Source organism: [Scytonema hofmanni] UTEX 2349 (assembly GCF_000582685.1).
Classification (GTDB): Bacteria; Cyanobacteriota; Cyanobacteriia; order Cyanobacteriales; family Nostocaceae; genus Hassallia; species Hassallia hofmanni.
Window position 1 is genome coordinate 3,464 of sequence record NZ_KK073769.1, and the last position, 40,795, is coordinate 44,258.

40 protein-coding genes, 2 pseudogenes and 1 riboswitch are annotated in these 40,795 nt (G+C 42.1%); of the genes and pseudogenes, 32 read left to right on the top strand and 10 right to left on the bottom strand.

Going from position 1 to position 40,795, the window contains the following annotated elements:
• Window positions 1-221: 221 nt before the first annotated feature.
• Window positions 222-1,109: a hypothetical protein gene (locus TOL9009_RS42380; protein WP_029637098.1), complete on the bottom strand. Its 888-nt coding sequence runs from the start codon at window positions 1,107-1,109 to the stop codon at window positions 222-224.
• Window positions 1,110-1,281: 172 nt separating this feature from the next.
• On the bottom strand, window positions 1,282-1,626 hold the full coding sequence (locus TOL9009_RS50925; RefSeq protein WP_029637099.1) for a hypothetical protein: 345 nt from the start codon (window positions 1,624-1,626) through the stop codon (window positions 1,282-1,284).
• Window positions 1,627-1,931: 305 nt separating this feature from the next.
• On the opposite strand from TOL9009_RS50925, the gene TOL9009_RS0129755 reads away from it, so the two are divergent.
• The 11 genes from TOL9009_RS0129755 (at window position 1,932) to TOL9009_RS0129800 (ending at window position 6,958) form a co-directional block, all read left to right on the top strand.
• Window positions 1,932-2,222 carry a hypothetical protein gene (locus TOL9009_RS0129755; protein ID WP_029637100.1) on the top strand — a complete coding sequence of 97 codons (291 nt, stop codon included), beginning with the start codon at window positions 1,932-1,934 and terminating at the stop codon, window positions 2,220-2,222.
• Window positions 2,223-2,242: 20 nt separating this feature from the next.
• On the top strand, window positions 2,243-2,593 hold the full coding sequence (locus TOL9009_RS0129760; protein ID WP_029637101.1) for a hypothetical protein: 351 nt from the start codon (window positions 2,243-2,245) through the stop codon (window positions 2,591-2,593).
• Window positions 2,590-2,712, top strand: coding sequence for a hypothetical protein (locus TOL9009_RS49785; protein WP_260675994.1), 123 nt, complete (start codon window positions 2,590-2,592; stop codon window positions 2,710-2,712). Before TOL9009_RS0129760 ends, TOL9009_RS49785 begins: the two co-directional genes overlap by 4 nt.
• Before the next feature lie 19 nt (window positions 2,713-2,731).
• Window positions 2,732-2,944 carry a hypothetical protein gene (locus TOL9009_RS0129765; protein ID WP_029637102.1) on the top strand — a complete coding sequence of 71 codons (213 nt, stop codon included), beginning with the start codon at window positions 2,732-2,734 and terminating at the stop codon, window positions 2,942-2,944.
• The gene (locus TOL9009_RS40935) at window positions 2,937-3,143 is read left to right on the top strand and encodes a hypothetical protein (RefSeq protein ID WP_038298062.1); all 207 of its coding nucleotides are present in this window, start codon (window positions 2,937-2,939) and stop codon (window positions 3,141-3,143) included. Before TOL9009_RS0129765 ends, TOL9009_RS40935 begins: the two co-directional genes overlap by 8 nt.
• Window positions 3,140-3,295, top strand: coding sequence for a hypothetical protein (locus TOL9009_RS47960; RefSeq protein ID WP_186227722.1), 156 nt, complete (start codon window positions 3,140-3,142; stop codon window positions 3,293-3,295). Before TOL9009_RS40935 ends, TOL9009_RS47960 begins: the two co-directional genes overlap by 4 nt.
• Window positions 3,285-4,445 (top strand): P-loop NTPase family protein, encoded by a 1,161-nt coding sequence (locus TOL9009_RS0129780; RefSeq protein ID WP_029637103.1) that lies wholly within the window; start codon window positions 3,285-3,287, stop codon window positions 4,443-4,445. The genes TOL9009_RS47960 and TOL9009_RS0129780 overlap by 11 nt, the downstream gene beginning before the upstream one ends.
• 108 nt (window positions 4,446-4,553) lie before the next feature.
• Window positions 4,554-4,751 carry a hypothetical protein gene (locus TOL9009_RS0129785; protein WP_029637104.1) on the top strand — a complete coding sequence of 66 codons (198 nt, stop codon included), beginning with the start codon at window positions 4,554-4,556 and terminating at the stop codon, window positions 4,749-4,751.
• Window positions 4,752-4,759: 8 nt separating this feature from the next.
• On the top strand, window positions 4,760-4,984 hold the full coding sequence (locus TOL9009_RS0129790; protein ID WP_029637105.1) for a hypothetical protein: 225 nt from the start codon (window positions 4,760-4,762) through the stop codon (window positions 4,982-4,984).
• A 65-nt stretch (window positions 4,985-5,049) separates the two neighbouring features.
• A complete protein-coding gene (locus tag TOL9009_RS0129795) occupies window positions 5,050-5,454 on the top strand; it encodes a hypothetical protein (RefSeq protein WP_029637106.1) in 405 nt (134 codons plus the stop codon).
• 295 nt (window positions 5,455-5,749) lie between these two features.
• A complete protein-coding gene (locus tag TOL9009_RS0129800) occupies window positions 5,750-6,958 on the top strand; it encodes an IS110 family transposase (protein ID WP_029637107.1) in 1,209 nt (402 codons plus the stop codon).
• A gap of 159 nt (window positions 6,959-7,117) precedes the next feature.
• Here TOL9009_RS0129800 and TOL9009_RS40940 read toward each other — a convergent pair.
• Window positions 7,118-7,351: pseudogene (locus tag TOL9009_RS40940) on the bottom strand (hypothetical protein); the annotation flags it as partial.
• 305 nt (window positions 7,352-7,656) lie between these two features.
• Here TOL9009_RS40940 and TOL9009_RS40945 point away from each other — a divergent pair.
• The 4 genes from TOL9009_RS40945 to TOL9009_RS0129825 all read left to right on the top strand — a co-directional run bounded on the left by TOL9009_RS40945 (window position 7,657) and on the right by TOL9009_RS0129825 (window position 9,445).
• Window positions 7,657-7,944, top strand: coding sequence for a hypothetical protein (locus tag TOL9009_RS40945; RefSeq protein WP_144238413.1), 288 nt, complete (start codon window positions 7,657-7,659; stop codon window positions 7,942-7,944).
• Window positions 7,945-8,220: 276 nt separating this feature from the next.
• On the top strand, window positions 8,221-8,400 hold the full coding sequence (locus tag TOL9009_RS0129815) for a high light inducible protein (protein WP_029637108.1): 180 nt from the start codon (window positions 8,221-8,223) through the stop codon (window positions 8,398-8,400).
• Window positions 8,401-8,669: 269 nt separating this feature from the next.
• A complete protein-coding gene (locus tag TOL9009_RS0129820) occupies window positions 8,670-8,975 on the top strand; it encodes an RNA recognition motif domain-containing protein (RefSeq protein ID WP_029637109.1) in 306 nt (101 codons plus the stop codon).
• 164 nt (window positions 8,976-9,139) lie between these two features.
• Complete coding sequence (locus TOL9009_RS0129825; RefSeq protein ID WP_029637110.1) at window positions 9,140-9,445, top strand: P-II family nitrogen regulator; 306 nt, start codon at window positions 9,140-9,142, stop codon at window positions 9,443-9,445.
• A 57-nt stretch (window positions 9,446-9,502) separates the two neighbouring features.
• On the opposite strand, the gene TOL9009_RS0129830 is transcribed toward TOL9009_RS0129825, so the two are convergent.
• The 3 genes from TOL9009_RS0129830 to cobG are packed head-to-tail and all read right to left on the bottom strand — an operon-like array spanning window position 9,503 to window position 12,342.
• Complete coding sequence (locus TOL9009_RS0129830; RefSeq protein WP_029637111.1) at window positions 9,503-10,201, bottom strand: precorrin-2 C(20)-methyltransferase; 699 nt, start codon at window positions 10,199-10,201, stop codon at window positions 9,503-9,505.
• 2 nt (window positions 10,202-10,203) lie between these two features.
• Window positions 10,204-10,830, bottom strand: a complete 627-nt coding sequence (locus tag TOL9009_RS46365; RefSeq protein WP_029637112.1) for a precorrin-8X methylmutase — start codon at window positions 10,828-10,830, stop codon at window positions 10,204-10,206.
• A gap of 3 nt (window positions 10,831-10,833) precedes the next feature.
• Window positions 10,834-12,342, bottom strand: a complete 1,509-nt coding sequence (cobG, locus tag TOL9009_RS40950; RefSeq protein ID WP_051503150.1) for a precorrin-3B synthase — start codon at window positions 12,340-12,342, stop codon at window positions 10,834-10,836.
• Between the two features lie 58 nt (window positions 12,343-12,400).
• A riboswitch (adenosylcobalamin-variant (AdoCbl-variant) riboswitch) is annotated at window positions 12,401-12,491 on the bottom strand.
• A gap of 204 nt (window positions 12,492-12,695) precedes the next feature.
• Between cobG and TOL9009_RS0129845 the strand changes: the two genes are divergently transcribed.
• Entirely contained in the window at window positions 12,696-13,775 is a 1,080-nt protein-coding gene (locus TOL9009_RS0129845) for an ATP-binding response regulator (protein WP_029637113.1), read from the top strand.
• 161 nt (window positions 13,776-13,936) lie between these two features.
• The gene (locus tag TOL9009_RS0129850) at window positions 13,937-15,313 is read left to right on the top strand and encodes an aldehyde dehydrogenase (protein WP_029637114.1); all 1,377 of its coding nucleotides are present in this window, start codon (window positions 13,937-13,939) and stop codon (window positions 15,311-15,313) included.
• Window positions 15,314-15,390: 77 nt separating this feature from the next.
• Here the strand turns inward: TOL9009_RS0129850 and TOL9009_RS0129855 are convergent, their stop codons facing one another.
• Window positions 15,391-15,987, bottom strand: coding sequence for a sulfite oxidase-like oxidoreductase (locus tag TOL9009_RS0129855; RefSeq protein WP_029637115.1), 597 nt, complete (start codon window positions 15,985-15,987; stop codon window positions 15,391-15,393).
• 157 nt (window positions 15,988-16,144) lie between these two features.
• Window positions 16,145-16,318: a 50S ribosomal protein L32 gene (gene rpmF / locus TOL9009_RS0129860; protein ID WP_029637116.1), complete on the bottom strand. Its 174-nt coding sequence runs from the start codon at window positions 16,316-16,318 to the stop codon at window positions 16,145-16,147.
• A 289-nt stretch (window positions 16,319-16,607) separates the two neighbouring features.
• On the opposite strand from rpmF, the gene TOL9009_RS0129865 reads away from it, so the two are divergent.
• The 4 genes from TOL9009_RS0129865 (at window position 16,608) to TOL9009_RS0129875 (ending at window position 22,499) form a co-directional block, all read left to right on the top strand.
• Window positions 16,608-19,796 carry an AAA-like domain-containing protein gene (locus TOL9009_RS0129865; protein ID WP_029637117.1) on the top strand — a complete coding sequence of 1,063 codons (3,189 nt, stop codon included), beginning with the start codon at window positions 16,608-16,610 and terminating at the stop codon, window positions 19,794-19,796.
• A 375-nt stretch (window positions 19,797-20,171) separates the two neighbouring features.
• Window positions 20,172-20,327 (top strand): hypothetical protein, encoded by a 156-nt coding sequence (locus TOL9009_RS47965; protein ID WP_186227723.1) that lies wholly within the window; start codon window positions 20,172-20,174, stop codon window positions 20,325-20,327.
• Window positions 20,328-20,586: 259 nt separating this feature from the next.
• Entirely contained in the window at window positions 20,587-21,270 is a 684-nt protein-coding gene (locus TOL9009_RS0129870) for a PEP-CTERM sorting domain-containing protein (RefSeq protein WP_038298065.1), read from the top strand.
• 278 nt (window positions 21,271-21,548) lie between these two features.
• On the top strand, window positions 21,549-22,499 hold the full coding sequence (locus tag TOL9009_RS0129875; RefSeq protein WP_398345574.1) for a glycosyltransferase family 2 protein: 951 nt from the start codon (window positions 21,549-21,551) through the stop codon (window positions 22,497-22,499).
• Between the two features lie 208 nt (window positions 22,500-22,707).
• Here the strand turns inward: TOL9009_RS0129875 and TOL9009_RS50235 are convergent, their stop codons facing one another.
• Window positions 22,708-24,120: a GAF domain-containing sensor histidine kinase gene (locus TOL9009_RS50235; RefSeq protein WP_029637120.1), complete on the bottom strand. Its 1,413-nt coding sequence runs from the start codon at window positions 24,118-24,120 to the stop codon at window positions 22,708-22,710.
• Between the two features lie 258 nt (window positions 24,121-24,378).
• Here TOL9009_RS50235 and rpsB point away from each other — a divergent pair, with 258 nt between their 5' ends.
• From rpsB to recG, 5 genes and pseudogenes are all read left to right on the top strand, one after another.
• Window positions 24,379-25,176, top strand: a complete 798-nt coding sequence (gene rpsB / locus TOL9009_RS0129885) for a 30S ribosomal protein S2 (protein WP_029637121.1) — start codon at window positions 24,379-24,381, stop codon at window positions 25,174-25,176.
• A 191-nt stretch (window positions 25,177-25,367) separates the two neighbouring features.
• A complete protein-coding gene (gene tsf / locus TOL9009_RS0129890; RefSeq protein WP_029637122.1) occupies window positions 25,368-26,309 on the top strand; it encodes a translation elongation factor Ts in 942 nt (313 codons plus the stop codon).
• 469 nt (window positions 26,310-26,778) lie between these two features.
• Window positions 26,779-27,834 carry a hypothetical protein gene (locus tag TOL9009_RS47970; RefSeq protein WP_029637123.1) on the top strand — a complete coding sequence of 352 codons (1,056 nt, stop codon included), beginning with the start codon at window positions 26,779-26,781 and terminating at the stop codon, window positions 27,832-27,834.
• A 128-nt stretch (window positions 27,835-27,962) separates the two neighbouring features.
• A pseudogene (locus tag TOL9009_RS50240) lies at window positions 27,963-28,226 on the top strand (ATP-dependent DNA helicase RecG); the annotation flags it as partial.
• 214 nt (window positions 28,227-28,440) lie between these two features.
• Window positions 28,441-30,642, top strand: a complete 2,202-nt coding sequence (gene recG, locus TOL9009_RS40960; RefSeq protein WP_398344997.1) for an ATP-dependent DNA helicase RecG — start codon at window positions 28,441-28,443, stop codon at window positions 30,640-30,642.
• A 370-nt stretch (window positions 30,643-31,012) separates the two neighbouring features.
• Here the strand turns inward: recG and TOL9009_RS42715 are convergent, their stop codons facing one another.
• The gene (locus TOL9009_RS42715) at window positions 31,013-32,977 is read right to left on the bottom strand and encodes a substrate-binding domain-containing protein (protein ID WP_063628726.1); all 1,965 of its coding nucleotides are present in this window, start codon (window positions 32,975-32,977) and stop codon (window positions 31,013-31,015) included.
• A 489-nt stretch (window positions 32,978-33,466) separates the two neighbouring features.
• Between TOL9009_RS42715 and TOL9009_RS0129915 the strand changes: the two genes are divergently transcribed.
• The 6 genes from TOL9009_RS0129915 (at window position 33,467) to TOL9009_RS0129940 (ending at window position 40,128) form a co-directional block, all read left to right on the top strand.
• Window positions 33,467-34,378, top strand: a complete 912-nt coding sequence (locus TOL9009_RS0129915; RefSeq protein ID WP_029637124.1) for a DUF4394 domain-containing protein — start codon at window positions 33,467-33,469, stop codon at window positions 34,376-34,378.
• A gap of 49 nt (window positions 34,379-34,427) precedes the next feature.
• Window positions 34,428-34,631, top strand: a complete 204-nt coding sequence (locus tag TOL9009_RS0129920; RefSeq protein WP_029637125.1) for a hypothetical protein — start codon at window positions 34,428-34,430, stop codon at window positions 34,629-34,631.
• A gap of 218 nt (window positions 34,632-34,849) precedes the next feature.
• Window positions 34,850-35,038, top strand: coding sequence for a hypothetical protein (locus TOL9009_RS46385; RefSeq protein WP_144238414.1), 189 nt, complete (start codon window positions 34,850-34,852; stop codon window positions 35,036-35,038).
• 786 nt (window positions 35,039-35,824) lie between these two features.
• A complete protein-coding gene (gene gcvH, locus TOL9009_RS0129930) occupies window positions 35,825-36,214 on the top strand; it encodes a glycine cleavage system protein GcvH (protein ID WP_029637127.1) in 390 nt (129 codons plus the stop codon).
• Between the two features lie 252 nt (window positions 36,215-36,466).
• A complete protein-coding gene (gene gcvP / locus TOL9009_RS0129935; RefSeq protein WP_029637128.1) occupies window positions 36,467-39,409 on the top strand; it encodes an aminomethyl-transferring glycine dehydrogenase in 2,943 nt (980 codons plus the stop codon).
• A gap of 155 nt (window positions 39,410-39,564) precedes the next feature.
• Window positions 39,565-40,128 carry a Uma2 family endonuclease gene (locus TOL9009_RS0129940; RefSeq protein WP_029637129.1) on the top strand — a complete coding sequence of 188 codons (564 nt, stop codon included), beginning with the start codon at window positions 39,565-39,567 and terminating at the stop codon, window positions 40,126-40,128.
• Window positions 40,129-40,795: the final 667 nt, after the last annotated feature.

Below are 40,795 nucleotides of genomic sequence, written 5' to 3' on the forward strand. Positions count from 1 at the left end.
CACCGCGCCAAGCCTTGTAACTTTTCTGCCAACGTCTAGGAATGGTTAGCGAATCATTCTGGCTAGGTTCAAAGGTGAACAATGCCAATTGTTCTGATGGTTGGTGCATAATTTATAATTCGAGGTTTTTGAAATTTGAGCTGCTTGTGACTGAGCAGCTTTTTTATTCCCGTTTGGGTTGAAAAGGTTCTATTAATAGTTCCCAAACGTAAATAGAATTCTTATTCGTAATCTCTAGGTACGCGTTTTGGTAAAAAGTCACGCATGGAAAGTAGGAATGCAGCCATCCCATAATGTTGTTCCTGCCACCACTCTTCACGTAAACAGGAGATTAAAAAGCCGTTAGGACGAGGTATTTTTGGTTCGCCCTTGGAATTGGTCTCATGACCACCTTTTTTAACAAAGTACTTTAAAGCAGGCTTAATCTCTTCCTCTAAATCGTGTAAGAACAACTCTTGAGTGTTTTTATTGGCAGGGTTGAAATAAATTCCATACTCAGCACAAAGATGAAGTATCGAATGTTGCCGCTCCAATTCTTCGTAATCTTCTTTAGACCAATTATCCAGCATCGATTTAATTTCTTCGACTGAATAGGTAAAAATTGCTTTGGGATAATCTTTGTAGCCGTATTGTTCGCAAAGCTTGATTATAGAAAGCCTCTTTTTTTCCTCCTCTGATAAAGAAGAAGGAATAATGTTGTTGTTGTTAACCTCCTTTTCGACTGAGATACTATTTGAGGGGTCTAAATTGGAAAATCGTTCCGAATATCGGGGTTTTTTCCTAGGGGTTAACCACTCTAAGGGACGCACGTAAAGCCTGTATACTTTCCAACTAAACTTACGCACTATATTGATTACGCCCCAATCATCTAACTGCTTGATGGCAGTTTTTAAGGTTTTAGGGTCGAAGGCTTTACCTCTTTTCTTACCTACCCATTTGTTAAATTCTTCGTGCAAATCAGGCTCTAGTTCTTTGTTTTCACCGCCATATACAAGCCATTGCCAGAGAAGTTTAGCGGAGGGGGTAAGGTGATGTTCTAAACAAAATTCGTCGTGTTTGGGTGTCCAATCTGTCACACGAGAGACATTTTTGTTGCTATTAAATGGCATAATTAAGGGGAATCGATTTTATTTTAGATAGCTTCAAAAGTCACCCAGTTCTGCTAAGTCGTGGGTGGCTTTTTAGTTATTGGTCATTGGACATTGGACATTGGACGCGATCGCACAAAACACGGCGTCGCACCCATCAAAAAGCCGTCCTGCCTCATGAGGCAGGACGGCTTTATTCTGTATGTTCCAGGTCTAAAAGATTTTCAGGAATTCGTCTTAGTTCTTCTAGTCGAGTTTTCAGTAATTCCGCTTGATCTTCATAATAAGCCAGCTGCTTTTCCGTCTCGTCGATTAGCTGGCTGACAAATTTCCCAGTGATTTCGTCAACTGGGTGTTTTCCTGTAATAACGGTATTTGATTCGTTGCTATCTTTTCTACTAGCTCCGATCTCGAAAGACCCATTGCCTGAGCTAACTGCTGGAAAAGCTCCCATGCTTCTGGGTTGACTTTCAAGCTCACTCCCTTCACTTCTCTCCCCGATCTGGGACGTCCTCTTTCTGCCATTTTTCACTTCCATCGTTCAACACCTCGATTATTGCATATCCAGAAATCCATTATTGACCAGTATATCCAGATATGCAATACTATGATTATTGGATTTTCAGATATCCAGTGCAACACTCTCGCCACCAACCGCAACCAAGCAGAGATGGCAGCCTGCTAGCCAAGTAGTGCAAGTAAAAGACCTGCCAGCAGTTGAGATGAGAGTGCAGTCAGTCACATGAGCGTCACATAAAAAGAGGTAAGTCAGAGATAAGTCAGAGATAAGTCAGAGATAAGTCACATAAAATCTGCGCCCGAACAACCCCACCCAATTGAGGAATGAACAACCAGGAACTGATACGAATATTGGATCGCGACCATCTGCTGGTGGCGGTCGAACTGCTTACACGCAGAATGATTTACCCCAATGATGACCTTTGCGACATCGAAAACGAGATTTACGATCTTCCCGACAATGTACTGGATTACTGCGAATCTTTGACCGATTATCAACGCCTAAAACTCATGCAATCGATAATCAACACTCTGATTCATGAGGCTGAACAGTCCACTGTACGGCACTTTCAGACTTTATTACCACTCAAGTCAGAAGACTTTTATCGCCCTTAAAGCCACGCTAAAACCCAACTATGGAAACAGTAGAAACCAACCGCAACGGCATTAAAACCCATGAAAACAATGGGAATAAAGCCAATAAAGACAACAAACAGCGCCGTCATCTGCCCTCATTACCCGGTGCAACAAGTGCTAGTGACATGACAACAGTCACTTATAACGGACTTTCGGATAAGACCCCAGTCGAATGGAGCTCTTTAAAAAACTACGAAATTTTTAGCCTCTCACCAGATGGTTCCTTTCCGCTGATGAAAGTCTGTCGCTCGAAAGCTGTTCGATTATCAGACCGCGAGGTTTTGATGGTCGGCGGTGGGCGTTGTTATCGTGTTTCCTTCTCAAACCACTATGAAAGACCAGCATTTTGAAATCAGCATCCATGAAAAAGCGATCGCGCAGATTAGCTGTTAACGCGATCGCCTTTCCAAAATGTGAAAACCAAAACTCAGCAGCCTTAACGCGGAAGCTGGGTTTTGACCCCAAATAAAATAAGGAGCAATCCAATAATGCCAGATAAGTACGTCGAAAGACAAATCAAGTTTTACGAGTCCGCCACCTCAACAGAAGCTGAAAACGATGCTCTTTACCGCCTGGGGACTCATTTAGAATTAAAAGCCGTGCCTTGCAACGGTAACGCCAACCTTACAGAAGAACAACGGACAATTATCCTGGATGCAGTCAAGTGTAAAGGCAAGTGTAAAGGGGGCAACGATGAGTAAACCTTTTAACCCAAACCTTTACGGTGCAACCTTAAGAGCCTGCGAAGAAAGCGGTGTACCCGAAGATTTGACCTATAAAGCTGCCGTCATCATCGCCAGCGACGAAGCTGGGAAACCCGACTTGGGACGCACGGCTGAAGACCAGGCAGTTATCAAACAAGTCTTGCCCTACTTGCAATCTAGGGGGAGAGCTGAATGAAAGACGGCGACTCGACACTAATGTTTTTGGGAGTGGCAGTGTTTGTCACTGCAACCTGGTTTCACGGTCAAAACAATGAGTTACAGGCAGCACTTTCACAGTGCCGTAACGACTTTCAAAGCTTTAAGGACGGGGTACTTTATGGCAGATAATTACTGGGTACCGATGCGGCTCCCATCCCCCAAAGAAATTGCAAAATATGCACTTTGGGGAACCGGGAGGGTAGTGTTATCAGGCTGGCTGTTTGGCTTATACGGCGTGACAGTCGTCTGTAAGGTGACAATCAATGTAGCGGAAATGACAAAACAAACTACACTGCAATTATTGAAGGTGTATGACCAACTGCCCTACATGGGTGCATCCGTCCAAAACATCATTGATGTGTCTGCAACGACCGTCACAGAAGAGTTTGACATCATCACCGACATCGTTGCAGCCACTGAAGGCAAACAAGTTATGGTGATTGGGGAAATGGGGACGGGGAAAAGTACCATCGCCCAATACTTCGCTTACAGTGTCGGCGGACGTGTCAAAGTATACGAATGCGAGGGAACGCCAACCGACTGGTTAGGACTTGAGGTGATTGGGAAAGGTGAAAATTGGGCGGCTATCGAGCGGGGGATGTTGGAAGATTTAGAGGATTTATCCAACCAAATGAAGACCCGCAACGAACGCGGTGACGGTGCGTTAGAGGGTACGGAACGGGTAATTATCGTTGAAGAGTACCCGGAATTGGTTTCCAAAGTCGCCTCATCTGGAGAATGGCTAGAGCGTCACGCTAGGAGGGGACGCAAAGCGCGACGGTTTACGGTCTTACTCTCGCAGTATGACCGGGTTGCAGCTTGGGGACTGGAGGGTAAATCTGACTTAGCAGATGCTTTTTACAGAATCAGACTTGGTAAAAAAGCTCAAGCACACGCTAAAAGCTTGAAAAATAACGCTCTTGTTGATTGGTTAAAACAAGACCGTTCGCATTGCTTGCTTGACGATAGTCCGTGTAAACTGCCGGCTTACAGGGAAATGAAGTCAGCAACATCCCGGTATAGTTCAACCATGCTACCACCAAACAGTGACAACGTGATCCAAGACAAAAAAGGGGCAGAAAATGCCCTCAAAACCGCTCCTGGAGCCGATTTTGGGGTAAATTGTTCGAGCAATGATGAGCTACTTTGGCGGATAATTCAGCGCTTTGGTGCTGAAAAATCTGATAGTGCGATCGTTACCGAGATTCTCGGTTACACCGGAAAGCGTTACTCCGAAGGTAAAACCGTCTTGGAGAAACTGCGCCGCGAATTTGGGTAAGATTTTGACGCGATGGTCGAAGACCCGCCGTAGGCGATCGCACTTCAGATTGTGCTTTTAGGCGATCGCGTTTTGACTTTCCTCAGACACACGTATCTTATCACCACCATGAAAATCGAAACTATCACTTACAAGCGAATTAAAAACCTGGGGAATTTTCAATCGGAGACTTTTGAAGCGATGGCGATCATTAGCGAAGGTGAAGACCCTCACATGGCTGGAGAGAAATTGAGAAGCTTTGTTTGGGCGCAACTTTACCCGCCTGTAGTCAAGGATGAAGAAAGTGAACTACCAGAGGGATTTTAGCTTAGTTTATGAAACTAGAAAACGAGTTTGTTGTCATGGACAAAGAGGAATTTTTAACTAATTCCTTGCTGACAGGCATTGCCTGTCAACTACTAGCACAAATGACCAACAGAGAATTAAGCGATTGGATGGAATATTTGTTCGACAAGGCAGATGAACAATACAAACAAATGACACCCAATCAACGCGAAAAAATGATTAATAGCTATGTACAAATTAGCCAAGAATTATGAGGAAATTTGATGAAAATGGTTTACCGATCGAAACTTGCACCAATTGCGGTTAGGAATTTTAAGTTATGAAAATCAAACGACTACACGCACATTTTTTAATTTCAACTGGTAGTTACAACAATGAAAGAATCGGCTTTTCTGTTGAGTTGGACGAAATTGAAACTGTTGAATCCGTTGTCAGCCATTTGAGAGAAAGAGTAATCAAAATCGTCGGACCAACAGCACAACAATTCTACGACAATGCGAGACAATACGCCCGTGAATGCGAAAGATTAGAAGAAAAATTGGAGAAACTACGCAAAGAGTGGGACGCAACAGCCAGTTTCTTAAAAGCTCAAGGCTTAAACCCAGAAGCCCCATCAATGCCTCAGTTTCGCAACTTGCTTGAAGCTGTAACCGTAGAGTCTGAAGCTGTTACAGGATTTGAAGATGAAGACGAGGACGAAGATGAAGACGACGACGATTATTAACCCGCCTGATGAGCCGGCTTAACTCACCGGCGAAACTCCCCTCCAGGGGAGTCGCGGATCGAGTCCAAATCAATTCGCCTGTGTATGGTGCAGCAACTTAGGGCTTTTTGTCTGAATCAAGCTCATAGCTTTTAATCTTTCATAAGCTCAGTTGCTGCACTATAAAGCAGTTTCCCCTCGTAGTGTCAGAGCGCCAACTCGGACACAGCCTTGAGAGTGAGTTAGGCTACGCGCCTTTGGGTGATTCGCAGGCTCTAATAACGAGGAATATCGGTTCCACAAACAACCACACCCAATGCAACAAAATAAAAGAATTTTGGGACTTGATGTTAGCAAGTCCTCAGTTTCTGCATGTTTACTCGAAAGTAAGCCAAGTGACCCACGTCAATTTTATTACGAATGTCCGTTTAAATTGTTTAGCGCCAACAGCGAGGGGATAAAAGCACTGTTGGCGCTAAAACCGGACATTGCAATTATGGAACCGACCGGAGTTAATTACAGCAGATTGTGGGGTACGCACCTTGCCCGTTCCGGGGTTGAGGTGCGACTTGTGGGACACAAAGAAATGAGAAATTACCGGGAACACCATTTAAATTTACCCGATAAAGATGATGACGCGGACGCCCTAGCCTTGGCTTGTTACTACTTTGATTATTGCGACTCCCCCAGGCGCTTTGTCCAAATTCGCGACTTCACCACAACCCGCATTAGAGAATTAGTACTGCGACTGGCTCATCTCAATCGGGTACAAAGCCCAATTATTAATCGCTTGCGTCAAGATTTGGCGTGGCAGTTTCCAGAAATCGCACATGTTAAATCTGTTAGGGCGATTGATGGTGATGTGCCATTGCTGTGGGGTTGGTTGTGTGGTGAGCGTAAAAGTAATAAATATGATGCTTTGCGCTCTAGCTCTATTGGATTGGGCATTACCTCGACAGTTCGGCATCACGCTCGCAGATTATGCGACTTGCAGCGAGAAGAACACAGCATCGAGGTGGAATTGCACCAGCTTTTGGGTGACTCTAAATTTACTGCATACCGCGAGGTTTTCAAAACTTTTGGTTTCGGTGTGCGCCTGGAGTCAATTATCCTCAGCCAAATTTACCCAATTGAAGCTTACTTCGGCGCTGACGGTAAGCCAGAAGTGAGGATTCGCAAGGGTCGAAAGTCGGGAAAGCCTACTAAACGCTACCTTTCACTACGGCGCTTTCAGAAGTCTTTAGGGCTTGCTCCCTCAATGGAAGCGTCCGGCGACAAGAGTAAAATCAAGATTGTCGGTGGTTCCGATTTATGCCGTATCGCCTTCTGGCAGTGGGTTTTTACCCGCATCGAGGTGAAGCGCTGCCGTCTTGACAATGAGATTGGTGCAACATTGGGTGCTCAGTTGGATGCTGAAAAAGCTGCCGGTCGTCCGGTTCGATTAGTGCGATCGCGCATCTCCGCCAAGGCTGCTAAGTTACTGTTTAGGGAATTGGTTAAACAACTAAATGATTACACTACTTAAGCATCCTTCCAAGACGGAATTTAGAAGTTGGTATGTGGTTGTGGATAAACACAAAGGCGTTTTAAAGGGACATCCCCTAGGACGTTACAGGTGGAGAATACCAAACATAAATACCTTGTATTGTAAATATCCGTTTGTGTACACCCAAATTGACTAGAGTGAAAGATTACTCAAGGTTTTTTCCATCTCATCAATTTTAGTTTTAGAAGAGTCAATCATAGCTAGAGCGGCATTATAAGCATCAATCATAGTGCGTAACTGCTCAATTGATTGAGCCAGGTTTTGCAAATTGCAATTATCACCAAAATCCATGCTTGAATCAATCGCTTTCAGTCCAGCGGATCTGAATTCAGCTTTTTCGATAACACGGGATGTGCGTTTTTGACGAGGCATAAATATATTCCTTAGAGGGGGATTAAGAGCTATTTTGACCTAATCAAACTATTTTCTGGTTGAGTAAAATTATTGATTATCTGTATTATGTTAAACAAATTCACTGCGTCAATCTGGGTAATTTCTCTTATTTAACCTTCTGCACTTAGTTTTATTGCCAATCAATCGCTTTAACTTGCGGTGATATCATGTCCGGTAGCTTACCCATAATTCATGAAGAACCCCACCCGCCTGTGGCACCCTCCCCGCAGGCGGGGAGGGTTGGGGAGGGGTTCTTTTATTATGGCTGTTTGACCGGACATAATATGAGTGACAAAAGTCGCGATTTAGATAATGAAAGTCGCGATTTGGATAATGAAAGTCGCGATTTGGATAATGAAAGTCGCGATTTAGATAATGAATATCGCGATTTGGATAATGAAAGTCGCGATTTAGATAATGAATATCGCGATTTGGATAATGAAAGTCGCGATTTAGATAATGAATATCGCGGTATTGATGATGAAAGTCGCGGTATTGATAATGAAAGTCGCGGTATTGATAATGAAAGTCGCGGTATTAACGTTCATGAAGGCAAATCAGAGTTACCTTAGGGTTTGCACCGGGAGCATCCCAATTTTGCCGCAATACCCTTCTAGGGTATCGCTACACAAACCAAGCCTCTGCTTAAATATAATAAAATATTATACTCAAGCAGCCTACTGGCAAGATTGGTCATGGGGAAAAGTATTGCAAACTACAAAAATCATCAGGAAAAAGTTAAGGCATTAACTTTTTCCCCTCACTCAAGTATTGCATTTTTGTAAAAATCTGTTACATTACTTTACAGACAGTTGCAATTACAACACTTTGACTTTGGAGTTTTACTTATGACAGGTTTCAATAATTCTAACCCTCCTGTTTCAGATAACCCTAATGCTGTGCGTTTTGGTTTCACTCCTCAAAGCGAAAATTGGAACGGTCGCTTTGCAATGATTGGTTTTGTATCTATCATTTTAATTGAAGTCCTTTCTGGTCAAGGCTTCCTCCATTTCTGGGGTATCGTATAAATTATTGATGTAGGCTTTTTCGCCTTCAATTGATTCTGCTCGGTTCACCCAGAACCGAGCATTGATTATTAGCTATCAATTTAATATTACTTTTTATAATAACTTTTCCAACTTCCCCCTTATACATCACCGCTGTGTTATACTCTTAGGTGAGAGTTAATTCGGCAGTCGCGTTTGTTTTTAGTATTGACAGGCTTTTTCCTTTTGGTATTCACAGACTTTTCTCCGAAATTTAAATCTTTACACACTTACAATTTCGGAGACAATCTATGTCAGTTTACGTAGGCAATCTTTCTTATGAAGTTACAGAAGATAGTTTGAATGCAGTTTTTGCAGAATACGGTTCTGTAAAGCGAGTTCAGCTACCTACCGACCGTGAAACAGGTCGTTTGCGTGGCTTTGGTTTTGTGGAAATGGGTACAGATGATGAAGAAACAGCAGCCATTGATGCTCTTGATGGTGCTGAGTGGATGGGACGTGACCTCAAAGTTAATAAGGCTAAACCTAAAGAAGATAGAGGTTCCTTTGGTGGTGGTAATCGCGGAAACAGCAGCGGACGTAACAACCGCTATTAAGCTTTATAGTATTTAGCTTTTTAAGCTAACCGATTAGTCCACCAAATTAATTGAATTTAAAGCGGCTCAAGTGTTTCTGCTTGAGCCTTTTTAATACAAAAATTTGGACTACACGGCGAAAACTTAATCTAAAGATAGCCAAAATTTATTCTCTGGAGTTCTTCATGTCAAACTTAGCCAGTCCCCTCGAACCCGCTGTCTTAATCACCATCATTGGTGAAACAGTGCTGAAAGACCGTGTTGTCCATTTGCTGAAAAGCCATAATGTAAGCGGCTATACCATTAGTCAAGTACAGGGTGAGGGTGGTCACGGAAGACGCTTGTCAGACTTAGCAGGTTACAACACTAATATTGAAATCAAGATCATTGTATCATTAGAAGTATCTGATGCTATTTTTTCGGCACTGAAAGAGGAGCAAGGCAAGCACGCCTTGATCGCTTTCCGGCATAATGTAGAAGCCTTTTATTAATGAACCTTCCTGACTGGGGACATAAGAAGAGCGATCGCTCTTCTCACAGATGCAAAATTATGGTTGCCATTGACTTGGTATCATAATCAATGAAAAATATGGCACCGTAGTTGGATCAACTTCGCTCAACGGTACAATTCGCTGATTCGGCATTGTGGCTTTTTCAATAAATCTTGCTCTATCAGCTAATCCTAATTGTTTCAGCACGTCATAAACTTTTGTAAAGTGTTTACCCAGCTTAATGATGACAGCAGCATCGGCAACTGCTAACTTCGGCAATAGTTCTTCAGACGGAAGTATCGCTGATAACACCATAAAAGCATCGTTGCGATAAGTCAGGGGTACGCCTAAAGCCGATGCACTCGCCATCACAGACGATACACCGGGAACTACTTCCGTAGAAAATCGTTCTGAAAGACGAGTATAAAGATACATAAATGTACCGTAAAAAAACGGGTCGCCTTCACACAGCACAACTACATCTTGTCCAGCGCTGAGATAATAAGCAAGTTTTTCGGCAGCACTATCATAATGAGGTTGGGCAGACTCGTCAATTTTGAAGGGAAAGAGCATGGGTATCTCAATTTGACCTTCAGGCAGATATTCGGCGACAATTGAGCGAGCAAGGCTTTTACCAAAGGACATTGGATAAGCCAATACAGGGGTAGTCCGCAAAAGCCGCAATGCCTTTAACGTGATCAATTCTGGATCGCCAGGACCAACACCAACACCATACAGACAACCAGATTTTACCATAATTATTGTTCCTCCTTAGCGATCGCATTCACGGCGGCTGCTGCCATTGCACTTCCACCGCGCCGACCATGTATAGTAATAAAAGGCACGCCACGACTATCTTCAGCCAAAGCTGCTTTTGATTCTGCGGCACCGACAAAACCAACGGGAAAACCAAGAATTACCGCTGGTTTAGGCGCTCCAGCATCAAGCATTTCTAGTAACCGAAAAAGTGCCGTTGGTGCATTACCTATAGCAATTACTGCATTTTCCATATGTGGATACCACATTTCCATCGCTGCTGCTGAACGTGTATTTCCGACTTTTACTGCTAAAGCTGGTACTTCTGGATGATGAAGCGTACAAGTTACAGGATTTTCTGCTGGTAATCGCTTGCGGGTGATGCCTTCTGCTACCATTTGCGAATCGCATAAAATCGGCTTTCCTGCGATTAATGCTGCTCGTCCTGCGGCTACGGCATCGACTGAAGCGGCTAAATCTGTGATAATATCAGTCATACCGCAAGTATGAATCAAACGCACCGCCACAGATACCAAATCGGCAGATAAGCTGTTTAAATTTGCCTCTGACCGAATAATCGCGAAAGAGCGCCGATAAATTTCATCACCATCACGTATATAATCTATCATCGGCTATTCCCCTTCCTCATCAAATAATTGCCGCAACTTGGCAATTGTGTATCGATTGGTAAATTCTCCCAAAGATTCATCAAACTCGGCACGCTTAATCTGGTATACTTGCAACATCTGTAAAATCCGATGAGGCAGTTCAGCAACACAGACGTTAGTGTATAACTCACGCCCAAATGGTTGCTCTTTATCGCCCACGTAGATGTGATAACCTTCAACTAATGTTTCATCCTTTTCAACTAAAGTACCCCATAAAGTAATGTCACTTGTGCCATGATAAGCGCAGGATTTCGCGCAACCGCTAAAGTGAATTTTTACAGGTACATCTAAGGTGATATGCTTATTTAAATAATCTGCTAAAGCTAAAGCTTGTCCTTTGGTATCGGTAGCTGAAGATGCACAGCCTGTTTTACCTGTGCAAGCTACGAGAGAACTTTGAATGTGATTTGCTTGATAATGTAAACCCAAGCGTTCAATTTCATCTTTGACGTGGGGAATGCTTGAGTGAGGAATATCGGAAATTAATAAGTTTTGCCAAGGTGTTAATCTGAGGGAACCAGAGCCATATGTCTGTGCTAAATCTGTTAAAGAGTGTAATTGCTTGGTTAGAAGTTGTCCTAAGGGTAAGATAATTCCAATATAGGAAAATCCTGCCTGTCGCTGGGGATGAACTCCCAGATGATGATATTTTTGGGGATTTATACTTTGATCTAAAGTTGATTTTGACCGCTTTAATAAAGAAAAAGGAAGATAGCGTTCAGCTTGTTGTAAATACCATTCGACACCTTTATCTTGCAAGAGGTGTTTCAAACGGGGTTTGCGAGGCAAAGTTTCATCTACATTATCTAGATAAACTTGGGCGATCGCTATCACCACAGTTAAACATTCTTTCGGTTTGAGTAAGATATTTGTTGCATCGCCTAGTATAAGCTGAAAGTAAATATTGTTTTCAACGAATCTTTCTTGAGAAATTCCCCAGTCCCTAGTCCCCAGTCCCCAGTCCCCCGAAATAGCGATCGCTCGAAACACAATTTCATTCTTATGCTCACATATCGATACTGCCCCACCCCCATCAAAGGCTACACTAAACTTGGGTGATAATCCTTTTAATTCTGGATGTCCGCAGATGTATGCATCTAATTCTCTCACCAAAGGACGCGTATCAATCAACTCTAACGAATCAATTCCCGCTGTCGGACTCGCCATAATATTGCGGAGATGATCGACCTCTGTTAAAGTTGCTGCAAGTCCAACTTTTTGCAACCTTGTGAGAACTTCTGGAGTAATACCTTGAATTTTGCGGATTTGTAAATTTGCTCGATTGGTTATATGAACATATCCTTCAGCAAAGCTTTCTGCAAATTCTGCGATCGCATGTCCTTGTTGACTATTGATAATTCCCCCAGGAATCCGAATCCGAGAAAGAATTCCATCTCGTGCGGGGGTAGCGTAAAATAAACCTGGACATACGGGTAAAAAATCTATGGTCGGTTCGAGGGTTGGACATGACATGGCAGTAACTCCCCGTGCAACGCAGGGAATAGAGAATGTAAGTGCCTCTTAGACACCGCTATGAGTTAGCATTCTGACTTAGGTAAACCTTTTACAGCTGCGGCACAGTCCCGGAATTGCACCGGAGTTTCCTAACTTTAAGCTTATCTAGCATACCACGTTCGTCAGTTATATAATGTCTTGGAAAATTACTTACCGGAAGAGGATGACATGGTTTGTCCGGGTTTATCCTACGAAATTATAACTGAATTGTTAACTTTGTGCTATTCGGTTATAAACCTAGGGAAAAATATAAAATAGCGATCGCCTAGAAAGCCAAAATAAAGAGCTTTCTGTCTAGCCTATATATTGATATGAGTTCGCAATCTGACAAAATTCTCGTTGTAGACGATTCTCCCGATAACATATTTTTAATCAAAACCATTTTGGAGGAAGAAGGTTACACAGTTACCACAGCCGCAAATGGTGCTTCAGCGATCGCCCAAATTGAAACATCTGCTTGTGACTTGGTATTATTAGATTTGATGATGCCGGGAATGGATGGGTACGAAGTTACAAAGCGTGTGCGTGGCAATACGCAATTGCCATATATCCCGATTCTGCTAATTACAGCACATGACGCACCAAATGTTGCTCAAGGATTAGATTTGGGTGCTGATGATTTTATCCGCAAACCTGTAACGGTGGATGAATTATTAGCGCGAGTGCGATCGCTTCTGCGACTCAAACACAGCATAGACGAACGTGACGAAATAGCAAAACAGCGAGAAGATTTTGTCTCCCGTCTCACTCACGACTTACGTACCCCTTTAGTTGCAGCAGATCGAATATTGATGCTGTTTGGGCAAGGTGCTTTGGGAAATTTATCAGCACAAATGGAAGAAGTTATCACCATCATGGCTCGCAGTAATACCAACCTGCTAGCGATGGTGAATACCTTATTAGAAGTTTACCGCTTTGAAGCCGGTCGCAAAACTTTGGCGTTTCAACCAGTTAATGTGCGATCGCTATTAGAAGAAGTTGCTGGAGAACTAACACCTTTAGCGCAAGCCAAATCACTTTCTATAAATCTAGATTTCACTGAGGAATTAACCACTAAAGTGATAGGCGATCGCTTAGAATTACATCGTTTATTCACCAACCTTCTAGGCAATGCGATCAAATTTACCGACATCGGTTCAATTACCATCCGCTTAACTTCTCAAGCTGAAATTGTTACCATTGAAGTAGCAGATACAGGTTCAGGTATTCCCAGTGAAGAACAAGTTACCTTATTTGAACGCTTTCGCCAAGGAAGTCACAAAAGTTCTGGTAGTGGTTTAGGACTTTATCTTTCTCGTCGAATTGTTGAAGCACATCAAGGAACTATTGGGGTCAATTCGGAATTTGGAAAAGGTAGTGTATTTATTGTAAATTTACCCGTGAAACAGTAGAATGTTGCATTAATTAGCAAAAATCAATAATTAACCGCAGATAAACGCAGATAAACGCAGATAAAAATGGGAGCATTCCAATTTTATCAAATATAATTCCGACTCCGCGAACCTCTGCCTTTAAAAATTAACTCAAATATTTGGTATTTTAGGACAAAAACATGCTTACTAACTTATCTATCGCTGAGATTATCAGCAAACAACGCAAGTTTTTTCAAACAGGAGAAACCAAAAGTATTGATTTTCGCATTGCCCAATTAAAAACTCTCAAAGAAGCAATAATTGAGCATACACAACTTATTATCGAAGCACTGCAAGCAGATTTAAAGAAACCAGAATTTGAGGCTTATGCAACAGAAGTTTTAGTATATAAGGAAGTTGATTCGGCAATCAAAGATATTAAAAATTGGATTAAGCCTAAGAAAGCACCAGTTTCTCTTGAGTTTTTCCCGGCATCGGCACGAATTTATCCTGAACCGCTGGGAGTAGTTTTGATTATTGCTCCTTGGAACTATCCATTGCAATTAATTATCTCACCATTGGTGGGTGCGATCGCAGCCGGCAATTGTGCAATTCTCAAACCTTCAGAACTCGCACCTCATACTTCTGGTGTTTTAGCACAAATTATTTGCAAATCTTTCGATCCGGCTTATATAGCAGTGTTAGAAGGAGGTGTAGAAATAAGTCAACAATTATTAGCAGAAAAGTTTGACCATATCTTTTTTACTGGTGGCACAGCAGTCGGTAAAATAGTCATGGAAGCTGCGGCAAAACACCTCACACCAGTTACTTTAGAATTAGGTGGTAAAAGCCCTTGCATTGTTGATTCTGACATCAATCTGGAACAAACTGCCAGACGTATTACTTGGGGCAAATTTCTCAACGCAGGACAAACTTGTATTGCACCTGACTATCTTTTAGTTGATAAAAAAATCAAAGCTAATTTGTTAGCTGGTATCCAAAAATGTCTCAAAGAATTTTATGGTGATAATCCGGCAACGAGTCCTGATTATGCCAGAATTATTCATCAAAAACACTTTGACAGGTTGGTTAACTTATTAAAAGATGGTAAAATATTAGTTGGTGGAGAAAGTAATTCTTCAGAGTTTTATATTGCCCCGACGGTAATTGATCAAGTTTCCTTAACAGATGCGGTGATGCAAGAGGAGATTTTTGGACCTATTTTGCCTGTGATTGAATACACAGATATTAGTGAAGCGATCGCTTTAATTAATTCTCGACCAAAACCCCTAGCTTTATATCTATTTTCCCAAAACAAAAACCTCCAAAAGCAAGTATGTCAGCAAACTTCATCCGGAGGAGTGTGTATCAATCACACAGTCATCCAAGTTGGTGTCTCATCTTTACCATTTGGTGGTGTAGGTGAAAGCGGTATTGGTAACTATCACGGCAAAGCTAGTTTTGACACATTTTCACATTACAAAAGCGTGTTATACAAGCCTTTCCTAATAGATGTTAAATGGTTATACCCTCCATACAAAGATAAATTATCCTTACTAAAGCGAATGATTGGGTAATAGGGAATTGGGCATTGGGCATTGGGCATTGGGAATAATTCTTTTTCTAGTCCCCAGTCCCCAGTCCCCAGTCCCCATTAAAAGCTGCTATAACGTTCTTCAGCCCAAGGTTCCCCACGTCGGTGATAACCATTACGTTCCCAAAAACCGAGTTCTTCGCGCTCTAAAAATTCTAAACCATTAATCCATTTAGCACTTTTCCAAGCGTAAAGATGAGGAACAACTAACCGCATTGGTCCACCATGTTCTGTTGACAAATCTTCATCAAATACTTTAAAAGCAAAGAAGTTTTCTTCGCGCACAAAGTCTTCTATTGCAATATTAGTAGTGTAGCCACCGAAGCTGTGTTCCATAATGTGAGCAGCTTTCGGATCTACCTCAATCAGCTTCATAAAATCTGTAACTTTAATCCCAGTCCACTTGACATCGAGTTTTGACCAACGTGTTACACAGTGAAAGTCTGCGGTGAATTCGTGTTGGGGCAATGCCATAAAATCAGACCAGTTAAAAGTAGCAGGTTTTGCCAAACCCCAAACTTTTAATTCCCATTCATCTTTGTTAATTTTCGGTGTTGCACCGTAGGTTAAGACAGGGAACCCCTTAGTTAAATATTGTCCTTGAGGAACGCGTTCGCTTTCTTCTTTTGGTGGTTTCTGAAAAAATTTACCTAGCATAATTAAAGAATAATAAGTTTTCTGAAGTTAACTAAGTCAGCGTAAATATAAAATGTACTCTTAATTCGTAGTGAGCGGTTTACCGCTCATAGCAAAGCTTTTGAGTGCTGTTCGCAAAGCGTTCCCGCAGGGTAGCCGTCACTACATTAAAAAGAAATTATTCCTCTTCTTCCTCTTCTTCAGCACTTGGATAGACAAATGTAGAACGTCCAGACAAAATCGATTTGCCTAACGAAAGAGCTTTCTGGGCTTCAATTACAGCTTTGTGCTTCCAGGTAGCTTTACGTTTATCTCTTTTGGATTTCGATGTTTTCTTCTTAGGAACAGCCATGACAGCAGATATCGCAACTTTTGACAACCTTATTATTCTAAGCGATCAATTGTCATTCAGTTAGTAATTGACTTGCACAAATATTGTCCTCATATATTTAGTTATGATTCCCATAGTCACTGCACCCCACCCCGTCAAAGCTGTGCTTTGTCTCCCCTCCCCGCTTGCGGGGAGGGGATTAAGGGGTGGGGTTCTGCGCTTAAGAGTGCGAGATATAAGCATAATAGTTTAAGTGAAAATAAGATAACAGGTTATAAATTTTCAGATGCGATCGCTTAAAGGTTAAGCAATGATACCAGCACCCCAGCCAAAGTATGAATATCAAGTAGGGGGAAGTCTACCGGCTGATGCTCCTACTTACGTGACGCGGCAGGCTGATAAGGATTTATACAGAGGTTTGAAGGCGGCTGAGTTTTGTTATGTGCTGAACTCGCGACAGATGGGCAAATCTAGCTTGCGGGTGCGAACTATGCAACGCTTGCAAGATGAGGGTGTTGCTTGTGCGGCTATTGATATTACGATGATTGGGACTTGGGATATCACACCTGAGCAATGGTATGCGGGGGTGATTGATTGTATAGTTGGCAGTTTGTATTTATACAATAAGTTTAATTTGGATAGCTGGTGGGAAAGTCACGGTTTACTTTCTCCGGTGCAGCGATTGGGCAAGTTTATCGAAGATGTCTTGTTGGTGGAGATTTCTGGACAAATTGTCATCTTTGTGGATGAGATTGATAGTATTCTCAGTTTGAGTTTTTCCATAGATGACTTTTTTGCTTTAATTAGAAGTTGCTATAACTTGCGTGCCGATAACCCAGAGTATAAGCGGATTACTTTTGCGCTGTTTGGGGTAGCGACACCTTCAGATTTGATTGCAGATAAAAAGCGGACGCCGTTTAATATTGGTAGAGCGATCGCACTCACGGGTTTTCAATTCGACGAAGCTACAACATTAGCTGATGGGTTTGTGGGGGTTAGTAATCCCCAAGCTGTGCTGCGAGAGATTTTAGCTTGGACTGGTGGACAACCGTTTCTCACGCAGAAGATTTGTAAATTGGTCGGTAGAGACGCGATTAATCCCATCCCTTGTAGAGACGCGATTAATCGCGTCTTCTCCGTCGAATCCCAAATTGAAGAGTTAGTCCGATCGCATGTTATCAAATATTGGGAATCCCAGGATGAACCGGAGCATTTAAGGACGATACGCGATCGCCTTTTACAAAATCAGCAGCGTGCTGGCAGATTGTTGGGATTATATCAGCAAATATTGCAACGCGGTGAAGTTGCGGGTGATGACAGTTCCGAGCAAATGGAATTGCGGCTTTCCGGGTTGGTTGTGAAGGAGCAGGTATTAAAGGTTTCTAACCGCATTTACGCATCGGTTTTTAATCAAAGTTGGGTTGATGAAGCATTTGCCAAACTGCGTCCCTATGCACAAGCGTTAACAGCGTGGTTCGATTCCGGTTGTCAAGATGAATCGCGTTTGTTGCGGGGGCAAACATTGCGAGATGCCCAGACATGGACTGTGGGCAAAAGTTTAAGCGATTTGGATTATCAATTTTTAGCTGCTAGTCAGCAGTTAGACCGGCAAGAAGTGCAAATTGCCTTGGATGCGGAAAGACAAGCAAAGCAAATATTAGCTGATGCACGACAGAAAGCAGAAATCGCTTTAGAAGAAGAGAGACAAGCAAATCAGCGTTTAGCGCAAGCGCAACAAAAAACACGACGACAAACTTATATTGGTGCTGCGATTTTGGGAGTGTCGCTGCTGGGAGCGGTAGGAGTAGCGACAGTGGCAGAACAAGCTAGACAAGTGGCAGAAAAAGCTACACAAAACGCTTTCACTGCTGGTGAAGTTGAACGTGAGGGTAATTCTGCCTTAGAACGGTTTAAATCGAATAAATATGAAAGCGTTCAAAGTTTAGTTTTGGCAATGAAAGCTGGGCAAACTCTCAAAAATTTGGTGAAAGAAAAGCCCTCGATTGTCGATTACTCTGCTTTGAGTCCTATACTCAGCATCCAAGAGATTTTAGCGGAGATTCAAGAAAAAAATACCTTGGAGGGACATTCCTTCTTTGTAAGTAGCGTCGCATTTAGCAGTGATGGCAAAACTATTGCTTCTGGAAGTTGGGACAAGACGATCAAAATTTGGTACTTCGATTTAGATAATTTACTTTCACGAAGTTGTCAGAAGCTCAAAGGTTATCTGATTACCCATCCAGAGGATTTAGAACCACTGACATTTTGTCAACAACAAAATTCCGATATTTTATTGGCAGCAACCCCAGTCATGGTGACAGCCGGAGAAACTTCCGCCAGAAATGGTAATTTTGAAGATGCCCTTGCCAAGTTCAAAACAGCTAAAAAATGGAACTCTAAATTAGACATTAATCCGCAAGTCAAAACTGATTCTCTCCGCTTGGAGGTTGAAGGTAGAAAGTTAGCCAATGAAGGCGATTTTGATGGTGCAATAATTAAGTTTAAACAAGCAAAGCAATTAAACGCCAAAATTGACTTCGACACAGATACCGATGGTGTGCAGAACGATCCCGAAAAAGTTGCCAAAGAACTTGTCAGTCAAGCTTTAGTTCAACAAGCCAGAGAAATAGCAGATAAAGGTGATGTTGACGGTGCAACAGCCAAGTTGAAACAAGCACAGCAACTAAACGCCAAAATTGACCTTGATGATAATACAGAAGGTGTGCAAACTAACCCCCAAGCTGTTGCCAAAAAACTTTTCAGTCAAGCCTTAGTTCAACAAGGTAAAGACTTAGCCACACAAGGTAATTTTGATGGTGCAGTTGCCAAGTTTAAACAAGCACAGAAACTAGATGCCAAAGTTGACCTCGACCCATATAATACCGATGGGGTGCAAACTAACATCCAAGCTGTTGCCAAAGACTTTACTAGCAAAGGATTTGTTGATCAAGGCAAACAACTTGCCAGACAAGGTGATATTAATGATGCAGTTGCCAAGTTGAAACAAGCACAACGAATCCAACCCAAGGTAGATATCAATCCAGACATTGATGGTGTCCAAAATAATCCCGAAAAAGTAGCCCAAGACTTTTACATAGCCGGTTTAATTGACCAAGCCAAAGACCAATTAAAGCAGGATGAATATAGCAAAGCGCTTGCAGTTTATAAAAGAATTGAAAACTTCAAACCAACAAAAGAAAACCTAGCTAAATCTGAGAATAGTTTCTGCCGGCAAGCTAGCTTACAAGGTTATGTCAAGAATGTAATTAACGATGCTTGTGAAAAAGCTGTGAAACTTGCACCTAATGATGCTGATATCCGCGATAGTCGCGGTTTAGCGAGAGCGCTAACTGGTAATTTTAAAGGTGCAATTGAGGACTTTCAGGTATTTATCGAATCAACTGACGACGCTGAGAAGAAGAAACAACGGGAAGCTTGGGTTAAAGATTTGCAAGCCGGCAATAATCCCTTTACACCAGAGGTGTTAGAGAAGTTGTAGGGGGAGTAGGGGAGCAGGGGGAGTTGGACATCTTGCATCAGTTGCAACAACCCGCCGAGGAATAAATTCCACGGCTAATAGCTAAAGTCGTCTAAAGACGACTGAGTAAGAGTTTTAGTCCACTTAAGTGGACTTGAACTATTAGCCCGGAGTTTTAACTCTGGGCGGTTCTTGTGGCTTACTGAGATGGCGGAAGTTATCAGGAGTGGGGGAGCGATACTCTTTCAGAGTCACTTCGCGATCGCACTTTCATTATCAAGTAGGCGATCACACAACACAGTATTTTATTCTTATATCGTAACCACAGCCTCGACGTTAGTAACCAAAGTCTCGACGTTAGTAACCAAAGTCTCGACGTTAGTAATCAAAGTCACGATGTTAGTAATCAAAGTCACGATGTTAGTAATCAAAGTCACGATGTTAATAACCAAAGTCACGATGTTAGTAACCAAAGTCACGATGTTAGTAATCAAAGTCACGATGTTAATAACCAAAGTCACGATGTTGGTAATCAAAGTCACGATGTTATAAGCAAAACTTAAGCTTTAGTAACGAAGCCTTTAATTTTTCTAATAGAACGTTATGTGTTATGTGAAAATTCTAAAGTGATAAACAGGGCTTGAACGTATAAGCGATCGCATGTGTACAGCTTTATTACATTCTTTAGGTAATAGTACTTGGATTTTCCGAAAAATAAATCATAATTATATTTAATTTAGACATTCTCTTCATCAAACTTTACCTGTTAATATTTTTACTAAGTATATATAGATGTAAAGTCAGGTAAATTATGCTTCGTTCACGTATTGCATGGCTTATTCCAGTAGCCTTAACTTTAGTTGGTTTGGCATCAAATGTAAAAAGTGCGATCGCTCAAACTACCACTAACTTTGATGTAACATACAAAACATTATTTTCGCTTCAACCCAGAACAGACTTAGGTGAAGGTATCTTCAGAGCAACCATCACAGGTGAAAGTAAAGACGCTCTTTACGGGTTGACTAACTTTGAAAGTAATACATATGGAAAATTAGTAGAGTCTACCCCGACAAGCCAAAAGTTTCAATTTAATGCAGATCCAACCGCGTTTGGCTTACAAAACCAAAATATATTAGGAGACGTATATTTTAACGCTGACAAGAACTCTCCTAATAAATTGTTTGGCACGGCGAACGATATGGCTACAATTAACTTTGCAAACAACACAGTCATGGGTGGTGGGACAATAACTTTAACTGGGGGAACCGGCATCTTCGACCAAGCAAGCGGCAAAATAACCTTTACCCAGCAAGACAACCTCGATCCTACTGCACCTCCAGGAACTCCTGTGGTAGGTGAGGCAACGTTGAAATTCTTTGTGCAAACTCCTAAGAAAGTTCCCGAACCAACAACCACAACAACTTTAGTCGGTATAGGTGTAATTGGTACAGGTTTACTGCTGCGTCGGCACCGGAATAAACATACATTCAGTTAATATAGCGGTTTTCAGTTGGGTGCAATACATCAAAGAATTAGGGAACCGCAGATGAACGCAGATGGACGCAGATAAATCTGTACTTGATTCAAACGAGAACCGCTATATTCCTCACCGCTCATGTCCTTCGTGGTCATGAGCGTTACCCACCCGATTGTAAGTCGTCCGGTAACGAGTGCTATTAATTATCGGCGTTTATCTGCGGTTTAAAATCCACATATCGAATAAGGAACAGTCTCACAGCCGCTGATGTCCTATCCTGGAGATGGATACATAGTATTGTGGGTTTAGTTGTGTTTTTTAGCGTTGTTATTCCAACTTACAATCGCCAGCCGATTTTAGAAAAGTGCCTCAAAGCCTTAGAATTGCAGAAACTCAGTACTGACTACGAAGTTGTCTTGGTAGATGATGGTTCTACTGATAGCACATTGTCATGGTTGGAAGCAAACCAAAGCGAGTTTCCTCATGTGCGAGTTTTTCAACAAAACCATGCAGGACCCGCTGCTGCTCGCAATTTAGGAGTAGAACAGGCAAAAGGTGATATAATTATCTTTATTGATAGTGATTTAGTAGTACTTGATAATTTTTTGCAAGCTCATGAGACTGCATTAATAGAAGGACAAGAGAAATTAGGAAGCGATCGCTTCTTTACTTACGGTGCAGTGATTAACACTTGCAATTTTGACAACCCCACCGCTGAACCTTATAAAATCACCGATTTTTCCGCTGCATTTTTTGCTACAGGTAATGTTGCCATTCCCAAACATTGGTTAGAAAAAGCTGGACTCTTTGACACTCGCTTTCAACTCTATGGCTGGGAAGACTTAGAATTAGGCGTCAGACTTAAAGAACTAGGTTTAAAGCTGATTAAATGTCCAGAAGCCGTTGGCTATCATTGGCATCCACCATTTAACTTACAGCAAATTAAGAACTTAATTGATAAAGAAATTCAACGTGGACGTATGGGAGTTTTATTTTATCAAAAGCATCCAACTTGGGAAGTGCGAATGATGATTCAAATGACTTGGTTGCATCGCTTACTTTGGGGAATTCTCTCACTCAACGGCACACTAAACGAACGCACAATGGCGCCCTTTTTGCAATGGCTAATTAATTCCGGTAAACCTCAATTAGCTTTAGAAATAGCCCGAATTTTTCTCAATTGGTATAACGTCAAAGGAGTTTATGCAGCTTACGCTGAACTTCAGCCCAAAAATGTTAGTGGATAGTGGATAGTGGATAGTGGATAGTGGATGGTGGTTAGTGGTTAGTGGTTAATGGTTGGTGGATAGTGGATAGTGGATAGTGGATAGTGGATAGTGCTAAACCATCTACTAACAACCAACAACCAACAACCAACAACCAACAACCAACAACCATCTACTAACAACCAACAACCAACAACCATCTACTAACAACTAACAACCATCAACCAACTTACTTAACAGGAATTTCAATCCAAAATTCAGTGCCATTATTCGGTTTTGTTTTATATTTGAGTGTACCACCATGCTTATCAACCACAATTTGATAGCTGATTGAAAGACCTAAACCTATACCCTTTCCCACTGGTTTACTAGTGAAAAACGGGTCAAATACGTGTGCTTGGATTTTTTCGGGAATACCCGCACCATTATCAGCAATTTTTACTACCACATAATTAGGACGAGAAATTTCAGTAATAATTCTAATTTTGGGCTTTGGATTTTGTGTTTTTACAACTGATTCTTCCACAGCATCTATAGCATTGCTCAAGATGTTCATAAATACTTGATTCAGTTGTGATGCATAGCATTCTACCTGGGGAATATCACCATATTGTTTAATAATTTGAATCTCAGGATGCTCTGCTGTAGCCTGAAGTCGATGCCGCAAAATTAACATCGTGTTCTCAATTCCTTCATGCAGATTGACAAGTTTCTTTTCTGATTCACCTAACCGAGAAAAGTTGCGTAAAGACAAAACAATTTCTTGGATACGCTCAGTACCGATTTCCATAGAAGATAAAATATTTGACAAATCTTCTACTAAAAAACCTACATCTATTGTTTTTGCTTCACGTTGAATTTCATCATTTGGATTTGGGTAGTGTTTTTGATAAAGAGTTAGCAGATTCAATAAGTCACTGACGTAAGTATTGACGTGACTGAGATTACCATAAATAAAATTGACAGGATTATTAATTTCGTGAGCTATACCAGCAACTAAATGACCCAAGCTGGACATTTTTTCACTTTGAATTAGTTGGACTTGAGTTTGCCGCAACTTATTTAAAATCTGGGCTAACCGCTGATTAGTACCGCGTAGATTTTGTTCTACTTGCACTCGCTTACTAATATTTTGTTTTAATTTGGTTATATTAATTCTTAGTTCCATCTGGCTGATGACTTGACGACTAAGAGATTGTAAAGCTGCAATCTCTTCTGGGTTGAGCTTTCGTGGTTCGCGGTCAAGAACGCAAATTGTGCCCAAAGCAAAACCATCAGGTGTAATCAAGGATGCACCAGCATAAAATCGAATTTTGGGATCGGCTGTCACCAGCGGATTCGTAGCAAAACGCTCATCTTCTAGCATATTTGGCACAATCAGCATTTTATTTGGCTGACATATAGCATGAATGCAGAATCCTAATTCCTTGGGAGTTTCTGTTGCTTCTACGCCAACTTTTGATTTAAACCATTGCCGATGATTGTCGAGTAGACTAATTAAAGCGATGGGAGTGCCACAAATATAAGCCGCTAAAGCAGTCAAATCATCGAATGCTGATTCAGGATCGGTATCAAGAATTTGATATCGTTCTAATGCCTTAAGCCTGTCCTGCTCATTTGCAGGCAATGGTGGTTGTTTCATTTCCTGCCTGGGTAGTATGTTATACATACAATCAATATAATTCTTAATATTATCTTACTTAAACACTGAGCTTACTTTGATTGCCTGTAAAGAAAAATAGCACAAACACGTAATTTGAGAGCTTTTGATTTAAAAATTGGCAATTTTTTGTGATATGCTAGTAGGGTTGTCTAATCTCGCACATCTGGGAATTCGGGTGTTTCCAATTAGGGAAATACGCCTGGATGGAGGATTAACCCGAATAGGAGCTAAAAATATATGCCAGTTGTTTCATTGGCTCAGATGATGGAGTCTGGGGTTCACTTTGGGCATCAGACCCGACGTTGGAACCCGAAAATGTCTCCTTACATTTACACTTCTCGTAATGGAGTACATATCATCGACTTGGTGCAAACAGCACAGTTGATGGAAGATGCTTACAGCTACATGCGATCGCAAGCCGAACAAGGCAAAAAATTCCTTTTTGTCGGCACCAAACGCCAAGCAGCCGGAATAATTGCTCAAGAAGCAGCTCGTTGTGGTTCACATTACATCAACCAACGCTGGTTAGGCGGAATGCTGACTAACTGGACGACAATCAAAACACGGGTAGATCGACTCAAAGATTTGGAACGTCGCGAAGAAAACGGAGCTTTGGATTTATTGCCAAAAAAAGAAGCTTCGATGCTGCGTCGGGAAATGGCAAAGCTCCAGAAATATTTGGGCGGCATTAAATCAATGCGGAAAGTGCCAGATATTGTGGTAATTGTCGATCAAAAGCGTGAGTATAACGCAGTTCAAGAATGCCAAAAACTCTCGATTCCGATTGTGTCCATGTTGGATACAAACTGTGACCCAGATGTAGTTGATATTCCGATTCCAGCAAATGATGATGCGATCAGGTCTATTAAGCTGATAGTCGGTAAATTGGCAGATGCCATTTATGAAGGTCGTCACGGTCAGTTGGATGGAGAATACGAAGATGAAGATTACGACGGTGGCGAGTATGACGAAGAGTACGACGAAACCGAGTATACTGACTCAGTAATTCCCGACGAAGAGGAAGAACAATCGTAGAAGCGGGTTTTTCGTGCCATCTACGGGCGGGTTTTGCCCCCCGTGCATGTAGGGGTGGGGTTTACCCACCCTCTGAAGACGGATTTTTCCCGCAAGAGCGTAGGGATTTTCGATCCCTGCGCCGAGTAAGATAGAAATACTAAACACCCGTGAGCGATTACAACTGTAAGTCTTGTAGGAATTGAGGCAACATGGCGGAAATATCTGCAAAAGTCGTCCAAGAATTACGCCAAAAAACCGGTGCAGGCATGATGGACTGCAAAAAGGCGTTGAAAGAAAACGATGGAGATATGGAAAAATCCATCGATTGGTTGCGACAAAAAGGCATCGCTACGGCGGGTAAAAAAAGCGATCGCATCGCGGCAGAAGGTCTAGTAGACACTTATATTCAACCAGGTGGTCGGGTTGGTGTACTATTAGAAGTCAACTGCCAAACAGATTTTGTCGCCCGTAACGAGGCTTTTAAAACTCTTGTTAAGAACTTAGCGCAGCAAGCAGCAAGCGCTGAGGACGTTGAGTCTTTGCTGGCTCAACCTTACATTGAAGATAAAAGTGTGACGGTCGAAGAATTCATCAAGCAAGCGATCGCCAAACTAGGCGAAAATATGCAAGTGCGTCGCTTCGTCAAGTTTACTATTGAAGGCACACAAGGCATCATAGACAGCTACATTCACACTGGCGGTCGTGTCGGCGTATTGGTTGAACTGAACAGCAAAACTGATGCACCGTCCGGTCGAGAAGAGTTTCAAAGCTTGGTACGAAATATCGCCATGCAAGTTGCTGCTTGTCCCAACGTTGAGTATGTCAACGTTAGCGAAGTCCCCCCAGAAGTTGCCCAAAAAGAAAAAGACATCGAAATGGGACGCGATGACTTGGGTAACAAGCCAGAAAACATCAAAGAAAAGATTGTTCAGGGACGAATTGAAAAACGCCTGAAAGAAATGGCTTTGATGGATCAGCCTTACATTCGCGACCAAAGTATTTCTGTCGAAGACTTGGTAAAGCAAGTCAAGACTCAAGTAGGCGAAGATATCGAAGTGCGTCGCTTTGTTCGCTATGTGCTCGGTGAAGGCATTGAAAAGCAAGAAAGCAACTTTGCTGAAGAAGTAGCCGCACAAATGGGCACTAAGTAAATTAGTCATTGGTCATTGGGCATGGCGCATTGGGCATTGGTCAATAGACATCTCCAGAAAAGAGGTAGAGACGTAGCACTGCTACGTCTCTACAAGGGTTTAGGGCAACGCATAATTAGTTTCTGGAAATGTCTAATGAATCAGATCAAAGACAAATGACTCTTTTAAATACAGGTCTAGCGAACTATGCTGACCTGTATTTTGTTAATAATTGGTTATAGAGACCCGAAAAGTATAATGTATTGATCACAGGACTTACGCAAAAACTCTCTGCAACTCTTATTCCTTCTCAGATGCAAAGACGCCAAGGGCAAAGGCGCACTTGGCGTACTTGGCGGTTCGTTTTATCGATCAGGAGTGCGTAAGTCCTAGATCAATTGAAAATATAAAATCATAAGATAAAGTTATCTTCAAATAAAGAGGTACATTTGTACCATAAAAAGATTCAGATGGACAATAACCAAAAGCTATGGCGAGAGCGATCGAGCGAATTGAACGGGATATTATAGCAATGGAAGAGGCGATTGAAGCGATCGCCTCAGAACTTTTTTCTGCTTATACAAATTATCTAACAATTTTGGGGCAAGCCGTACAACAGCAATTGATTCAGGCAACTTATTACCTGTGTACCCAAGGACATCCTGACAACTTTTTAAAATTGTCATTGAATCAACGGCAACAATTACAACAAGCCATCCGCAAGTTAAGTCAAAAAGCAGCTCAACAGTTACTCAGTTATATGGAAAGTGGGGAAGATAGGGAAGATGAGGAAGATGAGGAAGATGAGATAGATGAGATAGATGAGGAAGATGAGGAAGATGAAGAAGATGAGGAAGATGAGGAAGATGAGGAAGATGAGGAAGATGAGGAAGCTTCCTCGTTGTCCCCGACTCCAACGACTTTTCCAACTCCATCGACTTTGCCAACTCCATCGACTTTCCCAACTTCCCCTACCTCGCTTACTACCCCCACTTTCCCCGACAGGTTTCATCGGAATGTCTCTACCTCGACTCCCGTACAGACGTTCCGTCAGAACGTCTCTACCCCAACTCCCCCAGCTTTCCCTGAAGACTTATGCAACCCAGTAGAAGTAGCAAAATGGCAACAGCAATTAGAAGGAGTGACGCAAGAAACGCTGAAAAAACTTTCCCGTGACGCAAATGTTTTATTACAAAAAGCTAGAATATTACCTAATAAATTACCAGAACAGATTTTAGAAGCGGCAGCAGCTGTATCAGAAGCATCTGCGGATGTAACTCCAGCACCGCCCAACCTATTAAACTTAGTAATTGAAATTGAAAATGAAAAAGAGCCGGAAGAATCAAGTTTGACACAGATTATGGCTCTTAACATGCGACTTGCGGAAATTGAATTTGCTGACCTCACGCTCTCGTCTGCACGCAAGCAGATTCGCAATATCTTACTTCAGCTAAATAAGCTAGGGCGCGAGTATCAAAAACAGCACCGAGAACTAACAGTAGCCGAAGCTGAAGCTGCATGGCGTGCTAGTTGGTTTGAAGATTAGTCAAGAGTTATGTAGAGACGTTCCGCCGGAACGTCTGTACGAAGAGTCATAAATGCATCACTATTGACTATTGACTCTTGACTATTGACTCTTGACTCTTAACTCTTGACTCTTGACTCCTGTAAGCAATGACTACACCAGATTGGACACGATTGCAGAAAGCCTTGACAATAGAAGCTGAACAAGGCTTTACAGACATGATGGGCAGGCAATACCGTTTCAGTGAATTTCTCACCCTAACTTTTGGGAAATTCCCCGCTGTGCTGCCAAGTACTGAACGCCGGCGCTGGCAAGAACTAGCGGCACAATTTGCAAGCTATCCAAATCTGGTGTCAGAAGACAGACAACATTTAGTAGCAGAAACTCGTAGGTATCTTTATCAATTGCAAAAGGGGGAGTGGGGGAGTGGGGGAGTGGGGGACAAGGGGACAAGGGGAGTGGGGGACAAGGGGGAGTGGGGGACAAGGGGACAAGGGGACAAGGGGACAAGGGGACAAGGGGAGTGGGGGACAAGGGGACAAGGGGACAAGGGGACAAGGGGGACAAGGGGGACAGGGGGGACAAAAAGAAATTTCTCCCTCATCTCCCTTGTCTTCCCCCTCTCCCTTGTCCTCCCCCTCTCCCTTGTCCTCCCCCTCTACTCCTTACTCCCCACTGCCTAATACATCTCCTATCGTTGCTGAAGTGAGTCGGTTACTTGCGCCGAAAATTGATCAAAAATTGCATGATTTACCAGAAATAGGAGTCAGAAAAGCAATAAGTTTAGGGCAAGGTCTGAATTTATATACGGTGCGTGACTTGCTGTATTACTTTCCCCGCGACCATATTGATTATGCGCGTCAGGTAAGTATCCGGGAGTTGCAGGGGGGAGAAACGGTGACGATAGTGGCAAAGGTAAAAAGTTGCAACTGCTATGTTAGCCCCCGCAACAGTAAATTAATGATTTTAGACATACAGTTGCAAGACAATACTGGCAAAATCAAAGTTAGTCGCTTTTTTGCGGGTACGCGCTTTACTAGTCGCGCTTGGCAGGAAACTTTGAAGCGTCGTTATGCAGAAGGCAGTATTCTCGCAGCGTGTGGGTTGGTGAAAAACGGTAAATACGGCTTGACGCTGGATAATCCAGAATTAGAAGTTTTGGCACAACCGGGAGATCCGATTGAGTCTTTAAATATGGGTCGAGTGGTGCCGATTTACTCCTTAACAGAGGGTATAGCGGCAAATATGGTCAGAGAAGCGGTAATTGCTGCTTTGCCATGTGCGGCTCATATGAAAGACCCTTTGCCCAGTGGGTTGCGGCAGAAGTATAATTTGATGGAATTGAAAGATGCGATCGCTAACATTCATTTCCCCAAAGACAGCGACACTCTCAAAGTTGCCCGTCGTCGTCTCGTCTTCGATGAATTTTTCTATTTACAACTAAGTTTACTACAACGTCAGCATCAAGCACGAGCGATTCAAAAAAGTGCTATTCTCGCTCCCAAAGGTGAGTTAATCGAACAATTCCACAAAATATTGCCTTTTAAACTGACCGGCGCTCAAACTAGAGTTGTCAACGACATTCTCAACGACTTACAAAAACCTGCACCGATGAATCGTCTTGTGCAAGGTGATGTCGGTTCCGGTAAAACCGTTGTCGCGGTAATTGCCATTATCGCCGCAATTCAATCAGGTTATCAAGCTGCGTTGATGGCTCCCACCGAAGTTTTATCAGAACAGCATTATCGTAAGTTAGTTAGCTGGTTTAATTTGCTAAGTTTGCCTGTAGAATTACTGACAGGTTCGACAAAAGCAGCAAAACGGCGACAGATTCACGCGCAACTAGCAACGGGTGAATTACCTTTGTTAGTGGGAACACATGCCTTGATTCAAGACCCAGTAATCTTTCATCGGCTCGGTTTGGTGGTAATAGATGAACAGCACCGCTTTGGAGTGCAACAGCGGGCGCGTTTGCAGCAAAAAGGCGAACAACCTCATGTATTAACGATGACAGCAACGCCGATACCGAGAACCTTAGCGCTGACGATACACGGAGATTTAGACGTGAGTCAGATTGATGAATTGCCACCGGGAAGGCAGAAGATACAGACAACAATGCTGACGAGTAAGGAACGTACTCAAGCTTACGATTTAATTCGCCGGGAAATCGCTCAGGGACGGCAAGTTTACGTAGTTTTGCCGCTGGTGGAAGAATCCGAAAAATTGGACTTGCGATCGGCTGTGGAGGAACATCAAAATCTACAAGAAAGCATTTTTCCAGAGTTTTCCGTGGGATTGTTACATGGTAGAATGAGTTCCGCTGATAAAGACGAGGCAATTAGTAAATTTCGCGATCGCCAAACTCAAATTCTCGTTTCTACCACCGTCGTTGAGGTCGGTGTAGACATCCCAAATGCTACAGTCATGCTCATCGAAAATGCGGAACGCTTCGGCTTATCTCAGTTACATCAATTGCGGGGACGTGTCGGTCGGGGTGCAGCGCAATCATACTGTTTGTTGATGAGCAATTCTCGAAGCCCTGATGCAGAAGCGCGGCTGAAAGTGTTGGAACAGTCCCAGGATGGCTTTTTCATCTCAGAAATGGATATGCGTTTTCGCGGTCCGGGAGAAGTGCTGGGAACTCGTCAATCGGGTGTGCCAGATTTTACCTTGGCGAGTTTAGTTGATGATGAAGAAGTTTTATTATTAGCGCGGCAAGCGGCTGAGAAGATTATAGAGATAGATCCAACTTTAGAGCGTTGGTATTTGATGAAAGAAGAGTTGAAGTATCGCTACGAGCGGTTGATGGGTGGGACAATTTTGACGTAAAGTAAAAAGTCAAAAGATATACAATTTTTATATTAATATGCGCCTAATTTACTGGAGTTTAGACTTCAGCAAAGGCGTTGCCGTTGCTTTCCTCAAAAACGGTTTATTCTGTCATGGTTGTTCTTCCCTCTCTAGCGCATCCTTTCTCTGTTTACTAATTCGGGCTTGCTGAAAAACTCCACAACGCGAATCTAGATACCACACAGTACAAAAAATCGTGGTTTTGGAGGTTGCCTTTCAAATTTACCCTACAATTTTCCACCAAAATGCAGGGATTTTGATATGGATAATGACATAGGTTTGCACCTGCTTGGAATAAAAAGGATTGAAACTCTTATTTGGAAAAGGTTATAGCTCTATTCAGCAAGCCCTAATTCATCAATCGTAATTGTCGGCTCCTTTCGCTGTCAGGAAGCCGTTGAAACCCAATATGCTCAAGCAGTTTTTGCCCTTCTTCGGTCAGTAACAACTGAGCATAAGCTTTTCCTGCCCTTTCTTGAACATTTTCATTATTAGGATAATCCTTATAAATTACATATAATTGCTCTTTTAATTCTTCGGGATATATTGAGTTTATAGGCGCTGGAGTAATTTTCTCACTGCTCAAATTCTTACACTTTTCTAGCGGTTTAAAGTTTGGATCTGTATAGGGAAGAACAGTCTCAAGGTTGTTTAATTTAATAGGTATTGTTTTAATTGTTGTGGAAACAGAAGAACCTTGACTGGTACGTTTTTCACCAAAAGATAGTGGAGCCGGAGCGCGATAGATACCACCTAAATTTTCTGCAACCTTTTGTAAGCCTTCACTAGTATTTTTGACATACTCTGTGTTTGGAGCATTTTGAGCATTTTGTCCTTTACGGCGATTTCTCAGATAACTGTAAGGTGCGTTTTTTTCAGCTTCATGTACGTAAGGAGTAATCTTTTGCTTAGCTCCCTCTACATCACTCCAGTTATTTTTATCACCAGCAAATATACCATCTAACTCTTCTAGAGTAACACCACGACTATTAACACCGATGTGAGAATTAACAATAATTGCCAATGGGTAATCTGCTACTTGAACTGTCTTAAATCTAAATCCCTTGCCGTTAATTTGTTTATCTTCTTCATTTGTAGGGACACGTGAGGATATAACAAAATCCACCTTATTGTTGATTAGCATTTCAATGCCTTTGCCAGAATGAGCGCTACCATCTTCAGTGGGAGCATATTCTAATTGAAAATTTGGATGAGCTCGCTGAATTTCAATATAAATTCCTCCATTGCTAATACTACGTGGTTTACAAATTAATATTGCTGAGATTGTACTACCAGCATACTTAAATTGACCTGGAGGGACTCGGATATTTTTGAAGGTAAGCTTAACTTGTGAGGATGTATTGTCTTCAGACTTTATTTTTTTATCCTCAGGAATAGGCTCAATGCCATTAACGGGATTAGAGATAGGAGGTGAAGTTGTATTAGGATTTAGTAGATTATTAAATATCCACCAAACCAATACCCCTCCTACAACTATTGCCACAACCATTAGAATCTTGGCTAAAGTGTTTTGCCTGACTGATTCAACAGGAAGTTTTATCTGCTGTTCAGGGGAAGAATATGAAGCGTTACTAGTCTCAATTGGTTGATCTGTTAAGGGAACAAACTGGGGTTGTTGTTCTCCAGGTTTATATTTAACCTCGGATGTCGCTGTATTTTGAGTTGTAATACCTTGATTCGTTGCTGTATTTTCAAGTTTGGGAAGTACTTTATCAGTGGATTGTACTAGCACTGGAGTTTGTTCTTCTGAAATATTTGCCAATTGAATGGCATTACATCCCCATTCATAGGCATTCTTAATCGAATACCCTTGTCCCAATGCTCTATAAAAGCCAACAGCAAATTCTTGAGCGGCTGTATCACCAATTGCCCATCTCATACCAATTACGTAAGGGATATGTTGAGCAATTGCTCGTGCTTGGACTTCAGAGAAGCAGGCATTTAATACCACACATTCAACATGGTCTACACAAAGCTGAAATAGTTTTACAAGAGCATCGGCACTAACAAATCTGGGCTTTCCATTTTGATCCTCAAATACTAATCCATTGTCAGCTTCACCATGTCCAGCAAAATGAACTATCTGTGGGCGAGTTTCTTGTAAAGCACCTTGAACATCTCTATAACGAACAGCCCCACGCTGTTTAATATGGAAGCGATGGCGGTGCTGAGTTTTTTTCAATTCATCATCAATATCACGCATCTCTCTGTCTAACCGCAAATGAGATGTACCTGTTGGATTTGCGGCTAAAATAAGAATTGTTCTAACTCGAGTATCATCAAAACCTATCATAACTTAAAACATTTAGCGTTTATAAGAGCTAATAACAGTTTTTCTTGCTCAAAATATAACCTTTTCTATAAAATATTAGCTAGCTCCAAGGTAGCATAAAACACTAATAGTCATGCTCATTGAAAATGCGAGGCGTTTCGGTTTATCTCAGCTGCATCAATTGCGGGGATGTGTTGGTCAGGTGGTGGAGCGCAATCTCAAGGAATCGAAACAACAAAATAGCAAACCAAACAGAAACTATTGATTTACAAGTGACTATTTACACTGTGCAATACTTAATATTTCCTTAACAATCGCTTAATACATGTTTCTTATAATACACGGATAGTAGTTTGATGTAATCTTACATTAGGTTTCTTGTTAAAGAATTCTAACTGAGATTCACTATTGACAGTTTCTAGTTATTGAGACTGGTGGTGTAATTTTTGGTAAGCGCAAACTGTATTAGCTACTAAATCAAGTCAACAAATCTGATCTTACTAGTGTACTATGAAACTTTCAAATGCCTGCAAATTTCCGGTTATAGTTGCTGTATCAACTGTTTTCCTAGGTTTAGGTGTCAACAAGATTTCGGCTAACACTACCATTCAAACTGTAGCTCAGACTCCTGAATATACTTCGGAAACAGAGAGTGATGATAGCGATAATAATGAACCCCAGACTGAAAGTCCAAGGAACTATAACATATTCTCTGCCTTGAGATTTATCGGCTTAAGCGCCAACAATACTTTGGTGACTATAAACCCGAAGGGATTTGGTAGAACAGTTAGAGTTAGGGGAATTGACGGCAATTTACAAGCCATTGACTTCCGTCCAGCAAAAGGTCAGCTTTATGGTCTTACAGACACTGACAACCTATACACCATTAACCCACGCAACGGTCAAGCTACGTTTGTCAGTAAATTAAACAGCAGCTTCAATGGCGGATTTCAGTCAGGGTTTGACTTCAATCCCGTAGTAGATCGCTTGCGAACAGTAGGTAGCAATGACCAAAATTTTCGTACTAACGTAGATACAGGTGAAGTTATTGTCGATGGAGCCTTGGCTTATGTTAGTGGGGATGTCAACGCTGGAGTTGACCCCAACGTTACCGCTTCAGCATACGAAAATTCTGTTGCTGGAGCTACAGCTACTCGACTTTTTGGCATTGACTACGACCTTGACGTATTAGTACTACAAAATCCACCCAATGCTGGTGGACTCCAAACAGTAGGCAACCTGGGCGTCAATTTTGCACCCACAGGTGGGTTTGACATCTTTACGGACGCACAAGGTAACAATATGGCTTTTGCAGTGTCAGGTTCAACCCTTTATTCCATCGACCTGTCCACAGGTGCTGCAACAAGAATCGCTAGAGTATCCACAGGTTTCATCGGTTTAGCCGTAACTGACCGTAATTAGCCCAGGACTTACGCGGATAAAGTTGCCCTGTTTAGCGAACCCTTGATCAATGAACTGTAACGCTGTATCTACTTCTGCCTCACTCACAATTAAAGATGGCATAAATACCGATATAGAATCAGCGATCGCACAACTACAAGAATTTATTTCGGATGATCAAGAAAACCCCACTATACATAATATAGCGGGGTTTGCGTTTCAAACGTCACCTACCAAAAGGCGCGTGGGACACATGCCCTCAAAGCTCAATTAACATCTTTATAGGACTTACGCACGGACTACGCATTTCCGTCATTGTGACGCAAGGAAGCAATCTCAAAGTCTTGTTTTCTCGTGACTGAGTGCGTAAGTCCTACTTTATAGAAGAGTCGTTGAGAAGCCCACACTCAAGAAAGAAAGGGGAGTGTGGAGTATGTCACTTACCCTCTCAAGAACACTTCGGGGCACTTCTTAACACACTTCCTTTTTCCATTGACAATTTCACACACTAAAACTGGATATCCACCTCCATTACACTGTGCAATCAACTGTTCTGATTTTGGCTGTGACAAGGATTTGGCTTGGGCTGAAATTCCACCTAAAAGTACGGCAGTTGCCGATGCAAGTAGTACAGCTATCTTGTATTTTGCTTTCATGAAAATATTCTCCGTTTTTCTCTAGATTTGTTTTGTCCGGACAAATAAATATAAATGAAAGTAAAAACAACTTATGCAGTTTTAAAGTTAAGACACCCACAACTCAACAACTACAAATCTACAAGGGTTTCGGGCAACGCATAATTAATTTCTGGAGATGTTTATTGCACTTTAATTATTGACGGTGCGTTGCGCTGTGCGACTAACGAACCCTACATTTAAATTTATTAACTGAAGTCTGTTAAATCTTTATAAGCTGCTTCTACACACGAGTGTTCGATAACTGCACCTTTCGGGGGTGTATATTTTTGGCAAAGTATTGTAAATCAAGTTGAAGTTTGAGGTTTTAAACGAAAACGTTCCTGTTTGAAGTGAGAACGTTTCTGTTTGAAGTGAGAACGTTTCTGTTTGAAGTGAGAACGTTTCTGTTTGAAGTGAGAACGTTTCTGTTTGAAGTGAGAACGTTCCTATTTCAAGTGAGAACGTTCCTGTTTGAAGTGAGAACGTTCCTGTTTGAAGTGAGAACGTTTCTGTTTTGAGGGACAAACTCGGAGATCCGAACTTAAATCATGATATAGCGATTGCAATAAATCTCTTCCTTTGCGTATAAAGCGGCATTAAAAATCCTACCTAATATATAAATAACTTGACATGGGAAACTTAAATCGATTACACTCACCCCGACCTCAAAATTTAACATTAGGCGATCGCCGATATATTTGACGAAGATTGCAAAATATGGTTAATTATCAAAAAATGTAGGCGATCGCGCATTCAGCATTAATTTATTTCACATAAAAGAGGAGCTAATATGTCTTTGGAATATCCTGAAGATTTGAAATACCTGGATAGTCACGAGTACGTGCGGTTAGAAGGCGAAATTGCCACCATCGGCGTTAGTGCCTTTGCAGTACGGGAATTAGGTGAGGTTGTATTTGTGGAATTACCCGAAGTAAACGACACCGTGACCAGAAATGAACGCTTCGGTTCAATTGAATCAGTCAAAGCCGTCGAAGAATTAAACTCACCAGTTACAGGCACAGTCATCGAGCGCAACGATTCCATAATAGACGATCCCGAAGCAGTATCAGATGACCCCTACGGTGAAGGATGGTTACTTAAAGTGCGCGTCAACGATCCAGATGACATTGATGATACTTTAACAGCAAAAGAGTATGGCGCCCTAGTCACCGGCGTGTAGAGGAGTGGGGGACAAGGGGAAAAGGGGGACAAGGGAGACAACGGGACAAGGGGGACAAGGGGGACAAGGGAGACAACGGGAATAATTCTTCTTTCCCCCCATCTCCCCCTCTCCTTGTCCCCCCATCTCCCCCTCTCCTTGTCTCCCCATCCGGAAATAAATCATGAAATTTAGATAAACTCCTCAGCAAATCCCGACGCGACAAATATAGATGTTGCAAAATATGAAATAGTCACGTCTGGAGAACACTTTGTGGTAATTTATGCTTCGCGTCCTCAGTCAAACCATGAGCCGATGGTGGGTCAAACGAGTCAAAAGTCAAGTAATTTTACAAGACGTCACATTGGACCCAATTCCGATGACATCCAACAGATGCTTGAATTATTGGGCATTTCCGACCTCGATACACTCATCGACAAAACAGTACCCCAAGCAATTCGGCTGAAACAATCTTTACAATTGCCAGAAGCATTAAGTGAGTATGCAGCACTGGCAAAGTTAAAACAAATCGCTGTCAAAAATGAAGTTTACCGCTCATTTATTGGCATGGGATATTCTGACTGTATCACCCCGCCTGTAATACAGCGCAATATCCTAGAAAACCCCGGTTGGTATACCGCTTACACTCCCTATCAGCCAGAAATTGCCCAAGGACGACTCGAAGCACTGCTGAATTTCCAAACCATGATTATCGATTTGACAGGTTTGGAAATTGCTAACGCTTCCTTGCTTGATGAAGCAACCGCAGCAGCAGAAGCAATGAGTATGAGTTATGGTGTTTGCAAAAATAAAGCAAATACCTACTTTGTCTCTCAAGACTGTCATCCGCAAACTATCGACGTGTTGCAGACACGGGCGAAACCTTTAGGAATTAACATTATAGTTGGCGACCATCAAGCTTTTAATTTCGCAGAAACTATATTTGGGGCAATTCTGCAATATCCTGCCACCGATGGCACAATTCACGACTACCGCGCTTTTATCGAAAAAGCCCATGCTGAGGGTGCATTGGTAACGGTAGCCGCAGATCCTTTAAGCTTAACTTTGTTAACACCCCCTGGTGAATTTGGTGCTGATATTGCCGTAGGAAGCACCCAGCGCTTTGGTATTCCCTTGGGGTTTGGGGGACCTCATGCGGCATACTTCGCCACTAAAGAAGAGTATAAGCGGCAAGTTCCAGGGCGAATTGTTGGTGTATCAAAAGACTCTCAAGGTAAAGTGGCATTGCGTCTCGCTTTACAAACCCGCGAACAGCACATTCGACGCGATAAAGCAACTAGCAATATTTGTACAGCACAAGTCCTGCTGGCAGTGATGGCGAGTATGTACGCGGTGTATCATGGTTCAGCAGGACTGAAAGAAATTGCCGAGAATATCCACACCAAGACAGTGATTCTGGCTGAAGGATTAAAACACCTTGGTTACAGCATCGTTAGCGAAAATTTCTTTGATACTCTCAAAGTCGAATTGGGGGCACGCAATCAAGAAGCAATTCTCAAAGCTTGCGAAGCGCAAAAAATCAACTTGCGGATTTATAATGAAACTGCGGTTGGCATTTCTTTAGCTGAAACAACGACATTACAAGATTTGCAAGACCTGTTAGATATCTTCGCCCTAGTTGATAAATTACCATCCCCCCCTGCCTCCCCTGCCTCCCCTGCCTCCCCTGCCTCCCCTGCCTCCCCTGCCTCTCCCCCTCTCCCCCAAAAGCGCACAACCAGCTACTTGACTCACCCGGTCTTCAACTCCTATCATTCAGAAACCGAGTTATTGCGCTATCTGCACAAGTTAGAAAGTAAAGATTTGTCTTTAACTACATCGATGATTCCCTTGGGTTCATGTACGATGAAGTTAAATGCAACATCGGAAATGATACCTGTAACTTGGGCGGAATTCGGGAATATTCATCCCTTTGCTCCAAAGTCCCAAACCCAAGGTTATCAACTTCTATTTGAGCAACTTGAAGAATGGTTAGCAGAAATCACCGGTTTTGCGGGAATTTCTCTTCAACCAAACGCCGGTTCTCAAGGTGAATACACCGGACTTTTAGTAATTCGGGAATATCACGAAAGCCGCAACGAAGGACATCGCAATATCTGCTTAATTCCCACCTCTGCACACGGAACAAATCCTGCAAGTGCAGTGATGTGCGGGATGAAAGTAGTACCAGTTGCTTGTGATGTGGACGGGAATGTTGATTTAAATGACTTGAAAGCAAAAGCCGAAAAGCATAGTCAAGAACTTGCTGCTTTAATGGTGACATATCCCTCAACTCATGGCGTATTCGAGGAGCAAATTCAAGAAATCTGTGCTGTTGTTCACTCTCACGGTGGACAAGTTTACATGGATGGGGCGAATATGAATGCTCAAGTTGGTCTTTGTCGTCCGGGAGATTTTGGTGCAGATGTGTGTCACCTGAATTTGCACAAAACCTTCTGCATTCCTCACGGTGGTGGTGGTCCAGGTATGGGTCCAATTGGGGTTGCACAGCATTTTGTGCCGTTCCTCCCTGGACATGTTGTGGTGGAAATGCACGAAGATAATCCAAGATCAATTGGTGCGATCGCAGCTGCACCTTGGAGTAGCGCCAGCATTTTGGTAATATCTTGGATGTACATCGCCATGATGGGTGCCGATGGTTTGACGGATGCAACGAAGGTCGCAATTTTGAATGCGAATTATATCGCCAAGAAACTTGAACAACATTATCCTGTTTTATATAAAGGGAAAAATGCTTTAGTTGCTCATGAATGCATTTTAGACTTGCGATCGCTCAAAAAATCTGCGAATATCGACATTGATGATGTTGCCAAGCGTCTCATGGATTACGGTTTCCATGCTCCAACTGTTTCTTGGCCCGTAGCTGGTACAATCATGGTGGAACCCACCGAAAGCGAATCAAAACAAGAGTTAGATCGCTTCTGTGATGCGATGATTGCAATTCGTCAAGAAATCGCCGAAATCGAATCAGGCAAAGCGGATGCTCAAGATAACGTCTTAAAGAATGCACCCCACACTGCCGAAAACCTCATTACTGGAGAATGGAATCATCCTTATTCTCGCGAACAAGCTGCATATCCTGCACCCTGGACTCGTGAATATAAATTTTGGGTATCTGTAAATAGAATTGACAATGCCTACGGTGACAGGAATTTTGTTTGCTCTTGTCTCCCAATGGAAGCTTATTCACAGTAGTAATATGTCCGGTTAATTAAGGCGAATAAAAACATCGCAACCCTTGTAGAGACGTTCTCGTGGAACGTCTCTATCGCTTTGTAACTTAGAAGAAGTGGTTTGCCCCAGGTTTGCTAGACTAAAAATACATTTGCTCACGCAGGATTTTTGGAGCTATGAGCGCTACAACTGCCCAACCCCTGACCCTAGAAGAATTTCTTCAGATCCCAGAAACCAAACCTGCTAGCGAATATATCAACGGTGAAATCATTCAAAAGCCAATGCCAAAAGGGAGACATAGCCGTTTGCAAGGTAAACTCTGTGCTGCGGTGAATCAAGTTGCAGAGGATCGCAGAATTGCCTATGCGTTTCCTGAATTACGGTGTAGCTTTGGGTTACGCTCGATCATACCCGATGTGGCTGTATTTCAATGGAAGCGCATACCATTTACTGTTGATGATGAAGTTCCTGATAACTTTGAACTCCCTCCAGACTGGACAATTGAAATTCTTTCACCAGAACAAAAGCCCAATAAAGTGATTGGAAACATTCTGCACTGTCTGAAGTATGGTAGTCGTTTGGGATGGTTTCTTGACCCTGATGACTTGAGTATCTTAGTATTTTTACCAGAGCAACAGCCACAGCTGCTCCACAGAAAAGATTCTTTACCCGTCTTACCTGAAATTGAACTGGCACTAACTGTTGAACAAGTTTTTGGTTGGTTAAAAATGAGTAGTTAGCATCATGCTATGTGTCTGCTATTGTCAGCATAGTGCGATCGCGCGTGTTTTTGGAGATTTGTGAAGGCAATTCTGCTTCCCATACGCTAGGCGATCGCATGTGATGGGGAGGAAGTGCGATCACATTTGATGGGGAGGAGAAGGTAGGTTGCTTTAAATGGTAGCAAAACCTAATATTTTTAATTGTTGGTTTTTGTTCCTTAACTCCGGTTTGTGAACTGCGTAATCTTAATAATTATGAACTACAAGTAGATTTCTTAAGTATTATTACAGGCTTAGTCAAGCACGCTGAATTTGGATTTCAATATAAACTCTTATTCTAATCTCTTAATTCACATGCAAACTTTAGTGTAAATTCATGATATTTTGACCAAAATAAAACACAATCCAAGTGCTTAACATTTGTAGTGGCAATGACAACATATCGTCCAGGAAATTCTTCCGTTAAAATTCTCCACTGAATAATAGACATCGACCTAATTTAATTATGCGTTGCCCCAAACCCTTGTAGAGACGCGATATATCGCGTCTCTACATTGTTTTCCACACAAGATGTCTAATAGACATCTCCAAAATAGAATCATTTTCTGGTAAAAGAGTATAAAATTCTCTTTTTCCAACAAAAACATGAGTGGCATACTGAGTTATATTCAAGACAACCCCCAAG

What these genes read in the sequence shown, in the direction of transcription:
- TOL9009_RS40945 (WP_144238413.1), top strand. Translation starts at nt 7,657, where the DNA reads ATGAGTGACAAAAGTCGCGATTTAGATAATGAAAGTCGCGATTTGGAT.
- TOL9009_RS0129870 (WP_038298065.1), top strand. Translation starts at nt 20,587, where the DNA reads ATGCTTCGTTCACGTATTGCATGGCTTATTCCAGTAGCCTTAACTTTA.
- TOL9009_RS42715 (WP_063628726.1), bottom strand. Translation starts at nt 32,977, where the DNA reads ATGATAGGTTTTGATGATACTCGAGTTAGAACAATTCTTATTTTAGCC.
- TOL9009_RS50925 (WP_029637099.1), bottom strand. Translation starts at nt 1,626, where the DNA reads ATGGAAGTGAAAAATGGCAGAAAGAGGACGTCCCAGATCGGGGAGAGA.
- TOL9009_RS46365 (WP_029637112.1), bottom strand. Translation starts at nt 10,830, where the DNA reads ATGATAGATTATATACGTGATGGTGATGAAATTTATCGGCGCTCTTTC.
- gcvH (WP_029637127.1), top strand. Translation starts at nt 35,825, where the DNA reads ATGTCTTTGGAATATCCTGAAGATTTGAAATACCTGGATAGTCACGAG.
- TOL9009_RS0129790 (WP_029637105.1), top strand. Translation starts at nt 4,760, where the DNA reads ATGAAACTAGAAAACGAGTTTGTTGTCATGGACAAAGAGGAATTTTTA.
- TOL9009_RS0129785 (WP_029637104.1), top strand. Translation starts at nt 4,554, where the DNA reads ATGAAAATCGAAACTATCACTTACAAGCGAATTAAAAACCTGGGGAAT.
- TOL9009_RS0129830 (WP_029637111.1), bottom strand. Translation starts at nt 10,201, where the DNA reads ATGGTAAAATCTGGTTGTCTGTATGGTGTTGGTGTTGGTCCTGGCGAT.
- TOL9009_RS0129780 (WP_029637103.1), top strand. Translation starts at nt 3,285, where the DNA reads ATGGCAGATAATTACTGGGTACCGATGCGGCTCCCATCCCCCAAAGAA.
- tsf (WP_029637122.1), top strand. Translation starts at nt 25,368, where the DNA reads ATGGCGGAAATATCTGCAAAAGTCGTCCAAGAATTACGCCAAAAAACC.
- TOL9009_RS0129760 (WP_029637101.1), top strand. Translation starts at nt 2,243, where the DNA reads ATGGAAACAGTAGAAACCAACCGCAACGGCATTAAAACCCATGAAAAC.
- TOL9009_RS0129755 (WP_029637100.1), top strand. Translation starts at nt 1,932, where the DNA reads ATGAACAACCAGGAACTGATACGAATATTGGATCGCGACCATCTGCTG.
- cobG (WP_051503150.1), bottom strand. Translation starts at nt 12,342, where the DNA reads ATGTCATGTCCAACCCTCGAACCGACCATAGATTTTTTACCCGTATGT.
- TOL9009_RS50235 (WP_029637120.1), bottom strand. Translation starts at nt 24,120, where the DNA reads ATGAAACAACCACCATTGCCTGCAAATGAGCAGGACAGGCTTAAGGCA.
- TOL9009_RS0129765 (WP_029637102.1), top strand. Translation starts at nt 2,732, where the DNA reads ATGCCAGATAAGTACGTCGAAAGACAAATCAAGTTTTACGAGTCCGCC.
- TOL9009_RS0129865 (WP_029637117.1), top strand. Translation starts at nt 16,608, where the DNA reads ATGATACCAGCACCCCAGCCAAAGTATGAATATCAAGTAGGGGGAAGT.
- TOL9009_RS47960 (WP_186227722.1), top strand. Translation starts at nt 3,140, where the DNA reads ATGAAAGACGGCGACTCGACACTAATGTTTTTGGGAGTGGCAGTGTTT.
- rpmF (WP_029637116.1), bottom strand. Translation starts at nt 16,318, where the DNA reads ATGGCTGTTCCTAAGAAGAAAACATCGAAATCCAAAAGAGATAAACGT.
- TOL9009_RS42380 (WP_029637098.1), bottom strand. Translation starts at nt 1,109, where the DNA reads ATGCCATTTAATAGCAACAAAAATGTCTCTCGTGTGACAGATTGGACA.
- TOL9009_RS0129920 (WP_029637125.1), top strand. Translation starts at nt 34,428, where the DNA reads ATGAACTGTAACGCTGTATCTACTTCTGCCTCACTCACAATTAAAGAT.
- TOL9009_RS0129845 (WP_029637113.1), top strand. Translation starts at nt 12,696, where the DNA reads ATGAGTTCGCAATCTGACAAAATTCTCGTTGTAGACGATTCTCCCGAT.
- TOL9009_RS0129850 (WP_029637114.1), top strand. Translation starts at nt 13,937, where the DNA reads ATGCTTACTAACTTATCTATCGCTGAGATTATCAGCAAACAACGCAAG.
- TOL9009_RS0129940 (WP_029637129.1), top strand. Translation starts at nt 39,565, where the DNA reads ATGAGCGCTACAACTGCCCAACCCCTGACCCTAGAAGAATTTCTTCAG.
- TOL9009_RS47965 (WP_186227723.1), top strand. Translation starts at nt 20,172, where the DNA reads ATGTTAGTAATCAAAGTCACGATGTTAGTAATCAAAGTCACGATGTTA.
- TOL9009_RS0129915 (WP_029637124.1), top strand. Translation starts at nt 33,467, where the DNA reads ATGAAACTTTCAAATGCCTGCAAATTTCCGGTTATAGTTGCTGTATCA.
- TOL9009_RS0129825 (WP_029637110.1), top strand. Translation starts at nt 9,140, where the DNA reads ATGTCAAACTTAGCCAGTCCCCTCGAACCCGCTGTCTTAATCACCATC.
- rpsB (WP_029637121.1), top strand. Translation starts at nt 24,379, where the DNA reads ATGCCAGTTGTTTCATTGGCTCAGATGATGGAGTCTGGGGTTCACTTT.
- TOL9009_RS47970 (WP_029637123.1), top strand. Translation starts at nt 26,779, where the DNA reads ATGGCGAGAGCGATCGAGCGAATTGAACGGGATATTATAGCAATGGAA.
- TOL9009_RS0129800 (WP_029637107.1), top strand. Translation starts at nt 5,750, where the DNA reads ATGCAACAAAATAAAAGAATTTTGGGACTTGATGTTAGCAAGTCCTCA.
- TOL9009_RS0129855 (WP_029637115.1), bottom strand. Translation starts at nt 15,987, where the DNA reads ATGCTAGGTAAATTTTTTCAGAAACCACCAAAAGAAGAAAGCGAACGC.
- TOL9009_RS0129820 (WP_029637109.1), top strand. Translation starts at nt 8,670, where the DNA reads ATGTCAGTTTACGTAGGCAATCTTTCTTATGAAGTTACAGAAGATAGT.
- TOL9009_RS40935 (WP_038298062.1), top strand. Translation starts at nt 2,937, where the DNA reads ATGAGTAAACCTTTTAACCCAAACCTTTACGGTGCAACCTTAAGAGCC.
- TOL9009_RS0129815 (WP_029637108.1), top strand. Translation starts at nt 8,221, where the DNA reads ATGACAGGTTTCAATAATTCTAACCCTCCTGTTTCAGATAACCCTAAT.
- TOL9009_RS0129795 (WP_029637106.1), top strand. Translation starts at nt 5,050, where the DNA reads ATGAAAATCAAACGACTACACGCACATTTTTTAATTTCAACTGGTAGT.